At 67.1% G+C, this 57,671-nt stretch carries 43 protein-coding genes (2 of these 43 running past the window's edge); 27 read left to right on the top strand and 16 right to left on the bottom strand.

Features of this window, described 5'->3' with window-relative positions; all coding sequences use genetic code 11:
- Positions 1-1,199 carry the 5' portion of a gamma-glutamyltransferase gene (gene ggt / locus AC5P76_RS00470; protein ID WP_180875869.1) on the bottom strand. The gene continues 520 nt to the left of window position 1, outside the view, so 1,199 of the gene's 1,719 nt are visible here — the first part of the coding sequence; it begins with the start codon at positions 1,197-1,199; the stop codon falls past the left edge of the window.
- Positions 1,200-1,895: 696 nt separating this feature from the next.
- Between ggt and ilvC the strand changes: the two genes are divergently transcribed.
- From ilvC to leuB, 9 genes are all read left to right on the top strand, one after another.
- Positions 1,896-2,870, top strand: coding sequence for a ketol-acid reductoisomerase (gene ilvC, locus AC5P76_RS00465; protein ID WP_053520296.1), 975 nt, complete (start codon positions 1,896-1,898; stop codon positions 2,868-2,870).
- A 37-nt stretch (positions 2,871-2,907) separates the two neighbouring features.
- On the top strand, positions 2,908-4,644 hold the full coding sequence (ilvG, locus tag AC5P76_RS00460; RefSeq protein WP_253118305.1) for an acetolactate synthase 2 catalytic subunit: 1,737 nt from the start codon (positions 2,908-2,910) through the stop codon (positions 4,642-4,644).
- A complete protein-coding gene (locus tag AC5P76_RS00455; RefSeq protein WP_053520294.1) occupies positions 4,628-4,891 on the top strand; it encodes an ACT domain-containing protein in 264 nt (87 codons plus the stop codon). Before ilvG ends, AC5P76_RS00455 begins: the two co-directional genes overlap by 17 nt.
- Before the next feature lie 96 nt (positions 4,892-4,987).
- Positions 4,988-6,079, top strand: coding sequence for a threonine dehydratase (locus AC5P76_RS00450; RefSeq protein ID WP_053520293.1), 1,092 nt, complete (start codon positions 4,988-4,990; stop codon positions 6,077-6,079).
- On the top strand, positions 6,076-7,662 hold the full coding sequence (locus tag AC5P76_RS00445) for a 2-isopropylmalate synthase (RefSeq protein ID WP_065181712.1): 1,587 nt from the start codon (positions 6,076-6,078) through the stop codon (positions 7,660-7,662). The genes AC5P76_RS00450 and AC5P76_RS00445 overlap by 4 nt, the downstream gene beginning before the upstream one ends.
- A 10-nt stretch (positions 7,663-7,672) precedes the next feature.
- Positions 7,673-8,449: a class I SAM-dependent methyltransferase gene (locus AC5P76_RS00440; RefSeq protein WP_111186152.1), complete on the top strand. Its 777-nt coding sequence runs from the start codon at positions 7,673-7,675 to the stop codon at positions 8,447-8,449.
- A 60-nt stretch (positions 8,450-8,509) separates the two neighbouring features.
- Positions 8,510-9,928, top strand: a complete 1,419-nt coding sequence (gene leuC / locus AC5P76_RS00435) for a 3-isopropylmalate dehydratase large subunit (RefSeq protein ID WP_253118303.1) — start codon at positions 8,510-8,512, stop codon at positions 9,926-9,928.
- Entirely contained in the window at positions 9,928-10,506 is a 579-nt protein-coding gene (gene leuD, locus AC5P76_RS00430; RefSeq protein WP_065181715.1) for a 3-isopropylmalate dehydratase small subunit, read from the top strand. Before leuC ends, leuD begins: the two co-directional genes overlap by 1 nt.
- Positions 10,496-11,557, top strand: a complete 1,062-nt coding sequence (gene leuB, locus AC5P76_RS00425; protein ID WP_065175105.1) for a 3-isopropylmalate dehydrogenase — start codon at positions 10,496-10,498, stop codon at positions 11,555-11,557. The genes leuD and leuB overlap by 11 nt, the downstream gene beginning before the upstream one ends.
- A gap of 112 nt (positions 11,558-11,669) precedes the next feature.
- On the opposite strand, the gene AC5P76_RS00420 is transcribed toward leuB, so the two are convergent.
- On the bottom strand, positions 11,670-12,443 hold the full coding sequence (locus tag AC5P76_RS00420; protein ID WP_053520099.1) for an SDR family oxidoreductase: 774 nt from the start codon (positions 12,441-12,443) through the stop codon (positions 11,670-11,672).
- Positions 12,444-12,560: 117 nt separating this feature from the next.
- Here AC5P76_RS00420 and AC5P76_RS00415 point away from each other — a divergent pair, with 117 nt between their 5' ends.
- Positions 12,561-13,466 (top strand): LysR family transcriptional regulator, encoded by a 906-nt coding sequence (locus AC5P76_RS00415; RefSeq protein ID WP_053520100.1) that lies wholly within the window; start codon positions 12,561-12,563, stop codon positions 13,464-13,466.
- A 187-nt stretch (positions 13,467-13,653) separates the two neighbouring features.
- Here the strand turns inward: AC5P76_RS00415 and AC5P76_RS00410 are convergent, their stop codons facing one another.
- On the bottom strand, positions 13,654-16,815 hold the full coding sequence (locus tag AC5P76_RS00410) for an efflux RND transporter permease subunit (RefSeq protein ID WP_053520101.1): 3,162 nt from the start codon (positions 16,813-16,815) through the stop codon (positions 13,654-13,656).
- Between the two features lie 4 nt (positions 16,816-16,819).
- Positions 16,820-17,950, bottom strand: a complete 1,131-nt coding sequence (locus AC5P76_RS00405; protein ID WP_253118302.1) for an efflux RND transporter periplasmic adaptor subunit — start codon at positions 17,948-17,950, stop codon at positions 16,820-16,822.
- 114 nt (positions 17,951-18,064) lie between these two features.
- Here AC5P76_RS00405 and AC5P76_RS00400 point away from each other — a divergent pair, with 114 nt between their 5' ends.
- The 3 genes from AC5P76_RS00400 to AC5P76_RS00390 all read left to right on the top strand — a co-directional run bounded on the left by AC5P76_RS00400 (position 18,065) and on the right by AC5P76_RS00390 (position 20,905).
- On the top strand, positions 18,065-18,742 hold the full coding sequence (locus AC5P76_RS00400; RefSeq protein WP_065175109.1) for a TetR/AcrR family transcriptional regulator: 678 nt from the start codon (positions 18,065-18,067) through the stop codon (positions 18,740-18,742).
- A gap of 140 nt (positions 18,743-18,882) precedes the next feature.
- Positions 18,883-19,530: a protein-L-isoaspartate O-methyltransferase family protein gene (locus AC5P76_RS00395; RefSeq protein WP_053520104.1), complete on the top strand. Its 648-nt coding sequence runs from the start codon at positions 18,883-18,885 to the stop codon at positions 19,528-19,530.
- 16 nt (positions 19,531-19,546) lie between these two features.
- Positions 19,547-20,905 (top strand): TolC family outer membrane protein, encoded by a 1,359-nt coding sequence (locus AC5P76_RS00390; RefSeq protein ID WP_065175111.1) that lies wholly within the window; start codon positions 19,547-19,549, stop codon positions 20,903-20,905.
- Positions 20,906-20,977: 72 nt separating this feature from the next.
- Here the strand turns inward: AC5P76_RS00390 and AC5P76_RS00385 are convergent, their stop codons facing one another.
- Both AC5P76_RS00385 and waaA read right to left on the bottom strand, forming a co-directional pair.
- The gene (locus tag AC5P76_RS00385) at positions 20,978-22,177 is read right to left on the bottom strand and encodes an amino acid transporter (RefSeq protein ID WP_253118301.1); all 1,200 of its coding nucleotides are present in this window, start codon (positions 22,175-22,177) and stop codon (positions 20,978-20,980) included.
- Between the two features lie 214 nt (positions 22,178-22,391).
- A complete protein-coding gene (waaA, locus tag AC5P76_RS00380; protein WP_111186158.1) occupies positions 22,392-23,690 on the bottom strand; it encodes a lipid IV(A) 3-deoxy-D-manno-octulosonic acid transferase in 1,299 nt (432 codons plus the stop codon).
- Between the two features lie 60 nt (positions 23,691-23,750).
- Between waaA and AC5P76_RS00375 the strand changes: the two genes are divergently transcribed.
- Complete coding sequence (locus tag AC5P76_RS00375) at positions 23,751-24,668, top strand: LpxL/LpxP family Kdo(2)-lipid IV(A) lauroyl/palmitoleoyl acyltransferase (protein ID WP_253118300.1); 918 nt, start codon at positions 23,751-23,753, stop codon at positions 24,666-24,668.
- Positions 24,669-24,695: 27 nt separating this feature from the next.
- Here AC5P76_RS00375 and AC5P76_RS00370 read toward each other — a convergent pair whose 3' ends face one another.
- The 4 genes from AC5P76_RS00370 to AC5P76_RS00355 form a co-directional block, all read right to left on the bottom strand.
- The gene (locus AC5P76_RS00370) at positions 24,696-26,039 is read right to left on the bottom strand and encodes an O-antigen ligase family protein (protein WP_495222581.1); all 1,344 of its coding nucleotides are present in this window, start codon (positions 26,037-26,039) and stop codon (positions 24,696-24,698) included.
- Positions 26,020-27,135, bottom strand: coding sequence for a glycosyltransferase (locus AC5P76_RS00365; RefSeq protein WP_065181722.1), 1,116 nt, complete (start codon positions 27,133-27,135; stop codon positions 26,020-26,022). The genes AC5P76_RS00370 and AC5P76_RS00365 overlap by 20 nt, the downstream gene beginning before the upstream one ends.
- A 13-nt stretch (positions 27,136-27,148) precedes the next feature.
- A complete protein-coding gene (locus tag AC5P76_RS00360) occupies positions 27,149-27,346 on the bottom strand; it encodes a zinc-finger domain-containing protein (RefSeq protein ID WP_053517405.1) in 198 nt (65 codons plus the stop codon).
- 120 nt (positions 27,347-27,466) lie between these two features.
- Positions 27,467-30,208: a TonB-dependent receptor plug domain-containing protein gene (locus AC5P76_RS00355; protein WP_253118298.1), complete on the bottom strand. Its 2,742-nt coding sequence runs from the start codon at positions 30,206-30,208 to the stop codon at positions 27,467-27,469.
- Between the two features lie 459 nt (positions 30,209-30,667).
- On the opposite strand from AC5P76_RS00355, the gene AC5P76_RS00350 reads away from it, so the two are divergent.
- Positions 30,668-34,012 carry a GH92 family glycosyl hydrolase gene (locus tag AC5P76_RS00350; RefSeq protein ID WP_253118297.1) on the top strand — a complete coding sequence of 1,115 codons (3,345 nt, stop codon included), beginning with the start codon at positions 30,668-30,670 and terminating at the stop codon, positions 34,010-34,012.
- A gap of 4 nt (positions 34,013-34,016) precedes the next feature.
- Positions 34,017-34,763 (top strand): basic secretory protein-like protein, encoded by a 747-nt coding sequence (locus AC5P76_RS00345; protein WP_053517408.1) that lies wholly within the window; start codon positions 34,017-34,019, stop codon positions 34,761-34,763.
- Positions 34,764-34,859: 96 nt separating this feature from the next.
- Here the strand turns inward: AC5P76_RS00345 and AC5P76_RS00340 are convergent, their stop codons facing one another.
- Entirely contained in the window at positions 34,860-37,151 is a 2,292-nt protein-coding gene (locus tag AC5P76_RS00340) for an NADP-dependent malic enzyme (protein WP_065175119.1), read from the bottom strand.
- Between the two features lie 230 nt (positions 37,152-37,381).
- A complete protein-coding gene (locus AC5P76_RS00335) occupies positions 37,382-38,725 on the bottom strand; it encodes a dicarboxylate/amino acid:cation symporter (RefSeq protein WP_053517411.1) in 1,344 nt (447 codons plus the stop codon).
- A gap of 331 nt (positions 38,726-39,056) precedes the next feature.
- Here AC5P76_RS00335 and AC5P76_RS00330 point away from each other — a divergent pair, with 331 nt between their 5' ends.
- Both AC5P76_RS00330 and AC5P76_RS00325 read left to right on the top strand, forming a co-directional pair.
- Entirely contained in the window at positions 39,057-40,226 is a 1,170-nt protein-coding gene (locus AC5P76_RS00330; RefSeq protein WP_053517412.1) for an OprO/OprP family phosphate-selective porin, read from the top strand.
- A gap of 68 nt (positions 40,227-40,294) precedes the next feature.
- On the top strand, positions 40,295-42,940 hold the full coding sequence (locus AC5P76_RS00325) for a hybrid sensor histidine kinase/response regulator (RefSeq protein WP_253118296.1): 2,646 nt from the start codon (positions 40,295-40,297) through the stop codon (positions 42,938-42,940).
- Between the two features lie 310 nt (positions 42,941-43,250).
- Here the strand turns inward: AC5P76_RS00325 and AC5P76_RS00320 are convergent, their stop codons facing one another.
- From AC5P76_RS00320 to AC5P76_RS00305, 4 genes are read right to left on the bottom strand one after another with little or no spacing between them, the layout of a single operon-like run.
- Positions 43,251-43,898 (bottom strand): response regulator, encoded by a 648-nt coding sequence (locus tag AC5P76_RS00320; RefSeq protein WP_053517414.1) that lies wholly within the window; start codon positions 43,896-43,898, stop codon positions 43,251-43,253.
- Between the two features lie 60 nt (positions 43,899-43,958).
- Positions 43,959-45,014, bottom strand: a complete 1,056-nt coding sequence (locus AC5P76_RS00315) for an ABC transporter substrate-binding protein (RefSeq protein ID WP_253118295.1) — start codon at positions 45,012-45,014, stop codon at positions 43,959-43,961.
- Entirely contained in the window at positions 45,011-46,402 is a 1,392-nt protein-coding gene (locus AC5P76_RS00310; RefSeq protein ID WP_065181726.1) for a sensor histidine kinase, read from the bottom strand. Before AC5P76_RS00310 ends, AC5P76_RS00315 begins: the two co-directional genes overlap by 4 nt.
- Complete coding sequence (locus AC5P76_RS00305) at positions 46,395-47,084, bottom strand: response regulator transcription factor (protein WP_065181727.1); 690 nt, start codon at positions 47,082-47,084, stop codon at positions 46,395-46,397. Before AC5P76_RS00305 ends, AC5P76_RS00310 begins: the two co-directional genes overlap by 8 nt.
- 243 nt (positions 47,085-47,327) lie before the next feature.
- Between AC5P76_RS00305 and AC5P76_RS00300 the strand changes: the two genes are divergently transcribed.
- The 9 genes from AC5P76_RS00300 to AC5P76_RS00260 all read left to right on the top strand — a co-directional run.
- The gene (locus AC5P76_RS00300) at positions 47,328-48,467 is read left to right on the top strand and encodes an OprO/OprP family phosphate-selective porin (protein ID WP_065175123.1); all 1,140 of its coding nucleotides are present in this window, start codon (positions 47,328-47,330) and stop codon (positions 48,465-48,467) included.
- A 73-nt stretch (positions 48,468-48,540) separates the two neighbouring features.
- Complete coding sequence (locus AC5P76_RS00295) at positions 48,541-49,869, top strand: CitMHS family transporter (RefSeq protein ID WP_495222658.1); 1,329 nt, start codon at positions 48,541-48,543, stop codon at positions 49,867-49,869.
- Between the two features lie 25 nt (positions 49,870-49,894).
- The gene (gene phbB / locus AC5P76_RS00290) at positions 49,895-50,635 is read left to right on the top strand and encodes an acetoacetyl-CoA reductase (protein ID WP_053517420.1); all 741 of its coding nucleotides are present in this window, start codon (positions 49,895-49,897) and stop codon (positions 50,633-50,635) included.
- A 250-nt stretch (positions 50,636-50,885) separates the two neighbouring features.
- Positions 50,886-53,399 carry a type VI secretion system Vgr family protein gene (locus AC5P76_RS00285; protein ID WP_253118294.1) on the top strand — a complete coding sequence of 838 codons (2,514 nt, stop codon included), beginning with the start codon at positions 50,886-50,888 and terminating at the stop codon, positions 53,397-53,399.
- Entirely contained in the window at positions 53,396-54,229 is an 834-nt protein-coding gene (locus AC5P76_RS00280; protein ID WP_253118293.1) for a DUF4123 domain-containing protein, read from the top strand. The genes AC5P76_RS00285 and AC5P76_RS00280 overlap by 4 nt, the downstream gene beginning before the upstream one ends.
- A 108-nt stretch (positions 54,230-54,337) precedes the next feature.
- Complete coding sequence (locus AC5P76_RS00275) at positions 54,338-54,901, top strand: DUF3304 domain-containing protein (protein WP_253118292.1); 564 nt, start codon at positions 54,338-54,340, stop codon at positions 54,899-54,901.
- Complete coding sequence (locus AC5P76_RS00270) at positions 54,894-55,475, top strand: DUF3304 domain-containing protein (protein WP_253118291.1); 582 nt, start codon at positions 54,894-54,896, stop codon at positions 55,473-55,475. Before AC5P76_RS00275 ends, AC5P76_RS00270 begins: the two co-directional genes overlap by 8 nt.
- Positions 55,468-56,049: a DUF3304 domain-containing protein gene (locus tag AC5P76_RS00265; RefSeq protein WP_253118290.1), complete on the top strand. Its 582-nt coding sequence runs from the start codon at positions 55,468-55,470 to the stop codon at positions 56,047-56,049. Before AC5P76_RS00270 ends, AC5P76_RS00265 begins: the two co-directional genes overlap by 8 nt.
- Positions 56,042-57,671, top strand: the 5' portion of a protein-coding gene (locus AC5P76_RS00260) for a T6SS phospholipase effector Tle1-like catalytic domain-containing protein (protein ID WP_253118289.1). 359 nt of this gene lie beyond the right edge of the window; 1,630 of the gene's 1,989 nt are visible here — the first part of the coding sequence; the start codon lies at positions 56,042-56,044; its stop codon lies beyond the right edge, outside the window. Before AC5P76_RS00265 ends, AC5P76_RS00260 begins: the two co-directional genes overlap by 8 nt.

The raw sequence follows: 57,671 nt of genomic DNA, 5'->3' as shown, positions 1-57,671 counted from the left end.
TAGTTCGACTGGATCAGCGACACCATCATGCCGTCAGCATCGGCCACGGTCATGTAGATCGTATCGCCCTCCTCCAGCTGCTTCGGCGTGCCCGGCTGCACTTCCTTCAACGCCTTGTCCATGGAAATCAGTGCACGCCGCTGCGCGGCATACTCCTTGGAAATCAGCTTCTGGACCGGTGCGGGCTGGAAGGCCATGTCGGCGTAGAAGCGCGCACGATCGGCGAAGGCCAGCTTCTTGGCCTCCACGAACAGATGCACGTGCTCGGGCGAGCCGAATGGAATCTTCGAGAAGTCGTAGCCTTCAAGTACGTTGAGAATCTGCAGCGCGGCGATGCCCTGGCTGTTCGGCGGCAACTCCCATACGTCGTAACCGCGATAGTTGCTGCTGACCGGCTCGACCCACTCGCCGTGGTGGTCGGCCATGTCCTGGTAGCTCAGGTAGCCACCATTGGCCTTGAAGTAATCGCCGATGGTGTGGGCGACCTCGCCCTTGTAGAAGGCATCCCGGCCGCCGTCGGCCACCTTCTGCAACGTATCGGCCAGGTTCGGGTTCTTCCACATCTCGCCCTTGCGCGGGGCATGCCCGTTGACCGTGAACTGTTCCTTGAAGCCGGGATACTGCGACAGCCGTGGCACGGAACGATCCCAGTAATAGGCGATCACCTCGGCCACCGGGTGGCCTTCGCGCGCGTAGCGGATGGCGGGCGCAAGATTGTCGGCCATGGGCTTGCGGCCAAAGCGGCCATGCAGGGCGAACCAGCCATCGACGGCACCCGGCACGGAGACCGGCAACGGCCCGGTCGCCGGGATCTCCTTCAGGCCGCGGCGCTGGAACTCGGCCAGGGTCAGCGACTTCGGCGAGCGGCCGGACCCGTTGTAGCCGTACAGCTTCTGTGTCTTCGGGTCCCAGACGATGGCGAACAGATCGCCACCGATGCCATTGCCGGTCGGCTCCATCAGGCCCAGCGCAGCATTGGCGGCGATGGCGGCATCGACCGCCGAGCCGCCGGATTTCATCACGTCCAGTGCGATCTGGGTGGCCAGTGGCTGCGAAGTGGCCGCCATGGCGTGAGGCGCGATGACTTCCGAGCGGGTGGCGAAGGTGTGGCCGGTGATGCGGTCGGCAGCGAGGGAAAGCGCGGGCATGGCCGCCAGGACGGCGGCAGCCAGCAGGGAACGGGCAAGGCGTCGGGACACAGTCGGGTTCCGATGGAAGGGTGGTAGCACCGATCATCGCCGCTGCGGCCTTCACGCGGTATCGGGCAGAGGTCATGGGGCGAGGCGGCCGCGGCGACCGCTGCCGGCACCGGGTCATGCCCGGCGGGCAGACCCCCCAAAATCCGCGCAAAAACCTTGGTGAAAGGAGTGAATTCGGGTTCACCGAAACACTTTCAGCGGCAACCATCCTTGCGCCACAAGCGATTCCGCTGGACGCAGCGGAAAGTGCCTGGAATCACCCCGACAAGGGTTGACATCGTCAAAACAGCTGTGTTTCTCTCGATCACATGCTGCAACACAACACACCACCGCGAACCCACATCGAAGCCGCCGACATCGGCGCCGCGTCGCTGCGTTCGATTCTTGTGCTCGTACTTATTACCCAACCAACAGGTGCGGGACGAGCCAGCGTGTAAGCAGATAGAACACACCGGAACTCGATCAAAAACCCGCACCCGCCCAGGTGCGGGTTTTTTCATTTCAAGACCTGGTTTCAGACGCAACCACCATGACCACCGCCTTCTGCAAAACCCGGACCTGCTGCACCACGATGCCTCGTGGCGGCCGTTCCTGTGCGATGCGCGGCCCCTCCTCCACCGCTTTCCCCTGACCGGCCGGTACGTCGCTTCGACGACCGGCCGTTCTTTTTTCTTCCCACCGCAAGGAACCTCCCCCATGAGCACCAACGACCTGCCCCAGACCAAGATCGCCGTCATCGGCTACGGCAGCCAGGGCCGCGCCCACGCACTGAACCTGCGCGAATCCGGCTTCGATGTGGTGGTAGGCCTGCGGCCGGGCGGCCCGACCGAAGCCAAGGCCCAGGCCGATGGCTTCACCGTCGTGGCTCCCGCCGATGCGGTGAAGGATGCCGACCTGGTCGCCGTGCTGACTCCGGACATGGTGCAGAAGAAGCTCTACAACGACGTGCTGGCGCCCAACATGAAGCAGGGCGCGTGCCTGCTGTTCGCCCACGGCCTCAATGTCCACTACGGCATGATCGAGCCGCGCGCCGACCTGGACGTGGTCCTGGTCGCACCGAAGGGCCCGGGCGCGCTGGTGCGTCGCGAGTACGAGATCGGCCGTGGCGTTCCGTGCATCTGGGCGGTCTACCAGGACACCAGCGGCCAGGCCGCGCAGCATGCGCAGGCCTATGCGACCGGTCTCGGTGGCGCCCGCGCCAATCTGATCCAGACCACCTTCAAGGAAGAAACCGAGACCGACCTGTTCGGTGAGCAGGCGGTGCTGTGCGGTGGCGCCTCGGCGCTGGTACAGGCCGGTTTCGAGACCCTGGTGGAAGCCGGCTACCAGCCCGAGATCGCCTATTACGAAGTGCTGCACGAACTGAAGCTGATCGTGGACCTGTTCTACGAAGGCGGCATCTCGCGCATGCTGGAATTCATCTCCGAAACCGCGCAGTACGGCGACTACGTCAGCGGTCCGCGGGTGATCGATGCCGGCACCAAGGAGCGCATGAAGGAAGTACTGAAGGACATCCAGGACGGCACCTTCACCAAGAACTGGGTGGCCGAGTACGAAGCGGGCCTGCCGAACTACAACCGGTTCAAGCAGGCCGACCTGGAGCATCCGATCGAGAAGGTAGGCAAGGAACTGCGCGCCAAGATGGTCTGGTTGCAAGGACAGGCCGCGTAACCACGCGGCCCTCCCCCACCCGCTTGCAAGGTCCCCCATGAACTCTTCCACACACCGCAGCGCGCCACCCAACGGGGCGCGCTGGCTGACCCAGGCACTGGAGGCCGAAGGCGTCCGCACGCTGTTCGGCTATCCCGGCGGCACCATCATGCCGTTCTACGACGCGCTGGTGGATTCGTCGTTGAAGCACATCCTGGTGCGGCACGAGCAGGGCGCGGCGCTGGCCGCCAACGGTTTCGCACGCGCCAGCGGCCAGGTGGGCGTCTGCGTGGCCACCTCCGGCCCCGGCGCATCGAACCTGGTCACCGGTATCGCCGATGCGATGCTGGACTCGGTGCCGATGGTCTGCATCACCGGCCAGGTCGGTACGCCCCTGCTGGGTACCGACGCCTTCCAGGAGCTGGATGTGTTCGGCCTGACCATGCCGATCGTCAAGCACAGCTGGCTGGTACGCAGCGTCGATGACCTGCCCCGCGTGGTCGCCGATGCCTTCCGCATTGCCCGCGAAGGACGTCCCGGCCCGGTGCTGATCGACCTGCCCAAGGACGTGCAGGTGGCCGATGCCAGTCACCTGCCGGTGCATGTGCCGAGCAGCGTCGAACCACCGCCGGCAGCCACCGACGACGCCATTGCCGCCGCCATCGCAGCGCTGGCGGCGGCGGAGAAGCCGGTGGTGTATGCCGGCGGTGGCATCGCACTGGGCGATGCAGTGCAGGACCTGCGCGATTTCGTCGAGGCCAGTGGCATTCCCACGGTGATGACCCTGCGTGGACTGGGTGCTCTGCCGGCACACCATCCGCAGTCGCTGGGCATGCTGGGCATGCACGGCACCCGCGCTGCCAACATGGCGGTGCAGGAAAGCGATCTGCTGCTGGTGCTGGGCGCACGGTTCGATGATCGCGCCACCGGCAAGCTGGCGGAGTTCGCTCCGTTCGCGCGCGTGGTCCATATCGATGCCGATGCGTACGAGATCTCCAAGCTGCGCAGCGCCGACGTCGCCGTGCCCGGCAATGTCGGCCACGCCATCCGTGCCCTGCATGCGGCCGTCCCCTCCCCCAGGGCCCATCAGGACGCATGGCGCAGCCGCTGTGCGCAGCATCGCGACCGCTTCGCCGCCCGCTACGACGCGCCAGGGCAGCACATCTACGCACCGGCGCTGCTGAAGCGCCTGAGCGAACTGGCACCCGCCGACACGGTGATTGCCTGCGACGTCGGCCAGCACCAGATGTGGGTGGCCCAGCATTGTCGCTTCAATCATCCGCGCAACCATCTGACCAGCGGCGCGCTGGGCACGATGGGCTTCGGCCTGCCGGCGGCGATGGGCGCGCAGTTTGCCTGCCCGGAGCGCACCGTGGTGCTGGTGTCCGGCGATGGCAGCTTCATGATGAACGTGCAGGAGCTGGCGACCATCGCCCGGTGCCGCCTGCCGGTGAAGATCGTGCTGCTGGACAACAGCTCGCTGGGCATGGTCCGGCAGTGGCAGGAGCTGTTCTTCGCTGAGCGCTACAGCGAGATCGATCTGTCCGACAACCCGGATTTCGTCGCCCTGGCCCAGGTGTTCGGCATCGCCGCCAGCCGCATCGATTCGCGCGATGACGTCGAAGGCGGCCTGGCCGCGCTGCTGGCCGAGCCGGGCCCGGCGTTGCTGCACGTGGCCATCGACGCGCGCGCCAACGTGTGGCCGCTGGTGCCGCCGAACACCGCCAACAGCACCATGCTGGAAAGCAATCCAGCCCATGCCCGCCAGGAGACTCCCAATGCAATACCGGCTTGACCTGGTGCTGCAGCCGGCCGAAGGCGCGCTGCTGCGCGTGATCGGCATGGCCGAGCGCCGTGGCTTCGCGCCGCGTTCGATCAGCGGTGCTCCGGACGCCGCCGATGACGGGCGCTGGCACCTGCAGCTGGTCGTGGACGGCCAGCGGCCGGCGGAGACGCTGTGCCGGCAGATCGAAAAGATCTACGACTGCGTATCGGTGGAGCTGACGCCGGTAGACAGCAGCATCGAAGGAGTATCGCAATGAACACCCGTACCGTTGTGACCACGGTGCCGGTACGGAGGCGTCTTCTTCGCCGCCCGTACCCGCATGCGGTGGTCGCGCACACCGCACCGGTGGCCCATGCCGGCCGCTGATACCAGCAAGGAAAGTGATGTCGGCGACGTAAGCGTCGCCGATGTCCTGGCCGCGCAGGCGCGCCTGCGCCGCTTCCTGCCGCCCACCCCACTGCATCATGCCGAACGCTTCGGCACCTGGCTGAAGCTGGAGAATCTGCAGCGGACCGGCTCCTACAAGGTGCGCGGAGCGTTGAACGCCCTGCTGGCAGGCCGCGAGCGCGGTGACAGCCGCCCGGTGATCTGCGCCTCGGCAGGCAATCACGCCCAGGGCGTTGCCTGGGCCGCCTACCGGCTGGATGTCCCCGCGATCACCGTGATGCCGCACGGTGCACCGGCAACCAAGATCGCCGGTGTCGCCCATTGGGGTGCCACCGTACGCCAGCACGGCAACAGTTATGACGAGGCCTGCGCCTTCGCCGTCGAACTGGCGCAGCGTCATGGCTATCGCTTCCTGTCCGCCTTCGACGACGCCGACGTGATCGCCGGCCAGGGGACGGTCGGCATCGAGCTGGCCGCGCACGCGCCGGACGTGGTGATCGTACCGATCGGCGGTGGCGGCCTGGCCGCCGGCGTCGCCCTGGCGCTCAAGTCGCAGGGCGTGCGCGTGATTGGTGCGCAGGTGGAAGGCGTGGACTCGATGGCCCGTGCGATCCACGGCGATGTCCGCGAGATCGCCCCGGTGGCATCGCTGGCCGATGGCGTGCGGGTGAAGATCCCCGGCTTCCTGACCCGTCGCCTGTGCAGTTCGCTGCTGGACGACGTGGTGATCGTGCGCGAGGCCGAACTGCGTGAAACGCTGGTGCGGCTGGCACTGGAAGAACACATCATCGCCGAAGGCGCGGGCGCGCTGGCACTGGCTGCCGGTCGACGCATCGCCGGGCGCCGCAAGTGCGCCGTGGTCTCCGGCGGCAACATCGATGCCGGCGTGCTGGCCGGCCTGCTGACCGACATCCGCCCACGCCCGCCGCGCAAGCCGCGCCGGCGTCGCGCCGAGACGCCCCGCCCGCCGGCACGGACCGGCGTCACGCCCACCACCGCTGCCCCCCCTTCCCCCCTGCACGCCGTTGCACCTGTTGTCGAGGAGATCTCCCTGTGACCACCATCGAACGAATTACCACCCCGCGCATCCGCATCTTCGACACCACCCTGCGTGACGGCGAGCAGTCCCCCGGCTGCAGCATGAGCCCACCGCAGAAGCTGGTGATGGCGCGTGCGCTGGACGAACTGGGCGTGGACATCATCGAGACCGGCTTCCCGGCCAGCTCGCAGTCCGACCGCGAAGCGATGGCCCTGATCGGCCGCGAACTGCGCCGTCCGGGCCTGAGCCTGGCCGTGCTGTCGCGCTGCCTGCAGGCCGATATCGAGACCTCGGCACGTGCCCTGGAAGCCGCGGCCAACCCGCGCCTGCACGTGTTCCTGTCGACCAGCCCGCTGCACCGCGAGCACAAGCTGCGGATGACCCGCGAGCAGGTGCTGGAGTCGGTACGCAAGCATGTATCGCTGGCCCGTTCCTACATCGACGATGTCGAATTCTCGGCCGAAGATGCCACCCGCACCGAGCTGGACTACCTGATCGAGGTCTCGCGCGTGGCCATCGCCGCCGGCGCCACCACCATCAACCTGCCCGACACCGTCGGCTTCACCACGCCGGAGGAAATCCGCGCGATGTTCCAGCAGGTCATTGCCGGCGTGGCCGACGTGCCCAATGCCGCCAACGTGATCTTCAGCGCGCACTGCCACAACGATCTGGGGCTGGCTGTGGCCAACTCCCTGGCCGCCATCGAGGGCGGCGCCCGCCAGGTCGAGTGCACCGTCAACGGCATCGGTGAACGCGCCGGCAACTGCTCGCTGGAAGAAATCGCGATGGCGCTGAAGGTGCGCCAGGCCTTCTACGAGCAGGACACCGCGATCAACACCCCGCGCATCGTCGGCACCTCGCAGCTGCTGCAGCGCCTGGTCGGCATGCCGGTGCAGCGCAACAAGGCCATCGTCGGCGCCAATGCCTTCGCCCATGAATCGGGCATCCACCAGCATGGCATGCTGCGCCATCGCGGCACCTACGAAATCATGCGCCCGGAAGACGTGGGCTGGGAGGATTCGCAGATGGTGCTGGGCCGCCACAGTGGCCGTGCCGCCGTCGAAGCGCGCCTGCGTGCACTGGGCTTCTGGCTGGACGAAGAAGAGCTGAAGCTGGTGTTCGAACAGTTCAAGGGCCTGTGCGAGCAGCAGCGGGTGGTCACCGATGCCGACCTGCAGACCTTGATGCAGGGCGGCGCCAATGCACAGGGCTATCGCCTGGCCTCGATGACCATCAGCGATGTCGGCAGTCGCGCCAATGCACTGGTCGAGCTGTCCGACCCGGACGGCAACCGCGTGGCCGAGACCGCGCAGGGCGATGGCCCGGTGGATGCGCTGTTCGGCGCGTTGTCGGCCGCCACCGGCGTGCAGCTGATGCTCGACAGCTATCACGTGCACAGCGTCGGCATCGGTGCCGATGCACGCGGCGAGGCCAACCTGAGCGTGCGCCACGACGGCATCGAGTACGACGGCACCGGCACCAGCAAGGACATCATCGAAGCCTCTGCGCTGGCCTGGCTGGACGTTGCCAACCGGTTGCTGCGCCAACGCCAGGCTGCTGCCAGCAGCGTCAGCGAAACCGCCACCCCTGCCACCGCCTGAGAAACCTGACATGAGCGCCTTCGACACGACCACGTCCGCTACGGCGGGCCAGCAGTGGAACGCCCAGGACTATGCGATCGATGCCGGCTTCGTGCCGCTGCTCGGCGGCGCGGTGTCGCGCCTGCTCGACCCGCGCGCCGGTGAGCACATCCTCGATCTGGGCTGTGGCGATGGGGTGCTCAGCAGTGAACTGGCGTTGAGCGGTGCACGCATCCACGGCGTGGACGCGTCGCCGGAACTGGTGATCGCCGCCCGCGCGCGCGGCGTCGATGCGCAGGTGATGGACGGCCATGCCCTGTCCTTCGACAGCGCGTTCGACGCGGTGTTCAGCAACGCCGCGCTGCATTGGATGCGCCACCCCGACGCCGTGCTGGAAGGCGTGCGCCGTGCACTGCGTCCCGGCGGCCGCTTCGTGGCCGAGTTCGGTGGCCATGGCAACGTGGCGACCATCATCGCCGCGGTGCAGGCCGCACGTGCTGCGCATGGCCATGGCGCCAGCGGTTTCCAGTGGTATTTCCCGACCGCCGACGCCTATGCCGACCGCCTGCGCCAGCACGGCTTCCAGGTGCAGCTGATCGAATGCCTGCCGCGCCCCACCGCACTGCCGACAGGCGTGGCAGGATGGCTGCGGGTGTTCGCCGCACCACTGCTGGACGACCTGCCGGTCGAGGCCCGTGCCACCGTTCGCGAGGCCGCCGCGGCCCTGCTGGCCGACCTGCCCCGCAACGCGGCGGGCCAGCCGCTGGCTGACTACGTGCGCCTGCGCGTACTCGCGCGCCGCCGTTGACTTGACCCTTTCCCGTTATTTCCCGATGTTCGTTCAATCGTACTTCTGCCAGGCAACCGCATGACCTCCGCACCCCGCACCCTGTACGACAAACTGTGGGACGCCCACGTGGTCGTTCCCGAATCCGACAGCGCCCCTGCGGTGCTGTACATCGACCTGCACCTGATCCACGAGGTGACCTCGCCGCAGGCGTTCACCGAGCTGCGCGAACGCGGTCTCCGCCCACGCCGGCCGGACCGCACCAAGGCGACGATGGATCATTCCACGCCGACCCTGCCGGCCACCGCCGACGGCCGGCTGCCGTACGCCAGCGCCGCCTCCGAGGCGCAGGTCGCCACGCTTGCGCGCAACTGCAGCGAGCACGGCATCGAACTGTTCGACATGAGCTCGGACAACCGGGGCATCGTCCATGTCATCGCGCCCGAGCAGGGTTTCACCCAGCCCGGCATGACCATCGTCTGCGGCGACAGCCATACCTCCACCCATGGTGCGTTCGGCTCGCTGGCCTTCGGCATCGGCACCAGCGAAGTGGGTCATGTGCTGGCAACACAGTGCCTGCTGCAGCGGAAGGCGAAGACGCTGGCAATCACGGTCGACGGCCCCCTGGCGCCGGGCGTCGGCGCGAAGGACGTGGTCCTGCACATCATCGGTGTGATCGGCGTCAACGGCGGCACCGGCCATGTGATCGAGTTCCGTGGCAGCACCATCGAAGCGATGGACATGGAGCAGCGCATGACCCTGTGCAACATGTCCATCGAGGCCGGCGCGCGCGCGGGCATGGTGGCACCGGACCAGGTCACCTTCGATTTCGTCGCCAACACGCCACGCGGCCCCAAGGGCGCCGATTTCGAGGCGGCCGTGGCCCGTTGGCAGGAACTGCGCAGCGATGAAGGCGCGCGCTTCGACAGCGAAGTCCACATCGATGCAGCCGACATCCGTCCGACCCTGACCTGGGGCACGCATCCCGGCACCGCCATCGCGGTCGATATGCCGATTCCTGCGGCCAACGACGCCGCCGCGCAGAAGGGCCTGGACTACATGCACTTCCAGGCCGGCCAGGCACTGGCCGGCACGCCGGTCGATGTCGTGTTCGTCGGTTCGTGCACCAACGGCCGCCTCAGCGACATGCGCGAAGTGGCACAGGTGCTGCGCGGCCGCCGCGTCGCCGAGCGCGTGCGCATGCTGGTGGTACCGGGCTCGGAGATCGTCAAGCGCCAGGCCGAAGCGGAGGGCATCGATGAGATCGTGCGTGCAGCCGGTGCCGAATGGCGCGAGCCGGGCTGCTCGATGTGCATCGCCATGAATGGTGATCTGGTCGCCCCCGGCCAACTGGCAGTGAGTACCAGCAACCGCAATTTCGAGGGCCGCCAGGGGCCGGGCTCGCGCACACTGCTGGCCTCGCCGATGAGCGCCGCCTGGGCGGCGGTGAAGGGCCACGTGGCCGATACCCGCGAACTGTTCGCGCAGGAGGTGGCGTAATGGCCGGTTTCCGCACCTTGACCTCGTCCAGCGTCGTGCTGCGCCAGACCAACATCGACACCGACCAGATCATTCCGGCCCGGTTCCTGTCCACCACCGAGCGTGCCGGACTGGGCCGCAACGCGTTCAATGACTGGCGCTGGCAGTCCGACGGTTCGCCGGTGGCCGATTTCGCCTTCAACCAGCCGCACAACGCCGGCCGCAGCATCCTGCTGGCGGGCCGCAACTTCGGCTGTGGTTCCTCGCGCGAGCACGCGCCGTGGGCGCTGACCGACCTGGGCCTGCGCGCCATCGTCAGCAGCGAGATCGCCGACATCTTCCGTGGCAACTCACTGAAGAACGGCCTGCTGCCGATCGTCCTGGACGAAGCCGACGTTCAGGCGCTGATGCAGCGCCCCGACGACGAACTGACCATCGACGTGGCGGCACGCGAGCTGCGTACGCCGGATGGCCAGGTCTACTCCTTCCCGCTGGATGGCTTCTCGCAGACCTGTCTGCTGGAAGGCGTCGATCAACTGGGTTATCTGCTGGGCCGCGTCCCTGACATCGAACGTTACGAGAGTGAGCATGCACGCTGAGATCGTTGTACTCCCCGGTGATGGCATCGGCCCGGAAGTGGCCGCCGCTGCGGTTGCGGTCCTGAAAGCCATCGGCGAACGCTTCAACCACACCTTCACGTTCAGCGAGCACGATATCGGTGGCATCGCCATCGATCGCCATGGCGAGCCCCTGCCCGCCGCCACCCTCGCCGCATGCCAGGCCGCGAATGCCGTGCTGCTGGGTGCAGTGGGTGGACCGAAGTGGTCCGACCCGAACGCCAAGGTGCGCCCCGAGCAGGGCCTGCTGGCGATCCGCAAGGCGCTGGGCCTGTACGCCAACCTGCGGCCGGTGCGTACCCATGATGCCGCCCTGGGGGCATCGCCGATCAAGGCCGAACTGCTCAAGGGCGTGGACTTCGTGGTGGTACGCGAACTGACCGGCGGCATCTACTTCGGCGACAAGACCCGCGATGCCGACAGCGCCAGCGACCTCTGCCGCTACACCGTGGCCGAAATCGAGCGCGTGCTGCGCAGCGCGTTCCGCCTGGCACAGCAGCGCCGAGGCAAGGTGACCTCGGTGGACAAGGCCAACGTGCTGGAGACGTCCCGCCTGTGGCGCGACGTCGCCGCCCGCATCGGCCGCGAGGAGTTCCCGGACGTCGCGCTGGAACACCAGCTGGTCGATTCGATGGCGATGCACCTGCTGGCCAAGCCACGCGAATACGACGTGATCGTGACCGAAAACATGTTCGGCGACATCCTCACCGACGAGGCCTCGATGCTGGCCGGCTCACTGGGCCTGCTGCCGTCGGCATCGCTGGGAGAACCGGGTGCGGTCGGCATCTACGAGCCGATCCACGGCTCGGCACCGGACATCGCCGGCAAGGGCATCGCCAACCCTTACGCGACGATCCTCAGCGCGGCCATGCTGCTGCGCCACTCGCTGGGCCTGGATGCCGAAGCGGCGGCTGTGGAGGCGGCCGTGCACGCGGTGCTGGATGATGGCGTGTTCACTGCTGATCTGGCTGCAAAGGGCCAGGCCGTGAGCACGGCGGCGGCGACCGACGCCGTACTGGCGAAGCTGGGCTGACCCGCCGGGCGGCACCTGTAGCGTCGAGTCATGCCCGATGGCTGTTGCATGAGCCGGGCATGGCCCGGCGCCACAGGTGCAGTGCGGTGGAGCCGCGCCCAGCGTGGCCCGGTTACTTGGTGGTGTAGCCACCGTTGACCAGCACCGTCTGCCCGGTCATCCACCAGCCGTCGGTAACCAGGAAACGGATCCACGGCACGATGTCGGCAATGTCGGTCAGACCGGTGCGGGTGAACGCGGACAGCGCCGCCGCGGTCTTGTGATACGCCTGCGCATCGGCACTCTCGGCAGGATAGAAGAACGGCGTGTCCATCGGCCCGGGACCGATCGCGGTCACCGAGATGCCCCGCTCGCCGAACTCCTTCGATGCCGCGCGGGTGAAGTGCTCCACCGGCGCCTTGGTGCCTGCATAGCTGGAGTAGAACGGCGTGTAGGCGCCCAGCAGCGACGTCACCAGGGTGCAGATGCGGCCACCATCATTGACGTGACGGCCGGCCTCCTTGAGGAAGAAGAACGCCGCCTTGGCATTTACCGCGCTCATCTCGTCGTACTCCGCTTCGCTGATCTCCAGCAGCGGCTTCTTCAGGACCTTGCCGACGGTATTGATGGCGACATCGGGACGGCCGACGGCTGCGACAGCGTCGGCGAACAGGCGCTCCATGGCGGCAGCGGAGGTCAGGTCGCCCTGCAGGGCCACGGCCTTGCTGCCCGCAGCCTGGACCGCCGCGACGGTCGCTTCGGCGTCGGCCTGGCTGGCGTCGCTGTTGTAATGGATGACGATGGCCCCGGCGCCGTGGGCGGCGAAATCGCGGGCGAGCAGGCCACCGAGGTTCTTGGCACCGCCTGCGATCAGCACGGTCTTGCCCTTGAGGGAGTGGTCGGTCATGGCTTCGGTCTCGGAGTGGGGCTGTCCGGGATGGCAACCCTGCCCCAATGACGATATCGTGCGGAAAATGCGGATAAAGCCCGCAACATTGACTTAACTTTCCAGATCGAGCGAACAATGGATCGGATCGACCGCTTCCGCATCTTCAGCCGGGTGGTGGAGTGCGCCAGCTTCACCCGCGCCGCCGACCAGCTCGGACTGCCCCGTTCCACGGTATCGGCGGCGGTCGCCGAACTGGAGCAGCGGCTGGGTACGCGCCTGTTGCAACGCTCGACGCGACGCGTCTCCACCACCCACGATGGCGATGTGTTCCACGCCCGCTGCCTGCGCCTGATCGCCGAGGTCGAAGATGCCGAATCGCTGTTCCGCCAGGAGGACGCGCAGCCGGTCGGCCTGCTGAGGATCGACGTACCCAGCCGCATCGGCAGGCGCATCGTGGCGCCGGCGCTGCCTGACTTCTTCGCCCGTTACCCGCAGGTGGAGGTGGATCTGGGCATGACCGACCGCGCAGTGAACCTGATCGAGGAAGGCTGCGATGCGGTGTTGAGGGTCGGCCAGCTGGGCGATTCCAGCCTGGTTTCGCGCACGCTGGGCACGCTGGACTTCGTCAACGTGGCCGCGCCGTCCTACCTGCGCGCGTACGGCGTCCCGCAGCAACCGACGGACCTGCAGCAGCACCGGGCGGTGAACTACGCCTCGCCGACGACCGCGCGGGTGGAACCGTGGGAATGGCAGGACGGAACCCAGCTGCGCACGCTGCCCATGCAGGGTTGGGTGCGGGTGAACAGCGCCGAAGCCTCGATCGCCTGCTGCGTGGCCGGACTGGGACTGCTGCAGATTCCGCGCTATGACGTGCAGGACGAGCTGCAGTCCGGCACGTTGGTGGAAGTGATGCCACGGCACGTCGCACAACCGTTGCCGGTGACCCTGCTGCAACCGCATCGGCAGCATCGGGCACAGCGCGTGCACGTATTCCTGGAGTGGCTGGTGCCACTGCTGCGGAGCGGCCTGCAACTGCAGTAGATCCACGCCATGCGTGGATGCTTCTGTAGAGTCGAGCCATGCTCGACTCATCCCATCATCGCGCAAAGAGCAGCCGAGCATGGCTCGGCTCTACAGAAAGCAGATCCCGCGAGCATGCGTGGATGCAACGCGCCGTGCCAACCAGGGTTGGCACCTGCCAGAGGCGGCGGCCCTGGAACCCGGGGCATTACGCCCCGGATTCATCCGGCTTCACCCGGAACCACGCCGCATACAGCGCCGGCAGGAACACCAGGGTCAGCACGGTACCCACGATCAACCCGCCCATGATCGAAATCGCCATCGAGCCATAGAACGCGCTGCGCGACAGCGGAATCATCGCCAGCACCGCCGCCAGGGCGGTCAGCACGATCGGGCGGAAACGCCGTACCGTCGCGTCGATGATCGCATGCCAGCGATCATGCCCGGCATCGATGTCCTGCTGGATCTGGTCGATCAGGATCACCGAGTTGCGCATGATCATGCCGGCCAGCGCGATCGTGCCCAGCAGCGCCACGAACCCGAACGGTGCACGGAACAGCAGCAGGAACAAGGTCGCGCCGATGATGCCCAGCGGTGCCGTCACCAGCACCATCGCGGCACGCGAGAAGCTGCGCAGCTGCAGCATCAGCAGCGTTGCGACCACGATCAGGAACAACGGCATGCCTGCCTTGATCGAGTCCTGGCCACGTGCCGAATCCTCCACCGTTCCGCCGGTTTCCAGCAGGTAACCGCTCGGCAGTGCAGCGCGGATGCCATCCAGCGTCGGCAGGATCTGCTGCACCACGTCCAGCGCCTGGCTGCCGTCACTGATATCGGCACGCACGGTCACGGTCGGCAGGCGGTTGCGATGCCAGATGATGCCGTCCTCGAACACGTACTCCAGGCGCGCCACCTGCGAGAGCGTCACCGACGTGCCACTGGCGGTGGGAATGGCCAGGCTGCCCAGCATGCCCAGCTGCACGCGCTCGTTCTCCGGCCCCCGCAGCAGCATCTCGATCAGGCGATTGCCCTCGCGATAGGTGCTCACGCTCATGCCCGACAGCGAAGTGCCCAGCAGCTGGCTCACCTGCGCACTGCTCACGCCCAGCGCGCGCGCACGGTCCTGGTCAAGCACCAGCCGCACGACCTTGCTCGGCTCGCTCCAGTCCAGGTTCACGTTCATCACATGCGGGTTCTCCCGCACCTTGTCCTGTACCTGGCGTGCGATCGCCTGCACCTGCTCGATGTGCTCGCCGGAGATCCGCAGCTGCACCGGGTAGCCCACCGGCGGACCGTTCTCCAGCCGCGTCACGCGCATCTGCACATCCGGGAACTGCGGGATCACGTCCTTCAACAGCCAATCGCGCGTGGCCTCGCGCGCCTTGGCGTCTTCGGTGAGCACCACGAACTGCGAGAAGTTGGTCGCCGGCAGCTGCTGGTCCAGCGGCAGGTAGAAGCGCGGCGAACCGGTACCCACATAGGCCACATAGTTGGCGATGCCCTCACGGCCCTTCAGCAGCTTTTCCAGCTTGCTGGCCTGCGCCTGCGTGGCCTGCAGAGACGCGCCTTCAGCCAGTTCGATATCCACCATCAGTTCCGGGCGGGTCGAATCCGGGAAGAACTGCTGCGGCACGAAGCGGAACATCAGCAGCGAGAACACGAACAGGGCCACCGTTGCTGCGATCACCCACCAGCGGTGGCGCAGGCACATGTCCAGGAAACGGCGGAAACGCGTGTAGAACGGCCGCTGGTACGGATCGTGGTCGTGTGCATGCTCCTTCGGTGCGACCCAGCGCAGCAGCGCCGGATGGCGATCGGCCCAGGCCAGGCGCTTCGCACGCCAGCGACCGGCCAGGCTGTCCGGCTTGGGCAGCTGCGGATTGAACAGATCCGGCAGCATCTTGTCACCCAGGTACGGAATGAACAGCACCGCCGCAATCCATGACACCACCAGCGCGATGGTCACCACCTGGAACAGCGAACGGGTGTACTCACCGGTGCTTGACGCCGCCGTGGCGATCGGCAGGAAACCTGCCGCCGTGATCAGCGTACCGGTGAGCATCGGGAACGCCGTGGATTCCCAGGCGAAGCTGGCCGCGCGCAGGCGGTCGTAGCCCTGTTCCATCTTGGTGGCCATCATCTCCACCGCGATGATCGCATCGTCCACCAGCAGGCCCAGCGCCAGCACCAGCGCGCCCAGCGAGATCTTGTGCAAGCCGATATCGAAGTAGTGCATGACGAAGAAGGTCATCGCCAGCACCAGCGGAATGGTCACGCCCACCACCAGGCCCGTACGCAGGCCCAGCGAGAAGAAGCTCACCAGCAGCACGATCACCACCGCTTCGGTCAGCACCTGCACGAACTCACCCACCGACTCTTCCACCGCATGCGGCTGGTCGGAGACCTTGCGCAGGTGCATGCCCGCCGGCAGCGTCTTCTGCAGGCGCTCGAACTCGGCATCCAGCGTGGAGCCCAGCTTCAGGATGTCGCCGCCGTCTTTCATCGCGACCGCAATGCCGATCGCATCCTCACCCATGAAGCGCATCTTCGGCGACGCCGGATCGGCGAAGCCGCGCTTGATCTCGGCGATATCGCCCAGGTGCACCGTGCGGTCGCCGGCCTGGATCGGGAAGCGACGGATGTCATCGATGCTCTGGAACTGGCCGGTCACGCGCAGCTGCACGCGATCGGTCGGGGTCTCGAAGAAGCTGGTGGCGCTGATCGCGTTCTGGTCGGCCAGCGCCTGCTGCACCTGCTGCAGCGACACGCCCAGCGTGGCCAGCTTGGTGTTGGACAGCTCGATCCAGACCTTCTCGTCCTGCAGGCCCTGCAGCTCGATCTTGCCCACGTCCGGCACCCGCTGCAGTTCCAGCTGGATGCGATCGGCGTAGTCACGCATCACGGCGTAGTCGAAGCCCTGCCCGGTCAGCGCGTAGATGTTGCCGAAGGTGTCGCCGAACTCATCGTTGAAGAACGGACCGACGATTTCGCGCGGCAGGTTCGGCTTGATGTCGCCCACGCGTTTGCGCACCTGGTACCACAGGTCCGGAATGGCCTTGGAGCGCAGGCTGTCCTTGGCCGCGAAGATCACCTGCGACTCGCCCGGGCGCGAGTAGGAGCGGATGAACTCGTACTGCCCGGTGTTGAGCAGCGCCTTCTCGATCGGCTCGGTCACCTGGCGCGAGACCTGCTCGGCGGTCGCGCCCGGCCACATCGTGCGTACCACCATCACCTTGAAGGTGAACGGCGGATCCTCGGACTGGCCCAGATGCTTGTACGACCAGGCGCCGATGAGGGCGAAGGCGAGCATGGCGAACAGCACCAGCGCGCGGTTGCCCAGCGCCCATTCGGATAGATTGAAACGGCGCACAGGCTTACTCCTTCGCCTTCGGTGCGGCAGCCGGCGCTGCGGGCTTCAGCACCGGGCGATTCTGCCGGTCCACCGCCACGACCTGCTGGCCGGATCGCAGCAGATGGCCGCCCGCAGCCACCACCCAGTCGTCGGCGTCCACGCCGGACAGCACCGGCACGGCGTCGATGCCATAGGCGCCCGTGCTGACGGTGACCGATTTCAACGTGCTGCTGGCCGGGTCCACCACCCACACACTGGTTGCGCCACCTGCACCGCGCTGGAGAGCGGCCATCGGCAGCTGCAGGGTGCCGTGGCGGCCGGCGCTGCTGAACACGCGCGCGCTCTGCCCCAGCTCGACATCGGCCAGTGCATCGGCGGGCAGGCTGACCCGGGTTGCGTAGGTCCGCGCCTGCGGATCGGCGGCGGCGGCGATCTCGCGGATCGTGCCGGGCAGGCGCTGCCCCGGGCGGTTCCACAACTCCACTTCCACCGGCTGGCCTACCGCGTAGTCGCGGATGGTGGCTTCCGGCAGGTCGATCAGCACTTCGCGGCCACCGTCTGCGGCCAGGTTGAAGATGGTCTGGCCCGCGGCCACCACCTGCCCGGCTTCCGCCTCACGGCTGGCGATCACACCATCGGCCGGCGCACGCAGCTGGGCGTAGCCGGCCTGGTTGCGCAGCACGTCCAGGTTGGCCCGGGCCGCGTTGGCCTGGCCCTGCGCGGCCTTGAACGCGGCAGACTGCTGATCCAGCTGCGAGCGACTGACCAGCTGCTGGTCGGCCAGCACCTGGTAGCGCTTGAGATCGTCGCGGGCACGTACCAGATCGGCTTCGGCCGCAGCCAGCTGCGCCTGCGAGGCACGCGCCTGCAGGGCGAAGTCGGCGACATCCAGCTCGGCCAGCACGTCCCCCTTCTTCACCCGTTGGCCGGCGTCCACGTGGCGCTTGACCAGGTTGCCGCCGACGCGGAACGACAGCGGGCTCTCCCGGCGTGCCCGGACCGTACCGGGAAACGCCGCCGGCGCCTGCCCGACCTGCTCGCCGGGATGCACCACCAGCACCGGCACGGCCGCCGGTGGCGCCTGCTCCTGTCCCGAACAGGCTGCCAACGCAGCCACCCACACGATACCGCCCATCCAGCGCACGATCTTCATCGGTCAACGTCCTGACAACACTGAGTTCAGCAGGGGAGCCGCAACGTCCGGCCCAATTTAGTAAACTGGCCGGTATAGTATAAATATCGAACCGCTTGGTCTAGTATTACCGCAATGAGTTCTTCCACTTCCCGCAAGCCGTCGGCCAAGCCTGCTGCCAAGGCCGCCGGACCCGGGCGTCCCAAGGATCTTGGCAAGCGCGCGGCGATCCTCGAGGCGGCCAAGACCCTGTTCATCGAACAGGGCTATACCGGTGTGAGCATGGACAGCATCGCTGCCCAGGCGGGCGTGTCGAAGCTGACGGTGTACAGCCATTTCGGCGACAAGGAGACCCTGTTCTCCGAGGCCGTGCAGTCCAAATGCATCGAGATGCTGCCGGATGCGCTGTTCGTGGCCGACGCCGAAGGGCCACTGCGAGACCAGCTGATCGGGATCGGCCTGGCCTTCTTCAAGCTGATCACCTCCGACGCGGCGATCTCGATCCAACGGGTGATGATGGCCCCGGAGACCGACGAACGCCTGCGTGAGCTGTTCTGGCAGGCCGGGCCCGAGCGCACCTGCGAGGCGCTGGCCGACTTCCTGCGCTCGCGCAGCGAGCGGGGCGAGCTGCAGATTCCCGACCATCACCTGGCCGGGCAGCAGTTCCTGACCCTGGTCAAGGGTGAAGTGCACATGCATATGATGTGCGGCATGCCACTGTCATCGGTGGAGATCGATCCTGTCACCCACGTGGCGGCCAGCGTCGACTTCTTCCTGCGCGCCTATGCGCCCGGAGGAGCCGGAACCGGCTGAAACGGCAAAGCTGAACGAACCGGTGGTCGCGATGACTTCCGGCACTGCGACCCCGGCCCCCCGGCAGCGGATGCTCTGGGCGCGCCGCCGGCCTCCGGCACCGGTAAAATGGCCGGCCCACTGCGCTGGATTTGAACCTCATGACGATTGATTACGCCCACGCCCGCGAACTGATGGTGGAACAGCAGATCCGTCCCTGGGACGTGCTGGACATCAAGGTGCTCGACGTCCTGGCCCGCCTGCCGCGCGAGGCCTTTGTCGCCGACGCGCACCGGGCACTGGCCTACGCCGATGTTGAACTGCCGATCGGCAATGGCCAGAAGATGATGAAGCCCGTCATCGAGGGCCGTACCCTGCAGGCGCTGGACCTGCAACCGGGTGACGAAGTGCTGGAGATCGGCACGGGCAGCGGCTTCCTGGCCGCCTGCATCGGCGCGCTGGCGCGCGACGTGCTGAGCCTGGAGATCGACCCGGAACTGGCGACCGCCGCGCGTGCGCGGCTGGATGCCTCCGGCCTGGGTACCAACGTCCGTGTGGAAGTGGCTGACGCGCTGGCGTGGCAGACCGAACGTCGCTTTGACGTGATCTGTGTCACTGGTGCTGTCAACGTGGTGCCGTCACAGTTCGCCTCGTGGCTGCGTCCGGGTGGTCGCCTGTTCGTGATCCAGGGCCGTTCGCCGGCGATGGAAGCGCTTCTGATCAAGGCCGATGGCAGCACCGAATCCCTGTTCGAGACCGATATCGATTACCTGCGCGGTGCCGCCCCGGCACCCCAGTTCCACCTCTGAGTCCAAGGAAGCCGCAATGATCCGCCGATCCCTCGCTGTTGCGCTGGCCACTGCCCTGCTGCCGTTGTCTGCCCATGCCGCTGACCTGTTGCAGGTCTACGAGATGGCGCGCAACGGCGATCCGCAGCTGTCGGCCGCCGAATCCACCCGGCTGTACGACAAGGAAGGCGCCGTGCAGGCGCGCGCTGCCCTGCTTCCGCAGATCAACGGCCAGGCCACGCTGAACCGCACACGCAGCGAAGCCAACGCCGATGCCAATACCGGCACGGTCAGCAGCAAGCGCCGCAACTACACGATCGACGGTTCGCAGACCCTGTTCAACTGGACGCAGATCAACAACCTGCGCTCGCAGCGCGAACTGAGCAAGGCGGCTGACTTCACCCTGGATTCGGCCAACGACAGCCTGATCGTCCGCACCTCGGCGGCCTACTTCAACGTGCTGGTGGCGATCGAATCGCTGAATGCCGCACAGACCAACGAAGCGGCCGCGAAGAAGCAGTTCGACTTCGCCGACAAGCGCCTGGAAGTGGGCCTGGCGCCGATCACCGACGTGCACGAAGCGCGCGCGCAGTATGACCAGGCGCGCGCCAACACCATCGTCGCGCAGAACACCCTGGCCGATAACTACCAGGCGCTGACCGAACTTACCGGCCAGCCGGTGCTGAACCTCAAGGGGCTGCCGGCCGACTTCCGTCCCGAAGTGCCGGCCAACCGCGGCAACATCGATGAACTGGTGCAGCAGGCGACCAGCCAGAACCCGTCGCTGAAGGCGCAGGAGCTGAAGGTCAGCGCGGCCGAGGCCGGCGTGCAGGCCGCCCGTGGCGCCCACTACCCGACGCTGTCGCTGGGCGGCAGTTGGGGCAAGACCGCGACCTGGGGCGACAGCACCGGTTCGGGTTCGCTGTCCCCGGATGCGCGCACCAACAGCATCGGCCTGACCCTCAGCGTGCCCATCTTCGCCGGCGGCGCCACCCAGTCCGGCGTGCGCCAGGCGCTGGCCCAGCGTGACATCGCCCAGGATGGCTACGAGCAGCAGAAGCGCGCGCTGGATCGCAACACCCGCAATGCCTACCAGACCCTGGTGCAGGGCATCAGCGAGGTGGAAGCGCGCCGCCTGGCCGTCGTCTCGGCACAGAGCGCGTACGACGCCTCGCAGGTCGGCCTGGAAGTGGGTACCCGTACGGTGCTGGACGTGATCCAGAACCAGCGCATCCTGTTCTCGGCACAGCTGGACTATGCGCAGGCCCGCTACACCTTCCTGCAGAACCGCCTGCTGCTGAGCCAGTCGCTGGGCGCGCTGGACGTGGCCGAACTGCAGGACATCAATCGCCTGCTGACCCAGGACGCGGGCAACCCCGCCACGACCACGCAGTAAGTCGTCGTCGCCTGTGTTGACGGAAAGCCACCCGACCGGGTGGCTTTTCTGTTTGTGCAGCCGCGATGGGATCTAGCGCAGGAGCGGCAGCAGGCACAACGCCGCTGCCACCATGCCCAGCACGGCGTCGGCAGGCGAGCGCGTCACCTCGCTGCGCCGCTGGAGTCCCCCCAGGCACAACGCGGCCACCACCAGCAGTGCCACCGGCCCCGGCATCGTCGGCAAGACGCCGGCCGGCAGCCACAGCGCCAGCAGGGTCGCCAACAGGATGATCGCCACGGTCGCCACGCACGCCGCCGGTGGGTCGCCCTCGTTTCCAAGCGGCCACAGCGGCAGCGCCAGCCGTGCCGCCAGCATCAGCAGCACCACCTGCAGCGCCGCCAACCCTGCATACCCTGCCAGCGGCAGCCACGGCAACATCCAGGACAATTGGGGATGGCTTCGCAGCGCGACCGTCAAGGGCCGGCTGCTGGCCAGCGCTGGATAGTCGACCAGGCCCGCCTGCAGTGCGGCCAGTGCGATCAGCATCAGCGTCGCCGCGACGAGCACCATGAGCATCGTCAGTGGGCGTCGCGCCAGCCCGCCAACAGGCAACCCGGGAACGCCCAGTGCCAGGCCGGCGCTGGCAAAGATGCCCAGCAGCGGCACAGCCGCGGCGAGCACACCTCCCAGGCCGAAGCGATACGGTGCAGTGGCGGGGGGAACCCATGGGATCCAGTGCGCGTAGTGCACATACCGGGCCGCCAGCGCCAGCAGCAGCACGCCGATGCCGATCTTCACGGTCAACAGCGCGCACACCAGCAGCACGGTGCGCGACGGTCGCATCAGCGCGGCGGCTCCCAACAGCAGCAGGCCTGCAGCGGCCGTCACCTGCACCGGCAGCGTACCGGCGCTGGATGCGCTCGCCGCCGCCAGTGCCGCATGCAGATGGCCAGCCCCGGACTGCGCCGCACCCGCCAGCGTCGCCGTGCACTCCAGCAACAACGCCAGGCACAGCACGCGGGCAATCCACCGCCCCCAGCCGGCCACCAGCAGGCCATGCAGGCCATCCAGGCCATCGGCCATATCCGCCTGCGTCACCACCCTGTACAGGCGTGCCAGCACCAGCGCCGCACCGAGGGCTGCGAGCAGCAGACTGAGAACGACGGCCGGCCCCGCCTGCGCCGCCGTGTACTGACCGACCCGTGCGATGACACTGCCACCGAGCAGCAACGTCATCAGGATCACGCCCAGATGATCCATTCCAAGCCGATGGCCATCGCTGCCGCTCATCTCAAGCTCCCTTGATGCCGTCCAAGCACGGTCGACATCAGGCTGGCAGCCTGTGTTGGCAATCGATAGTCAATTTGCATCTGCATGCCGCGAGGTGTGATCCGAGGCACGTTGCGGCGTCGGCAATCGGTCCTGCGACGACAGAACGATGGCCGTCAAGCAGGCTTAATCCAGTTGATCGCGACAGTACGGCGGCAAGCGCGCCGCGTGCGGCTCAGCCGCGGGGCGGTGGCAGGTGCGGGGCCACCAGCGCCAGCGTCCGCTGCAGCGCGCCGCGCCCATTGCTGACCAGCGTGCATCCAGCGTGCGCCATGTCCTCGCGGGCCTGCGGATCCTCCAGCAGGTGCTGCAGCAGACCGCCGACCGCCTGCACGTCTTCGCCGATCAACAGCGCACCGGCCTCGCGCATGCGCCGCGAGATCTCCGAGAAATTGTGCAGGTGCGGACCGGTCACCGCGGCAGTGCCCATCGCCGCCGGCTCCAGCAGGTTGTGGCCACCGATCGGCTGCAGGCTGCCGCCGACGAAAGCGACCTGCGCACAGCCATAGAACGGCATCAGTTCGCCGAGGGTGTCGATGATGAAGGCATCGGTATCGGCGGACGGCCACTGCTGCGCACGGCGGGTCGCCACGTTCCAGCCCTGCTCGCGCGCCAGCGCCTCCACCTTCGGGAAGCGCTCGGGATGCCGGGGTGCCCACAGCAGCAGCAGGTCCGGATGGTGCTGGCGCAGGCGCCGGTGCAGTTCGATCACCGCCTGCTCTTCGCCATCATGGGTACTGGCCGCGATCCAGACCGGTCGCGTGTCCGGCACCCGTGCGTGGAACTGTTCGATGAAGGCCTGCACGTCCGGCGTGGCGATGTCGAATTTGAGGTTGCCCAGTGCCTGCACCTGGTCAGGCGCCGCCCCCAGCTGCACGAAGCGCTCTGCGTCGTCCTGCGACTGGGCTGCCACGCACGTCACCGTGCGCAGCGCGCGGCGGATCAGCGCGGCCAGCAGCCGGTAGCCACGCAGCGAGCGGGCCGACAGGCGGGCATTGAGGATGTAGACCGGAATGTCGCGGTCACGGCAGCCGAACAGCATGTTCGGCCACAGCTCGGTTTCCAGGATCAGCGCCAGGCTGGGCTGGAAGTGGCCGAGGAAACGGTTGACGCTGCCGGGCACGTCATACGGCAGGTAGACGTGGTCCAGCGCATCGCCCCACAGCGCGCGCACGCGCTCGGAGCCGGTGGGGGTGATGGTGGTGATGACCCAGCGGATATCCGGGCGCTGCTGGCGCAGGGCGTTGACCAGCGGCGCGGCGGCGTTGACCTCGCCCACCGAGACCGCATGCAGCCAGACCCGTGGCTGGCCGCTGGGCTGGGGATAGGAGGCGTAGCGCTCGTCCCAGCGGCGGAAATACTCACGGACCCGGAAGCCGCGCCAGACCAGGTGGTACACGGTGATCGGCAGCAGGATGTAGAGCACGACCGAATACAGGCCGCGCAGGATCCATTCGACAGGGTCTTTGCGCATGCGGCAAGGATACGGGACACCCCCGGGAAAGACACGCAGCCGGATTGCTAGAATGGCGCCATGTCCGATGCCTCCACTGCCGTCCGCCCGTCACTGCGCGATCCCCGCAACTGGCCGATGTTCGCCGCCATGTACGGCGCTTTCGCCATCGCCCGCCTGCCGTGGATGCTGCAGCGCGCCCTCGGTCGCGGGGTGGGGTCGATCGCCTGGCGCCTGGCCGGCAGCCGTCGCCGTGCAGCCGAGGTCAATCTCGCACTGTGTTTCCCGGAAAAGGACGTTGCCTGGCGCAAGCGGTTGGTTCGCGACAGCTTCGATGCCCTGGGCGTGGGCGTGTTCGAGTGCATCCGTGCCTGGTGGGGCAGCATCGACAGCATCCGCCCGCAGGTGCAGATCGAAGGGCTGGAGCACCTGCGGCAGATGCAGGCCGAGGGTCGCGGCGTGCTGCTGGTGTCCGGGCACTTCATGACCCTGGAGATGTGCGGCCGCCTGCTGTGCGACTACGTCGACCTGTCCGGCATGTACCGTAAACACAAGAATCCGGTGTACGAGTGGGCGGTGAAGTTCGGCCGCCTGCGCTATGCCAAGGCGATGTTCGCCAACGAGGACATCCGCGCCACCGTGCGCCACCTGAAGAAGGGCGGCTTCCTCTGGTATGCCCCCGACCAGGACATGCGTGGCAAGGACACCGTGTTCGTTCCGTTCTTCGGCCACACCGCCGCCACCATCACCGCCACCCACCAGCTGGCGCGGATGACCGGTTGCGCGGTCATTCCGTACTTCCACCGCCGCGAAGGCGGGAAGTACTTCCTGAAGATCGGCGCGCCGCTGGAGAACTTCCCGAGCGAGGATGTGGAAGCCGATACCGCGCGCGTCAACCAGGCGATCGAAGAGATGGTGCGCGAAGCCCCTGACCAGTACCTGTGGATCCATCGCCGCTTCAAGCGCCAGCCCGGCGGGCGCAGCGACTTCTACAAGTAGACCCAGGCACGCCTCGATCCGCCCGGATTACCTGCCCGTTTCCATCGCGCGTGGTGAGTCATCCGCGTCACGCGCCAGCAGGCTGCCGGCGAACAGCGCCGCCAGCAGCACGGTCAGCCCACCCCAGAACGCAGAGTAGAACGCCAGGTGGGTGTTGAGCGGGAACACGGTGACTGCCAGCGCCAACATCGCCGGCCGCGCCCGCTCGCGGGCCGCGGTCGGTGCGAAGCGCCACGCCCGCCAGGCCTGTGCCACGGCGGCCAGCCACAACAGCAGGCCCAGCACACCGGTCTCGGCCACGATCTCCAGCACGATCTGGTGCGCGTGCAGGGCCGGTTCCGCGCCCCACACCGCGGTTCCCTCCCCTGCGACGCAGGCGGGATACGCGTCGCGGAAGCCACGCGCGCCGACACCGTTGATCGGATGTGCTTCGATCATGCAGGCCGCTGCGCTCCAGATCCGCGCACGCCCGGACAACGCCTGGTCGACGCCCGTCTCGTCCCCCTCCCAGGCCATCGTCGTGCGCAGCACGCGCTCGCGCAGCTGCGGCACGCTGGCAACCAGGACCCCGGCCCCCAGGACCCCGACCATCGCCAACAGCGCCAGCCGCTTCCAGCCGAACTGGCGCATGCCGCTGTAGGCCAGCACGAGCGCGAAGGTGATCCACGAGGCGCGTGAGCCGGCCAGCAGCAACACACTGCCGAGGGCCGCAGCGGCCAGCAGCCAGCCGGCAGCACCGAAGCGGCGCGCCAGCGGCAGCAGCAGGAACGGCGACAGGCTGGCCAGCACCTGGCCGAATTTCAGGTTGCACGGGCCCAGTACGCCACTGAGCCGGTCGGCCAACGCCGCTTCATCGACCGGGCACAGCGCACGCCCGCTGATTGCCAGTTTGAGCTGCTCCAGCGACCAGAACCATGGGCTGGTGCCGGCCACCGCCTGTACCAGCGCATCCAGCGTCCAGGCGCCGGTGATCACCGCCAGTCCACCCAGGGTGAGTCTGCGCCGCTCCGGCGTGGCCACTGCGATCGCTACCAGCCACATGAAGGGCAGGTAGCGCAGGCCTGCTGCCGCCTTGGTCCACGAGGCCGACGGGTCGATCGCATCGAATGCGGAAAATGCCTGCGGCAACCAGTAGCCGAGGAACAGGATCGAGGTCAGCGCCCAGGCCGCCGGGCTCAGCAGATGCGGCCGGCGCTGCAGGCGGCGGATGACCATGCGCACTGCGGCATAGATCGCGCCCAGGCCCAGGACGGTCTCGGCGATGCCTGGCAGCGGCCACAACGCCACGTAGGCAAGCACCCACCAGGGCGCCCAGCGCCCGGCGCGTTCATCGCGCAGGACGGCTGCGGTGTCAGCCTGCGAGGTCGGCATAGAGACGGAGGGTATCGCGCTGCATGGCCTGCAGGGTAAACGGGATACGGCCCGGCAACGATGGCGGCTGCGCCAGAAGGGCCAGCGCACGTTCACCCAGTGCCTGCGCATCTCCCAGCGGCACCGCACCGGTGGGCTGGAGCTGCTGCAGCAGTTCGCCCACCCCACCGTGGTTCCAGCCGAGCACCGGTCGGCCCACCGACAGTGCTTCCACCACGGTACGGCCGAAGGCTTCGGGCTTGTCGGACAGCTGCAGCACCAGATCGCTGGCGGCATAGGCCTGGGCAATGCGGGCGGTCGGCGTGCTGATGTGGACCGCGTCTGCGATGCCGAGCGTGGCGGCCTGGCGGCGCAGGTCGGCCACATAGGCTTCGCGCCCCGGCTCGTCGGTGCCCAGCATCCACAGCTGCGCCGGCACGCCGGCAGCGCGGACGTCGGCCAGCAGCTGCAGCGCATGCGCGTGCCCCTTCAGGCGCGTGCCACGGCCCGGCAGCAGCAGAAGCGGCCCGTCCACCCCGGCCAGCCACGGGTAGTCCGCCACCAGCGACAGGCGCGGCCGGCGATCACCGCGCGCCACCCGCGGGAACTGACTGACATCGACACCACGCGGGATCACCCGCAGGTGGTCCTCCGGCACGGTCGGATAGTGGCGCTGCACGTATTCGCGCACGCTGTTGGAGACACAGATCACCCGCTCGCCGCTGGTCATCACCGCGCTGTAGCGGCTGGGCGAGTTCAGCCCGTGCACGGTGGTTACCCAGTGCGGCCGCTGCGCCTGCGGCATCGCCCGGATCGCATACAGCCCCAGCCACGCGGGCAGGCGCGAGCGGGCGTGCACGATATCGGCGCCGACCTCGGCGAACAGGCGACGCAGGGTCGGCAGATGACGCAGGGTCAGCAGCGACTTGCGGCCGATATCGAGGGTGAGATGCTCGGCACCGCTGGCCAGCAGCGGTTCAACGAGGCGGCCACCGGCAGACACCACCAGCGCGCGATGGCCGGCTGCCACCAGTGCCGACGCGATTTCCAGGGTCGAGCGCTCGACGCCGCCGGAGTGCAGCGCCGGCAGCAACTGCACCACGGTCAGTCGACGCATCGGTGAAGGCCGTTCAGTCAGCCAGTACGAACACGGAACCGCAGTACGGGCACTGCGCTTCACCGTTGGGTTCGTCTTCGATCGCCAGGTAGACCCGCGGATGCGAGTTCCACAGCGCCATCTCCGGGGTCGGGCAGCTCAGCGGCAGGTCGCTGCGGTGCACGGTGTAGCGCTTCTCGGCGTTGGCGGGCGCGGTGGCGGTATGGCTCATGGCGGATGTCGATGAACGGATTGCGAGGCCTGCGATTCTAGCACCTGGGGCGGCGACCCGGCCGCCCCTGTCCTTTCCTGGCCCCCGCCCCCTGACAGCCGGGACCTGCCAGCGCCCGGCCTACTGGAAGTCCAGCGACAGCTCCAGGAAGGCCGAGCGGCCATAGGCGTTGTAGATGCCCTGGTCGTAGTACGGCCAGTTGCCGTTGCTGCGGTCGATCGGCGGCATCTCGTCGGTCAGGTTGTTGACCGTCAGCAGCAGGCTGGCCAGGTCATTGATGCGGTAGCCGACCGTGGCGTTCCAGGTGGTCCACGGGCCGATGTTGCGCTGCTCGCCACGGCTGTCCCAGGTGGGCGCGTTGCGCACGCCGAACGCACTGGCGCTGAACGGCCCGCGCTTCCAGTTCATGCCCAGCGTGGCCCGGTACTGCAGTTCATTGGAATTGCCGCAGCACAACTGGTCGTAGACCGGATCGCCTTCCTTGTCCTGGGTGGTGTGCTTGAGCGGGCGGTAGTAGCCCGCGTTGACCGTGAAATCTCCCACCGAGGAGGTACCCCAGCGATAGTCCAGCGCTGCCTGCACACCGGTCTGGCGTTGGCTGGCGATGTTGATCGGGTAGGAGAACACCTTGTCCACACCGTTGGGGTTGAGCGGATCGGTAGCCGGCTTGCGCTGCACCTGGCCCAGGACCTGCTGGCAGGTGGGCGAGGTGATGTCGAAGCGGGTCTGCCCGTTCTCCGATACGCCCAGCCGGCAGTTGGCCTCGGTGTCAAGGATGCTGTCGGTGCCGAGAATGCGCACTTCGTTCTCGATCACCACCGAGTTGTAGTCCACCGACAACGTCAGCGCGTTGTCCAGTGTCGACCACACCGCACCATAGGTGAACGTGCGTGCAGTGATGTCCTTCAGATCGCGGTTGCCGGTACTGGAAGACAACACCGCCAATCCGGACTGCTCGCAGTCATCGAAGTTGTCGGAGGTGTAACCGGCCTGCCGGCACTGGTAGAGGTCGGTGTTGGTGGTATAGCCGCTGCTCTCGCGGGAAAACAGGTAGAACATGTCCGGCGAACGGAACGCAGTGGCGTAGCTGCCACGCAGCAGCAGCGATTCGATCGGCCGGTACTCCAGGCCAAGCTTCCAGGTCGCCTTGCCGTTGCCGCCACCGCCCTGCAGGGCGTACTTGTCGTAGCGGCCGGACAGGTTGGCGCTGAAGGTATCGATGATCGGCACCTGCAGTTCCGCACCCAGCGCGTACAGATCCCGCTGGCCCTGCGCCGAGGTGCCGGCGGTCTGCCCGCGGAACAGCACACCGGCATCGGGATCGGCCGACTGGTTGAAGAACTTCTCGCGCTGGCCCTGGGCGATCAGCGCGAAACCGACGTCGCCGGCCGGCAGGGTGAACAGCGAACGATGGGTCAGCAGTGCCGTCACTGCCGTGCGCGACGCGCTGGATGCAGCACGGTTGAGGCCGCTGAAGCTGTCGTACTGGTCGCGGGTGATCGGCTGGTACAGGCGCGACAGGTCCGGGGCGTAGACCTCGTAGCCATCCTGCATGCCCAGCATCGGCCCCAGGTAGTAATCGTCCACGCCGTTCCGGGCGAGGAAGTCGGTGGATTTGCGGGTGACATCGGTGCTGGAACGGTTGACGTAGACGTCGTAGTCGAAGCTGCCCAGCACGCCACGCACGCCGGCGGTGACGTTCAGCGATCGCGTGTAGACGCGCTGGTCCTTGGCATCCAGGCCGACTTCCTCGGGCGCGTAGATGCGCTGCCACTGCTCGTACTGGCCGCTGGTGCGGTTGTAGAAGGTCTTGTTCCAGAACGGGCTGCCACCGCTGTAGGTCGGCCGGCTGAAGCCGAACAGGATGTCCGAGTACAACTCGGTATCCGGGCTGAGGTGATAACGCAGGAAGGTGGTCGCGTTGACGTCCTGGCTGGCGTTGTACAGCGACGCGGTGCCGACGTTGTCGGGGGTGCCGCAGTAGTAGCCACCGCCGGAAATGTCGCGGTGCGCGTACACGGTGCTGCCACCGAACAGATTCGACAGCGGCGCGCAGGTGGCCGCGCCCGGGTCGATGTAGGCGTTGGGCCCCTGGCGCATACGCAGGAAGCTGCGCGACGGATCCTGCGGCCCGGTCGGGTTGTCGTTGACGCTGTCGATGCGGCTGCGGTCGAAGGCGTAGATCGCCTTCTGGTTGATGTATTCCAGCCCGTAGCTGATATCGAGGTTGCCGAAGGTCTGTCCACTGCTGGCGCTGAAGCGCTGGCTGGAACCGCCGCCCTGGCTGTAACCACCGACGCGGTAGCGCAGATGGGTGCCTTCCACGCGGTCTTTCAGCACGATGTTGACTACGCCGGCCACGGCCGAGGAGCCATACACCGAGGACTGGCCACCGGTGAGCACATCGATGCGTTCGACCATGCCCAGCGGGATGTTGGCAATGTCGGCGATGCTGGTGTTGCCGTTGTAGGCCAGCGGATAGCTGTTGATCGGCCGCCCGTTGATGAGGGTAAGGGTGTAGCTGGGGTCCAGACCGAACAGGCTGATGGTCTTGGCGCCCGGAGTGTAGAAGCCGGTTCCCTGGGAATCCTGCACCGACCCATTGGAGACCGGCAGTGAGCGCAGCGCATCGAACACCGTGGTGAAACCCTGCGCCTGGATCTGCTCGGCGGTGATGGTCGTCACCGGTGAGGGGCCTTCCACCTGCGCGCGCGGAATGAGCGACCCGGTCACCGTGACCGCATCCAGGTCGCGCGTACGCGGCGGATCGGCGCCCTCCCCTGCGTTGGAGGACTGGGCCTGCACGGCCAGCGGCGACAGCAGCAGCGAAGACATCAACAACGACAGCAACCTGGGTTTCATCAAGCGCTCTCCAGAGACGGATGACGGTCCTGCCGGTGGGGGACGGACGGGAGGGTCGTGGATGGACGGTGGTGACGGGCAGCAGCAGCAAGCGCAGGCCGCCCGCCCGGATCAGGGCATGCAGGGTGTTCCGGGACAGATGGAAGGGTTGGGATCGGGACGGGAAGGACGCCGCCTTCCCCGGGCCTGGACCCCGACCACTTTTAAATCGATCCAATCCCCTCTGTCAATAATTTGAAATGAAACGTTTTTCCCGGATTTGGATCGAACTAATTGCACTTGTCAGGGGGCAACGCACTGAGGCAGGATCGGGACCACTCCGACGACCCGATCGCATGGCCCGCCCCCACCGGACCGGCATCGCTCCTTTCCACCGCCCCTGGGCGGCGGGCGCGATGCTGGCCGTGGTACGTGCCGATGCGGGTCCTGCCTGCCGCCTGCCCTTCCGGGAGACCCTGCATGACCCTTTCCGATCCGCGCCGCGCCCTGCTTCCGCTCGCCCTGGCCCTGGCCTGCGCCACGCCCGCCCTGCCCGCAATGGCACAGGGCCTGCAGACCTCGTTCGAAGCAGGTGAGCCCGCACCGGCCAAGGCCGGCGGCGCGCTGCAGGTGCAGATCGGCACCGGTCCGGCGGCGCCGTATGCGGCCAAGCGCAACGCCGGCTACAGCGGCCTGCGCGCGCTGCACTACCAGGCCGACGGCGGCGCGGCGCGGCGCGACCTGTTCAGCACGGACCTGACCATCGACGCCGACACCACCCTGTCCTGGCTGGTGCTGCCGGAGATCGTCGACAAGGACACGATGGCCTCCACCTACGTCTCGCTGGACCTGCGCCTGGACGATGGCAGCCGCGTATCGGCCAGCTCCGCGCGTGATCAGCACGGCATCGCCGTGGGCGCGCGTGCGCAGGGCGATTCGAAAACGCTGTACCCGCAGCAGTGGGCGCGCAAGGCGGTACGCCTGGGCGATGTGCCTGCGCTGCGCGGCCGCCGGGTGGTCGCCATCGAGCTGGAAGTGGCCAGCGCCGACGGTGCGCCGGTGTCCGGCTGGATCGATGACGTGCGCCTGGATGCGCAGCCGCGGCAGGTGCCGCAGCGGGTCTCGGACTGGGTGCTGACCACCCGCGGTACGCAGGCCAACGGCACGTTCTCGCGCGGCAACAATTTCCCGGCCACGGCGGTGCCGCACGGCTTCAACTTCTGGACCCCGGTGACCGATGCCGGTGCACTGAACTGGCTGTACCGCTGGAACGAGCAGAACGATGCGAACAACCGCCCGCAGCTGCAGGCGCTCGCGCTGAGTCACCAGCCCAGTCCCTGGATGGGCGACCGCCAGACCTTCCAGGTGATGCCATCGGCCAGCCGCGGTGTGCCCGAGGCCGACCGCAGCAAGCGGGCACTGTCCTTCGACCGCACGCACGAGAACGCGCGCCCCTACCGCTACGACGTGCGCTTCGACAACGGCATCGCCGCCTCCATCGCGCCGACGGACCACGCCGCGGTCTTCCGCTTCGATTTCCCTGCGGAAGGTGATGCCAACCTGCTGTTCGACAATGTGGACGCACGCGGCGGGCTGACACTGGATGCGGCCACCCAGACACTGTCCGGCTACACCGACACGCGCAGCGGCCTGTCCAACGGTGCCGGCCGCATGTTCGTGGTGGCCCGCTTCGACCGGCCCTGGCGCAGCAGCGGACGCATCGACAGCGGCCGCCCGACCGGCTACATCAAGTTCGATGCCGGCAGCGATCGCCGCGTCACCATGCGCATTGCCACCTCGCTGATCTCGCTCGAACAGGCGCGGCACAACCTTGCTCTGGAGATTTCCGCCACGGATACGCTGGAAAGCGTGGCCGGCCGCGCCCAGGATGCCTGGGATGCGCGCCTGGCCCGCTTCGATATCGGCGATGCCACGGACGACCAGAAAACCACGCTGTACTCCAACCTCTACCGGTTGTACCTGTATCCCAACTCCGGCCACGAAAACGTCGGCAGCGCTGCCGCCCCCGAGTGGCGTTACGCCAACCAGGCCAGCGCCAGCGAGAACAACACCGATGGCAGTGACAGCCGCACCTTCAGTGGCGTGCGCGATGGCCGGGTGTTCGTCAACAATGGCTTCTGGGATACGTTCCGCACGACGTGGCCGGCGTACGCACTGTTCACGCCGGAGGACGCCGGCCAGCTCGTGCAGGGTTTCATCGAGCAGTACCGCGCGGGCGGCTGGATCGCCCGCTGGTCATCGCCGGGCTACGCGGACCTGATGGTCGGCACCAGTTCCGACGTGGCCTTTGCCGACGCATGGCTGAAGGGCGTCGGCGGTTTCGATCCCGCCGAGGCCTATGCCGCGGCGCTGAAGAATGCCACCGTGGTACCGCCCGATCGCCATGTAGGGCGCAAGGGCATGGACCGCTCGACGTTCCGCGGCTATGCCAGTGCCGACGTGCATGAAGGCATGTCATGGACGATGGAAGGCGCGCTGAACGACTTCGGCATCGCCAACATGGCCGAGGCACTGGCCAAGCGCGCGACCACCGCCGCGCAGCGCGAGCGCTACAGCACCGAAGCCGACTACTTCCGCTACCGCGCTGCCGGCTACGCGACCCTGTTCGACCCTGCCGCCGGCTTCTTCCAGGGCCGCAAGGCCGACGGCAGCTGGCGCGTGGACGCCAAGGACTACGATCCGCGCGTGTGGGGCCACGACTACACCGAATCCAACGGCTGGACGTTCGCGTTCACCGCCGCGCACGATGGCGAGGGCCTGGCCGCGCTGTACGGTGGCCGCGACAGGCTGGCCGCCAAGCTCGATGCCTTCTTTGCCACGCCGGAGACCGCCGATGCAGCGTTTGCAGGCTCCTACGGCGGCATCATCCATGAGATGACCGAAGCGCGCGACGTGCGCATGGGCATGTACGCGCACAGCAACCAGCCGGCGCACCATATCCCGTGGATGTATCTGTACGCCGGGCAGCCCTGGAAGACCCAGCAGCACGTGCGCGAGATCCTGTCGCGGCTGTACGTGGGCAGCGAGATCGGCCAGGGCTATCCGGGCGATGAGGACAATGGCGAGACCTCTGCATGGTACGTGCTGGCTTCGCTGGGCCTGTATCCACTGCGGATGGGCGCGCCGGAATACGTGATCGGCTCCCCGGCATTCAGGCACGCCCGGGTGGAACTGCAGGGTGGCGCGGTGCTGACCGTCAACGCGCCGCAGAACTCCGCGGAGAATGTCTACGTCCAGTCGCTGAAGATCAACGGCACGCCATGGACCCGGACCTGGGTACCGCACGAGGTGATCGCCAAGGGCGCGACGCTGGACTTCGAGATGGGCCCGCAGCCTTCGCGCTGGGGCACAGGCGCCGACGACGTGCCCCGTTCGCTGACCGCACCCGGCCAGCGACCGCGGATGCTGCACGATCTGCTGGGCAGCGGCACGCGCGCTGCGCTGGCCGATGGCCGCGCCGTGCCCGCGCTGTTGGACGACGATGCGACCACAGCCGTTCCGCTGGGCGCGGGTGCCACCCTCATGCTGAGCGCCGTGGGTGATGGCGCGCCGACGATGTATACGCTGACCAGCGGCGAAGGGCCGATCCGGGGGGCCGGATGGACGCTGGAAGCCCGTAACGGCGATGGCCGCTGGACCACGCTGGACCAGCGGCGTGGCGAAGACTTCAGTGCTGCGCGGCAGACCCGTCCGTTCCGCATCGCCTCGCCCTCACGCTATGCCGAGTACCGCCTGCGCGTAACTGCGCCGGGACGCCTGCAGCTGGCTGAGATCGAACTGTTGTCCCCCTCCACTGTACGGTGACCCCATGCGCATTCGCCTGCTGCCCCTTGCACTTGCTGCATTCACCCTGCCCGGCATTGCGCTGGCCCAGCCGTCGCAGAGCCGGGCCTTCGATGGCCAGTTCACCCGCGAAGGCATCACGTTGCACTACCAGGATGCGACCGGTGCGCTGGCCGCACCGGCACGCCAGCGCATCGTCGATACGTTCTATTCCGCCTACCTGCGCGAACGGGCGGACTTCCACCCGGCGGCACCGGCCGAGGTGCACATCGTGATCGATCCGGCCTACGACGGCGTCGCCTACGTCGGCGAGAAGGACAAGGCGAGCACCATCACCATCAACCCGGGCTGGCTGGTGAAGCACCCCGATGACATCGACCTGGTGACCCACGAGGCGATGCACATCGTGCAGGGCTACCCGAGCTACGGCGACACGCGGGTACCGGGCTGGCTGGTGGAAGGCATCGCCGACTACGCCCGCGACCGCTACGGCACGGACAATGCCGCAGCGGGCTGGGCGCTGCCGGAAAAAGTGGGCAAGGGCCAAAGCGTGGAAAGCGGCTACCGGGTAACCGGGGCCTTCCTGAAATGGGCCGAAGCTGGACACCCCGGCCTGGTGCTGGCGCTGGACAAGGCCCTGCGCAACGGCCAGTACACCCTGGCGCTGTGGCAGCAGCACACCGGCAAGGGCCTGCCGGCGCTATGGGCCGAGTACGCCAAGCCGCGTTCGGATGCCCCGCCGCCGGCACCGGCACGAGGCGGCAAGCGCTGACCGGTAGCGCCGGGCCATGCCCGGCGGAATGCCTGATTTGCCGCGCTGCGCGCTCGCCGGGCATGGCCCGGCGCTACCGATCGCGGTGACGAAGGATTACGCCTTCTTTTCCGCTTCCAGCTGTTTGCGGATCTGCGCATCGACCGCAGCGATGGCGGTCATGTTCAGGATGCGGCGCGAGGTCGCGCTGGTGGTCAGGATGTGCACCGGCTTGTTCACGCCCATCAGGATCGGGCCGATCGCCACGCCATCGGTGAACACACGCACCAGGTTGTAGGCGATGTTGGCCGCTTCCAGATTGGGCAGCACGAACAGGTTGGCGCGACCCTGCAGGGTGGAACCCGGCAGCAGCTTCTGGCGCAGCGCCTCGTCCCAGGCGGTATCGCCCTGCATCTCGCCGTCCACGTTCAGGCGCGGATTGCGCTTGAGCAGCAGCTCGCGGACCTGGCGCATCTTCAGCGCGTCCTTGGAATCGTGGCTGCCGAAATTGGAGTGCGACAGCAGCGCCACCTTCGGTTCGATGCCGAACAGTTTCATGCGGTACGCAGCCTGCAGGGTCGCCTCGCAGATCTGCTCGGCACTGGGATCTTCCTGCACGTGCGTGTCGACGAAGAAGAACACGCCCTGCTGGTTGATGACGCCGGTCATCGCCGAGGTCGAGGTGACCTTCGGCTCCAGCGGCAGCACGCTGCGGACATAACCCAGCTTCTTGTGGAAACGGCCGACGATGCCGGTCAGCATTGCATCGGCTTCGCCACGCGCGACCATCACCGCGGCAATCAGGGTCGGCCGCGAACGCATCAGGTTCTTCGCCGCCGCCACGGTGACGCCGCGACGACCGGTCAGCCCGTGGTAGTACTGCCAGTATTCGTTGAAGCGCGGATCATCATTGATGTTGGTGATCTCGAAGTGCTCACCGGCCTTCAGGCGCAGGCCCAGGCGCTCGATGCGCGCTTCGATCACGTCCGGCCGGCCGATCAGGATCGGATGTGCGAGCCCTTCATCGACCACGTTCTGCACCGCCTGCAGCACCACTTCCTCTTCGCCTTCGGCGTAGACCACGCGCTGCTTGTCGGTGCGTGCACGGTCGTACACCGGCTTCATCATCAGGCTGGTGCGGTAGACGAACTGGGCCAGCTTGTCACGGTAGGCGCCCATGTCGGCGATCGGCCGGGCGGCCACCCCCGAGTCCATCGCGGCCTGGGCCACGGCAGCGGACAGCTCCACCAGCAGGCGGCGATCGAACGGGCGCGGGATCAGGTACTCGCGGCCGAAGCTCGGGGTTTCACCGCCGTAGGCCGAGCCCATGTCGGTCGCGGCGCGGCGTGCCAGTGCGGCGATGGCGCGCACGCAGGCGATCTTCATTTCCTCGTTGATCGCGGTGGCGCCCACGTCCAGCGCACCGCGGAACAGGTACGGGAAGCACAGCACGTTGTTGACCTGGTTCGGGTAATCCGAACGGCCGGTGCCGATGATCGCGTCCGGACGCGCCGCACGCGCCACTTCCGGCATGATTTCCGGGGTCGGATTGGCCAGTGCGAAGATCACCGGGTCCGGCGCCATGGTCTTGACCATTTCGGCGGTGAGGATGCCGGGCGCCGACAGGCCCAGGAAGATATCCGCGCCGTCGACGATCTCGGCCAGGGTGCGCTTGTCGGTGTCGCGTGCGTAACGCTGCTTTTCCGGGTCCAGATCGGTACGACCGGTGTGGATCACGCCCTCGCGGTCGAACGCCAGGATGTTCTCCGGCTTCAGGCCCAGCTGCACCAGCATGTTGACGCAGGAAACGCCCGCCGCGCCCATGCCCGTGGTCGCCAGCTTCACCTCCTCGATCTTCTTGCCGGTGATCGCCATGGCGTTCAGCACCGCCGCGCCGACGATGATCGCCGTACCGTGCTGGTCGTCATGGAACACCGGGATCTTCATGCGCTCGCGCAGCTTGCGCTCGACCACGAAGCATTCCGGCGCCTTGATGTCTTCCAGGTTGATGCCGCCGAAGGTCGGCTCCAGCGAGGCGATGATGTCGACCAGCTTGTCCGGATCGGTTTCGTCCACTTCGATGTCGAACACATCGATGCCGGCGAACTTCTGGAACAGCACGCCCTTGCCTTCCATCACCGGCTTGCCGGCCAGTGCGCCGATGTTGCCCAGGCCCAGCACCGCGGTGCCGTTGGAGATCACCGCCACCAGGTTGCCGCGGGCGGTCAGCTCGCTGGCCTGCTGCGGGTCGGCCTTGATTGCTTCACAGGCGTACGCCACGCCCGGCGAGTACGCCAGCGACAGGTCGCGCTGGGTCAGCATCGGCTTGGTCGCGGAGACCTTGATCTTGCCCGGCGGGGACATCCGGTGGTAATCGAGGGCGGCCTGTTTGAAATCTTCGTTGGACATCGACGTTGGATACATGAATGGGCAAGAGGGACAGGGGATCATACCCCCGTTGGGGCGCCCGGACCTGTCGCTATCCTGTCGCAGGCATGCTGCGACCGCACAATTCCCTGGCGTATGCGACAACCTGGAGCCACCAGCTTCGGCGCTGCCCATGACAGCCATGGGACGCCTTGAAACGCCGCGGGGCCGCACCACTCACGTGACCGGCCCCGCGGTACCACACACCTGGATCAGCCCTTGGCGGGCAGTGCCTCCGGCACGGCATCGACCGGCGGCGGCAGTTCGCTTTCGCGACCATCCAGCGCCAGCTTCAGGCGGTCACGGTCCAGTGCGCCTTCCCAGCGCGAGACCACCACCGTGGCCACGGCATTGCCGATGAAGTTGGTCAGCGAGCGGCATTCGCTCATGAAGCGGTCCACGCCGAGGATCAGCGCCATGCCGGCCACGGGCACTTCCGGCACCACGGCCAGGGTGGCCGCCAGGGTGATGAAGCCGGCACCGGTGACGCCGGCCGCGCCCTTGGAGCTGAGCATGGCGACCAGCAGCAGCGCGATCTGGTGGCCCAGGGTCAGTTCGGTGTTGGTGGCCTGGGCGATGAACAGCGCCGCCAGGGTCATGTAGATGTTGGTGCCGTCCAGGTTGAACGAGTAGCCGGTGGGGACCACCAGGCCCACCACCGACTTGCTGCAGCCGGCCCGCTCCATCTTCTCCATCAGCGACGGCAGCGCCGACTCGGACGAAGAGGTACCCAGCACCAGCAGCAGTTCGGCCTTCAGGTAGCGCGCCAGCTTGAACACCGAGAACCCGCACAGGCGGCAGACCACGCCCAGGATGACCGCCACGAACAGGAAGGCGGTGATGTAGAACGAACCGACCAGCCAGGCCAGGTTGATCAACGACCCCACGCCGTACTTGCCGATGGTGAAGGCGATCGCGCCGAAGGCACCGATCGGAGCAGCCTTCATCAGCATGTGCACCAGCTTGAACACCGGAGCCACCAGCGCTTCGAGGAAGTTCTGGATCGGCTTGCCCTTCTCGCCGACCGACGCCAGCGCGATGCCGAACAGCACGGCCACGAACAGCACCTGCAGGATGTTGCCGTCCACGAAGGCGCTGATCAGCGTCTTCGGGATGACATCCATCAGGAAGCCGACCAGGGTCAGGTCATGCGACTTCTCGACGTAGCTGTGCACCGCGGTCTGGTCCAGCTCGGCCGGGTTGATGTTCATGCCCGCGCCAGGCTGTACGACGTGGGCCACGATCATGCCCACCACCAGCGCCAGCGTGGAGAAGAACAGGAAGTAGGCCATGGCCTTGGCGAACACGCGGCCGACCGTGCGCAGATGGGTCATGCCGGCAATGCCGGTGACGATGGTCAGGAAGATCACCGGCGCGATGATCATCTTCACCAGGTTGATGAAGGCATCGCCGAGCGGCTTCATCTTCTCGCCGATCAGGGGTTCGTAATGGCCGAGGATGGCGCCCAGGACGATCGCCACGATCACCTGGAAGTACAGCTGGCGGTAGATCGGCAACGGCTTTGCAGGCGCCGGGGCAGCGGTCGGGATGTGCATGGCGGACTCCGGGGAAGGGCGTTTTCAGGCACGTATGGCCCCGGAACTGCATGGGAGCCGATACCGTGGAAGCTGGTCACCGCCCCCTCGCTCCACGCGCAGGGTGGCGACCAATGGACGCCTTTGTACGCGCCGGGCACGCCAACGCAGATAACCTATTGGTACTAGCCCCCCGGTTCAGGTGGCCGGGACCCCTAAACTGGCCCGGCATCGCACCGCGCCGGGAGGCCGGTGGCGCGGGCTGAACGGCCCGTGGCGTCCCTGCCCAAGTTCCGGCCCTGGCGGCCGTTGTTGTCCTGACCCTACGCAATCCGAGAGAGCCGCACCCAACATGCGCCCCATTCCCACCCTGCTGGCCCTGTCGCTGGCCGCCCTGCCCGCCTTCGCGTCCGCTGCCGATTTCGACAACTGGCCGACCAAGTACGCGTTCGGCGACGGCACCGAGCTGGCGGCCACCGCCAACATCGCCTACGACTACAACGATTTCTCCTCCGGCAGTGGCCTGGACGATGACGACGCCGTGCGCCGCAAGGAATTCGGCGCCACGCTGAAGAAGAAGGGCGTGTACGACGCGATGGTGTACTACGACTTCCAGGCCGACACCTGGCTGGACGTGTTCCTGCGCCTGGAGAGCAAGGCCTTCGTGGGCCGCGACATCGGCCGCTTCCGCTTCGGCTACATGAAGACGCCGGTCGGCCTGGATGCCAACACCTCCTCGCGCGCCGGTAGCTTCCTGGAGACCGCGCTGCCGGTGCAGGCGTTCTACGCCGGCCGCCGCACCGGTGTGGAATGGGTGCTGGAGCGCCCGCAGTACCTGCTGCAGGCCGGTGCCTACGGCGGCAAGGACCTGCAGGGCGACAATCCCGGCACCACGCAGGCGGTACGTGCGGTGTGGACGCCGGTGAAGGCGCCTGGCGATGTGATCCACCTGGGCCTGGCCTACTCGCAGGAAAACCCGCGCGGCTACCGCGATGGCCGTGACGTCCATCACGAGGCCAGCGCACGGTTGCGCGCGCGCCCGGAAGCCGGCCTGACCGACATCCGCTACGTGGATTCCGGCGCGCTGGTGACCGCCGACCAGATCCGCCGCACCGGCCTGGAAGGCATCTGGATCCGTGGCCCCTTCTCGCTGCAGGCCGAAGCGCTGCAGGCCACTGTCACCCGCAACGACGGCAAGCCCGACTACACCGGCCACGGCCAGTACGCGATGGCCAGCTGGGTGCTGACCGGCGAATCCCGTCCGTACAACGCCGGCGCCGTGGCCAACATCAAGCCCGCCCACGACTACGGCGCGGTCGAGCTGGTGGCACGCTACAGCCGCCTGGATCTGGACGACGGCAGCATCCTGGGGGGGCGTCAGCACGACCTGACCCTGGGCGCGAACTGGTACCTGACCAGCCATTTCAAGTTCCAGGCCAACTACGTCAAGGTCGATGCCAGCCGCCGCGGTGTGCACAGCACCCCGGAGATCTTCGAACTGCGCGCACAGATGCACTTCTGATCCGCGCCACGGTGCGGAATCCGGCGGGCATGCACGTCATGCCCGCCCTCACTGCGTAGACTGCCGCCATGTACTGGCTCGGCCGCCACCGGATGCTGCTGCTGACCCTCCTCGCGCTGGCCGGAGGCACCGTGCTGTGCGCGATCGCGGCGGGCCACTACGCGTGGCGCAGCGCCCTGGCTGCCGAGAGCACGCAGGTCCAGCGCCAGCTGCAGCTGTACGGCCAGGGCCTGCAGCAGCGTATCGACCGCTTCGGCACCCTGCCGCAGGTGATGGCACTGGACCCGGACCTGCTGCGCGTACTGCGCACGCCGCCCTCGCCCGCCGAGCGCCAGCAGCTGAACCTGAAACTGCAGCGCGCCAACCAGGTCACCCGAACCTCCACCCTGACCCTGGTCGGCCGCGATGGCGTCGCGGTCGCGGCCAGCAACTGGGACCAGCCGACCACCAACGTCGGCGAGGACTACAGCTACCGGCCCTATTACCAGCAGGCCCTGGCCCACGGCCGCGGCCGCTTCTACGGCATCGGCATGACCACCGGCGTGCCCGGCTATTTCATGTCCGAGGCGATCGTCGACGACCGCGGCCAGCGCATCGGCGTGATCGTGATCAAGATCGAGCTGTCGGCGCTGGAACAGGAGTGGCTGAACAGCCCGGACGTGGTGCTGGCCAGCGACAACCATGACGTGGTGTTCCTGTCCAACCGCGATGCCTGGCGCTACCGCCTGCTGCGGCCGCTGGGCGCGGACGAGCGCCGCGAGATGCTTGATGCCCGCCAGTATGCCGACCGCTCGTTGCAGCCGCTGCGGGTGCGTACCGAGGATGTGCTGGCCGATGGTGGCCGCATGGTGCGCCTGCTCGACCCGGTGCTGCCGCAGGCGATGCTGTGGCAGAGCCTGGCGCTGCCCGACGAACACTGGAACCTGCATCTGCTGCACGATGCCAGTGCCGCCACCAGCGCCGGACGCGGTGCCGCCCTGGCCGGCGCCGCTGCGTGGCTGGCGCTGGGGTTCCTGCTGCTGTTCGTGCAGCAGCGCCGGCGCCTGGCCCGGCACCGCCAGCGCAGCCGCAGCGAACTGGAAACCCTGCTCAAGCAGCATGCACAGGAACTGCGCACCGCCCAGGACGGATTGCTGCAGGCAGCCACCGATGCCGACAGCGGCCTGAGCCGCAGCCTGGAGCACCTGCCGCAGGGCGTGGTGATCATTGATCGCGAACAGCGGCTGGTCGCCTGGAATTCGCGTTATCTGGAGCTGTTCCGCTTCCCGCCGGGGCTGGTCCGTGTCGGCCGGCCCATCGAAGAGCTGTTCCGCTACAACGCACGCCGCGGCCTGCTCGGGCCGGGGCCGATCGACGAGGCCATCGAGCGTCGCCTGAACCACCTGCGCAGTGGCCGCCCGCACATGCGCGAGAGCGAAAAGGACGATGGCACCGTTCTGGAGATCCGTGGCAATCCGCTGCCTGATGGCGGCTTCGTCACCAGCTACGCCGACATCACCAGCTACAAGAACGCTGCACGCGAACTGCGGTCACTGGCCGATGCGCTGGAACACCGCGTGGCCGAGCGCACCCATGACCTCGACGAGGCCCGCCGCGAAGCCGAACAGGCCAACCGCTACAAGACCCGTTTCGTCGCATCAGCGGTGCACGACCTGCTGCAACCGTTGAACGCCGCGCGCATGTTCGTCTCCGTGCTGCGCGGCAAGCTGACCGACCCGGCGCAGCAGCAGACCACCGACCACATCGATGCCGCACTGGCCGCGCAGGATGCCATCCTCAACAGCCTGCTCGACATCGCGCGACTGGAGTCAGGCAGCCTGCCCACGCGCGTGCATGCGTTCCGGCTGGGCCCGCTGCTGCAGACGCTGGCACGCGAGTTCGGCATCGCCGCGCAGACACGCGGGCTGGTCGTGGACTGGGTCGATACCCGCGCAGTGGTGGTCAGCGACGAAGCACTGCTGCGCCGCATCCTGCAGAATTTCCTGTCCAACGCACTGCGCTACAGCGAGCGTGGCCGGGTGCTGCTCGGCTGCCGCCGGCGCGGAGACCAGTTGTGGATTGAAGTGCATGACCAGGGCCCCGGCATTCCTGATGCGCTGCAGGGTGAAATCTTCGAGGAATTCCGCCGTCTGCACGATGGTCACCAGCGCGGCGCCGGCCTGGGCCTGGCGATCGTCGACCGTATCGGCCGCCTGCTCGGCCATCCGATCCGCCTTCGCTCGCAGCTGGGGCGAGGCAGCGTGTTCGCAGTGGGCGTACCTCTTGGCGATGCCAGCGCGATTCCCGCTGTTGCGCAGGCACCGGCGCTGGCACAGGAACCGGCGGCGGACAATCCGCTGCGCGGCCGCCGCGTGTGGGTGATCGATGATGATCCGCATGTCTGCGCAGCCAGCCGTGCCCTGCTGGAGCGCTGGGGATGCGAGGTGGTGCTGGCCGATGGCCCCCAGGCCGCGCTGCAGCTGGCCGGCGTGGAATCCGTGCCGGAACTGGTGCTGCTGGACGTTCGCATGGGCGACCATCACGGGCCGGTGATGTACGAAGTGCTGGCCGAGCACTGGCAGGCACGGCCGCCGGTGGTGCTGGTGACCGCCGAGCGCGACGCAGGACTGCGCGAAATGGCGGCCGAACGTGGCTGGGGCATGATGGCCAAGCCGGTGAAGCCGCCGGCGCTGCGGGCGCTGATGAGCCAGTTGCTGATCCGCCATCGCGGGTGACTCCAGCCAATGGCGCAGTCCCTCGCGGGTGACACGTAACGCAGTTCATGGTTGAGGTCGGACACGCTCCTTGTTCGTCCACCCACGGCGAAGAAAAAAAGATCAAACGCGGGTCGCGACGCCGCGCGTGCTCGTGTAGAGCCGAGCCCATGCTCGGCTCCACAGATGGCGGCCGGACAGGCTGCTTCTGCTTTTGATCTTTTTTCTTCTCCGCAGGGGCAGGCCACCGAAATCTGTCAGAGATCGGCCGGGTTGGGTTCGCGGGGGCGTCCGCCGCATGGATGCGACAGCCAAGCCTCCAGGGACGGATTCACGGCGCTCCTGCATCACCTTCCGGCTCAAGCGCCTTCACCAGCACCGCGGCCTGCGTGCGGCTGTGGCATTCGAGCTTCTTCAGGATCGCGGTGACATGCACCTTCACCGTGTTTTCGGCCAACCCCAGCGTGTAGGCAATCTGCTTGTTGAGCAGGCCATCGGCCAGGCACAGCAGCACCCGGAACTGCTGCGGTGTCAGCTGCGCCAGGCGGCTGGCCAGCAGTGCATCGGCCTCAGAACGCTCGGCCGCCATCGCCGGGAACCACAGGCCACCCTCCAGCACCGCCGTCACCGCCTCGCCAATGGTCTCGGCGGGCGCCGACTTCGGGATGAAACCGGCTGCGCCGAACTGCTGCGCGCGCCGGATCACCCGGGGATGATCGTTGGACGACAGGATCACCACCGGAATGTCCGGATGCGAGCCGCGCACGTGCAGCAGCGCGGAGAAACCGTGGGCACCGGGCATGGTCAGGTCGAGCAGCACCAGGTCCACGTCAGGATGCGCATCCAGCGCCTCGGCGAGCGCTTCGGCACTGGCCACCTCGCGCACCTGGGCAAGCGGCAGGCTCTGCCGCAATGACTGCACCACCGCCGAACGCAGCAACGGGTGGTCATCGGCGATCAGGATGGTGTATTCGCTCATGCGGCCATTGTACGGGCAGCGCACTGCATCCGCCGGGCATGGCCCGGCGCTACCAGGGCATCAGCGCCCCGCCGGCTCCACGCTGCTGCGCCAGGCATCGAGGAACTGGCGCCGCTTGAGCGCGTCCAGGTAGACCAGCAGTCCCGGCCCGAGCTGGATCGGGCGCCGGCTGCGACCGGGCGCATCATCGCGCCGGGCATCGCTGCGCACGATCGGCATCAGCCGCGCCTCGCGCGACAGCACCTGCTGGCCGCGCGGCGACAGCAGGTAATCGAGGAAACGCCGCGCCTCCTCCGGATGCGGACCGGTGCGCGGGATCACGGCCGTGCGCAGCACCACCAGCGTGTAGTCCTCCGGCTCGATGATGGCCAGTGGCGCGCCGGCATCGATGCGCGCCTGCGCGTACGAGCCGAGCACATTGTAGACCAGCGACAGCTGGCCGCTGGCGACCTTGTCCAGCAGTACCCCGGTGCGCTCCTCGCGAACCACCTCGTTGTCGCCGAGCGCCCCGAGCAGCGCACCGGCAATGCTGCCACGCTGCGCATCCTGCGTGGCCAGCAGGTAACCCACACTGCTGCGTTCGATGTCGTAGGTGCCCACCCGTCCGCACAGGGGCGCGCCTTCCGCGCGCAGCAGGTCCAGCAGCTGCCGGCGTGTATGCGGCACCTTGGCAGCGGGCAATGTGCGCGTGTTGTGGACCATCACCACCGGCTCGTAGCTGATTCCGAATGCCTCGCCCCGCCACTGTGCCCAGGCCGGCAGCGCCGCGGTCTGCGCCGAGCGGTGTGGCAGGGCATGACCGTCATTGACCAGCTTGGTCTGCAGGTCCATGCCGCTGGAGATCAGCAGATCCGGCGACGCCGGGCTGGTGCGGTCCTGCAGGTAACGCGCGTACAGATCCTGGGTGATGATGTCCTCGTACACCACTTCCGTGCCGGGATGCAGCCGCTGGTAATCGGCGATCACCACGGCGAACACCTCGATGTCGGTGGTGCCGTGGATGCGCAGCTGGGCAGTGGCGGTCTCACGTGCGGGGAAACGGCGCACATCGCCGGGTGCAGCCTGCGCAGGCAGAGCCAGCAGCAGCGCGATGACGGCGGCAAACAGGCGGATCATGGGTTGCTCCGGGGCAGGCGGATGGTGGCGATCAGCCCCCCCTGCGGGCGGTTGCTGAGGTCGATATGGCCTGCATGGCTGTCGATCACGCGTTTGACGATGGCCAGCCCCAGGCCGGCGCCACCGGATGGCACGCCTTCGCCACGGGCGAATCGCTCGAACACCCGTTCGGCGTCGGCCGCGGCGATGCCCGGGCCGTGGTCGGCAATGGTCAGCACCGCCTGGCCGCCCTCGACCGTCAGTGCGATCTGCAGCGGACCATCGCCGCCATACTTCAACGCATTGTCGACCAGGTTCTTGATCGCCTCGCGCAGCAGCAGCGCATCGCCGTGCACATGCACCTGCTCGGAAGTGACGGCCAGCTGCACGCGCGGCGCGGGACCGGCCTGCGGCAACGCATCGTGCAATGCCTGGTGCACGGTTTCTGCCAGATCCACCGGCGCGAACCGCTGCAGATGCGAACGGTGGATCACGCTGGCATCGCTGAGCAGCTGGTTGAGCAGCCGGCTCATGTGCGTGGCATTGCGCTCGATGGCCTGCAGGCTGCGCCGCATGTCCTGCGGGTCGTCATCATCCAGCGCCAGCTGCGCCTGCGCGCGCAGGGCGGCCAGCGGGGTACGCATCTGGTGCGCGGCTTCGGCCATGAACGCGCGCAGGGTCTCGTTGCTGCTCGACAGCCGCTCCATGAAGCGGTTCAGCGCCGCCACCATCTGGTCCATCTCACGGGGCACACGTGCATCCAGCGGCTTCAGGTCCGACGGTTCACGGCGCGAGAGTTCGCGTTCCACCCTCACCAGTGGCCGGAATGCACGGTGTACACCGAAGGCGACCAGCGCCAGCAGCAGACCGGACAGCACACCGATCGCCAGCAGCGACCGGTTGACCATGTCCTGCGCCACCGCCTCGCGCGCGCGCCGGGTCTGGCCGACCTGCACCAGCACCTCGCCCTGCGCGGACGCAGCAGCGAAGCTGCGGCCCACCACCACGAAGCGCACGGTCTCACCGCTGTAGCGCGCATCGAAGAACTGCGGTTGGCTCCCCGGCCGCCGGGGTGGCACCGGCAGGTCGCCGTAGCCGGTGATCAGCGTGCCGCGACTGTCCGCGACGCGGTAGAACACCCGGTCCTCCGGCGCCATCGCCAGCAGGTCGAGCGCCGCGTACGGCAGGTCGACCTGCCATTGGCCATCGGCCAGCGCCACCGAATCGGCGATGGACAGTGCAGAGGACGCCAGCAGGTGATCGTAGGAGCGATTGGCCGCACGCTGGCCGTAGTCGCGTGCGGCAAACAGCAGGGCGACTGCGAACACCGCCAGCAGCGCACCCAGATACAGCAGCAGGGTCCGCCGCAGCGAACCCGGCGCGGCCGCTGCCGGGCGCGCGTCAGCCATTGCTGTCCACGCCTTCGTCGCGGGCCTCGAGCAGGTAACCGACGCCGCGCACGGTCGTGATGCGCAGCGGCGCGTCGGCGAGCTTCCTGCGCAGGCGGCCGACATAGAGCTCGATCGCGTTCGGCCCGGCCTCGTCATCGAAGCCGAACAGGCCGTTGCCGATCTCATCCTTGCCGACCACGTGGCCCAACCGGCCGACCAGGATTTCCAGCAGACGGTACTCGCGGTTGGGCAGCTCGATGGGCTCGCCATCCAGGGTGACCCGATGCGCAGCATTGTCGAACTGGAAGCCGCCCACCTGCACCACCTCACTGGCCTGACCGCGGGCCCGTCGCAGCAGCACGCGGCAACGCGCCTCGAACTCGCGGAAGTCGAAGGGCTTGCCGAGATAATCATCGGCACCCACGTCCAGCGCCTGCACGCGGTCCTCGATGCCGTCGCGCGCGGTCAGCATCAGCACCGGCGTACTGTCGCCGCGCTCGCGCATGCCGGCCAGCACGCGTAGCCCATCAAGCTTGGGCAGGCCGATATCCAGCACCACCAGATCGAAACTCTGGTAGCGCAGCACGCTTGCGGCGGCCAGGCCATCGGCCTGCCAATCCACCGCGTGCCCACTGCGGCGCATGCGACGGATGATCGCATCGGCCAGATCCGGGTTGTCTTCAACCAGCAGCAGGCGCATGGGGACAAGCGTGGGAGGGGAAGCGAATGCTACCGCATGGCGCCCGGCCTGCCCGCCGGGCATGGCCCGGCGAGCGCAGCGGCCGCTTTTACGCTGCAACGCACAAACCGCTGACAGGCGGATGACAGCTTGCGCGACCCAGACTGCGGCCGCGCACCATCCGGTGCCCACGATTGCCGCGCGCCTGGCGCGCACCTGGGAGGGTTTGTGGAATTCACGTTTGCCTGGCCGCGTTCCGCCGCCATGATGGCCCTGGCTGCGTTGGCCGCGCCGGCCTTTGCCGCTGATGACGAGCGGCCGGTCACCGCCACGCTGGGCGGTCGCCTGCATCTGGACTTCGCCACGTTCGACAATGACAACCGCGGTACGCCGAACAAGGATGACACCGAGATCCGCCGCGCCTGGCTGGATGTCTCCGGCAGGTTCTTCGTGGTTGACTACAAGATGGAAGCCGACTTCTCCGGCGACCGTGTAGAAGCCAAGGACGTCTACCTGGCACGCAGCTTCGGCAAGGCCGGCAAGCTGACGGTCGGCCAGTTCAAGCAGTACTTCTCGCTGGATGACCGCACCAGCTCCAACTACGGCAGCTTCCTGGAGCGCGGCAATGCCGGTACCACGCTAGCGCCGCTGTACCGGCTGGGTGCCTCGTGGCAGGCCAATCCGGGTGACTTCACCTGGGCCGCCAGCGTCTACAGCCTGGAGAGCATCGATGCCTGGCAGGTGAAGGGGCGCGCCGCCGGCGGCCGCGTGACCTGGGCGCCCTCGCCCAGCGACGGCGATGTACTGCACCTGGGCCTGTCGCTGGCCCGTGAGGCGTACGACAACCCTGGCGCCAACGGTGTGCCGGCACTGCGCATCCGCCCGCGCCCCGCCGGCCATCTGTCCGATGAGAGCCGCCTGACCCTGGTCGATTTCTCCGCAGGCCGCGATACCGACGTCAACAAGTGGTCACTGGAGTACGCCCAGGTCCGCGGCCCGTTGTCATGGCAGGGCGAGTTCAGCGGTGCGACCTTCGATGACGGCGCCCAGCGCGGCGACGTCATGGCCGGCTACGGCATGCTCAGCTGGTTCGTTACCGGCGAGAGCCGCGCCTACGACCGCAAGACCGGCCGCTTCGCACGGGTGAAGGACATCCGCCACAAGGCCGGCGCCTTTGAAGTCGCGCTGCGCTACGACCGGATGTGGGGCGCGCAGCACCTCGACGGCGCTCCCGACCTGCGCCGCGGCAGCACCGAAGCCTGGACGCTCGGCGGCAACTGGTACCTGCGCGACAACCTGCGATTCATGCTCAACGTCATCGAAAGCCGCAACCGTGACCGCCTGGCCGGGATCACGGTGGACCGCACGCGCGCCGTGACCGGCCGCCTGCAGTACGACTTCTGAGCCTCTTCCGCGCCCCCCTCCGCACCCGCCCCTCCCTTTCCCACGTCCTGTTTTCTCAAGGAGTCCGCAGATGATGCTGAGCATCCTCGGCTTTGGCATGGTCATTACATTCATGTACTTGATCATGAGCAAGCGGCTGTCACCGCTGGTGGCCCTGATCACCATCCCGATCCTGTTCGCGCTGATCGGTGGCTTTGGCGCCGGCATCGACGAAATGATGCTGGAAGGCATCAAGAAGATCGCGCCGACCGGCGTGATGCTGATGTTCGCCATCCTCTACTTCGGCGTGATGATCGACGCGGGACTGTTCGATCCGCTGGTGCGGGTGATCCTGCGCTTCGTCAAGGGCGATCCGATGAAGATCGTGCTCGGCACCGCCGTGCTGGCGATGCTGATCTCGCTCGATGGCGATGGCTCGACCACGTACATGATCACGGTCTCGGCAATGCTGCCGCTGTATCAGCGGCTGGGCATGAACGCGCTGAACATGACCTGCGTGACCATCCTCGCCGGTGGCGTGATGAACCTGACTCCGTGGGGCGGCCCGACCGCACGCGCCGCCACCGCACTGCACGTTGATCCTGCTGATGTGTTCGTGCCGCTGATCCCGTCGATGGTGATCGCCTGCGCGGGCGTGCTGCTGCTGGCGTGGTACCTGGGCCTGAAGGAACGCCGCCGGCTGGGCGTGGTGACGCTGCCCAAGGGCGGCAGCTGGATGGACGGCAGCGTGTCCGACGACAGCAATGCGCTGCCGACGGTCGAGGATGCCGAGGACATCAAGCGGCCCAAGCTGCTGTGGGTGAACCTGGTGCTGACCCTGGTCCTGATGACCGCGCTGATCGTCGGCGTGCTGCCGATGCCGGTGCTGTTCATGGTCGGCTTCGCCATTGCCCTGGTGATCAACTACCCGAACCTGGCCGAGCAGCGCCGTCGCGTGGTCAGCCACGCCGGCAACGTGCTGTCGGTGGTGTCGCTGATCTTCGCGGCGGGCATCTTCACCGGCATCCTCAACAACACCGGCATGGTCGAGGCGATGTCGCACAGCTTCCTGGCGGTGATTCCGGATTCGTGGGGCCCCTATCTGGCGGTGATCACTGCCGTGGCCTCGATGCCGTTCACCTTCTTCATGTCCAACGACGCGTTCTACTTCGGCGTGTTGCCGATCCTGTCCGAAGCCGCTGGCAACTACGGCATCACGCCGGTGGAAATGGCCCGCGCCTCGCTGGCCGGCCAGCCGGTGCATCTGCTCAGCCCACTGGTGCCCTCCACCTACCTGCTGGTGGGCCTGGCCAAGGTCGAGTTCGCCGACCACCAGAAATTCACCCTGAAGTGGGCCATCGCCATCTCGCTGCTGTTGATGGTCGGCAGCCTGCTGTTCGGCCTGTATCCCCTCGCCGCCTGATCCCGTTACCAAGGAGCGTTCCGCAATGACTCTTCGCATCGCTTACGTCACCAGCGGCATGGGCAGTGTCGGCACTGCCATCTGCCAGAGCCTGGCCCGCGCCGGCCATACGGTTGTTGCCGGCTGTGCGCCGAACTCGCCGCGCAAGGCCAACTGGCTGCGCGAGCAGCGCGAGCAGGGCTTTGACTTCATCGCCTCCGAGGGCAATGCCACCGACTGGGCCTCGACCAGCGCCGCCTTCGCCAAAGTGCGCGCGGAAGTGGGTGAAGTGGACGTGCTGGTCAACAACTCCGGCGGCAGCCGCGACCTGCTGTTCCGGCAGATGACGGTGGAGGACTGGAATGCGGTGATCGCCTCCAACCTCAACGCGCTCTTCAACCTGACCAAGCAGGTGGTCGATGGCATGGCCACGCGGGGCTGGGGACGCATCATCAACATCGGTTCGGTCAGCGCCCACAAGGGGCAGATCGGCCAGGTGAACTACGCCACCGCCAAGGCCGCCATGCATGGCTTCAGCCGGGCACTTGCCGCTGAAGTAGCGTCACGCGGAGTGACGGTCAACACGCTCTCGCCGGGCTACATCGCCAGCCAGGCCATCAGCAGTTTCCCCCCGGATGTCCTGGACCGCCTGGCCGCATCGGTGCCGGTGCGGCGCCTGGGCCGTCCGGAAGAAGTCGCCGGCCTGTGCGCCTGGCTGGCCTCGGACGAGGCGTCGTATGTGACCGGCGCCGATTATCCGGTCAATGGTGGGCTGTACATGGGTTGACGTACGCCCAGACGTGGCGTGGATCTGCTTTCCTCCCCGCGGATCCACGGCGCGCTGCCCACTCCCTGTCGCAATGATGGATCCACGCTGCGATGCTCGTAATTCCATGCGTGGATTCATGCCTCGCGGAGCGCGACACCCTTGCAAGAGTCCGCCCAGCTGGAGGCTGCACTTTCATAGTTGTCCTATAGACCACGAAAGTCGCCAGACCACACCCTGAAGCGAATGCCAGCCAGGGAGGCGCGCTGCAATGCAAACGACTGCGAGGCCAACATGCACCGATCGCCTGATCGATGCCTGCTGGGGTCTGGACGTACCCGCACCCCCCGTCTTCATCCAGTCCCTCGACTACCGCGATGCGTTCAGCGAGGACTTCACTCTTACCGCCTGCGGCCTGGTGCAGGGCAGCCTGGAAGACGTACAGACACTGCAAGGTCGCGTCCTGGGACTTGGAGTGGCACAACCTGGCATCGGGCGTCGCTGGTTCTGCGGCATTGTCGATGGCATCCGGTGCACAGCGCAGCAAGGTGCGTGGCAGAACGTCTCGCTGCAGGTCGTGTCAGCGCTGGCCCTGCTGGACCGGCGAACCGCCTGCCGGGTCTTCCAGGACATGAGCGTGCCGGATATCGTCGCCTGCATTCTGGAGGAACATCGCCAGGGCAACGCCAGCATCGCCCTGGCCTTCGATCACCGTCGCTGCCTGCTGGCGCGGCATGATGTTCGCTCGTACTGCGTGCAGTTCAACGAATCGGACAAGACGTTCATCGAACGTCTGCTGGCCGAAGAAGGCATCAGCTACCGGTTCACCTTCGACCTGCTCGACGGCACGCCGCGCCACCTGCTCGTACTGAGCGACCAACCGCTGTTCGATGCTGAACGCGCCATTGCGCTACCGCTTCGTGCCGCAGGTGCGGATGACGGTACGCCCCACCTGCAGGCGTGGCAGCTGCTGCACAGGCTGCCACCCTCGCGTCACACCCTGTCCAGTTTCGACTACGCGAGCGCGCAGCAGCTGCGCGGCAGCGACGATCTCGCCATGCCTGTGAGCGCGGACGTGGCCCGCAGTGTGCAGGGCCTGGAAAGCCATCACGCGCGCACGCTGTACTACGGCAGCAACTCCACGGACATGAACCGTTACGCGCGCATGCACATGCAGGCGCAGGAACTGAAGGCCAGGACCTGGCTCGGCGAAGGCGACTTCCGCGGGCTTGCGACCGCCGACAGCATCCAGGTGGACGGACATCCCGGCACTGCCGAAGCATCACCGCCTGCCGGCTTCCTCATCAGCGGCGTGCATCTGCTTGCCACCAACAACCTCCCCGACGCCGTCCCCAGCCTCGGCCCGGCCACAGAGCACATGCCGCCGGCAGGCCGATGCATCACCCGTTTCCGCGCGGTGCCCGGCAACGTTCCCCTGCTGCCCGTGAACGCGCATCAGTTGCTGCGCCCCAATGCGCCTGGCATGCAGACCGCCACGGTGGTGGGACCGCCGGGCGAGACCGTGTACACCGATCCGTTGGGGCGCATCCGCATCCGTTTCCACTGGCAACGCGCGCAGGACCACCCGGCCGCACCGGACCCTCAGGATGAGCGCTCCTCCACCTGGGTACGCGTGGCCATGCCCAGCGCGGGTGACGGTTTTGGCCATCAGTTCCTGCCGCGTGTGGGCCAGGAAGTCGTCGTCGCCTTCCTTCACGGCGACATTGATCGCCCCTTGGTGATCGGTGGCGTCTACAACGGGCGCCATGCAACGCCACGCTTCGGCGGCATGGGCAGCCTGCCGGGCAATCGTGCCGTGTCGGGCATCCGCAGCAACGAGCACGGTGGCAAGGGATTCAGTGAACTCTCGATGGATGACACCGGCCAGTCGGTGGGGGCCACACTGCGGTCCAGCCCCTTCGAAAGCGCGCTGCACCTGGGCCACGTGGCAACACCGCGCCGTGATGGCAGCGCGCAGGCGCGTGGACAGGGCGCGGAGCTGCGCACCGATGCTGCACTGGCCTTGCGCTCGGCCAGGGGCTTGCTGGTGAGCAGCCACGCGCAGCCCGGTGCGGATGGCCCGCAGATGGCGTTGCCGGAACTGCTCGAAGTGCTTGGCACCTGCCGCCAGTTGTTTGGCACCCTCGCCGAGATGGCCACGCGTCTGCAGGCCGGCACGCCAGAGGCCGATGCACAGAGGGACCTGGAAACGGCGCTACGGGGCTGGTCGGGGGATAACAGTGCAGCAAACGAGCCCGTCATTGCCCTGGCCGCCGCAGCCGGCCTGGTCAGCGCCTCGCCTGCCAGCCAGCTGCACGTCAGCGGCCAGCACCACGAGGTGGTGGCGCAGGGCCGTGTACAGCACGCCAGCGGTGAACGCATGCAGCTGCTGGCCGGAAAAGGCCTGTCGATGTTCGTGGCCGAGGGCGGCCTGCAGGCAGTCGCCAACCAGGGCGACCTGCAGTTGCAGGCCCGCGACGGGCTGGTGGATGGCCACGCGCTGTCGGGTCTGCAGCTGAGCAGCGAGCAGGGCGAGATCGTGTTGTCCGCACCCAGCATCCGCCTGGTGGCCGCCGATGGCAGCTTCATCCGCATAGGCGACGGGGTAACCGTGGGCAGCAACGGGGCGCTGGTGTTCCATGGCGCCGACCACCGCTGGGAAGGCCCCGCGAGCGACCACTGGAGCCGGTCGTTGCCGACGGAGCCGCCACCGGTCTGCCTTCCCTGCCTGCTCAGGGCTGCAGCATCGGGGGGCGCTCGCGTACAGCTGGCGGGCGCGGCATGAATCCGCTGCCCAGTCAGTGGCACCACTGCAGCGAGCAGCCCGGCATCGAGCCGCTGGTGCTGGTGGATGGCGCGTTGCAGCGCGATATCGGAGCCCGCTTGGCGCGCTGCGCAGGCGGCGCCGTTTCGCTGTTTTCCGATCTACCCGAAGCGGCACAGGCACTCGGTCCCTGGCTGATGCCATCTGGCCAGGCCACATCGCTGGGGCTGGATGGCAGTGGCCCGGGAATGAACTGGCTGGCAAGCCACTGGACCTTCGAAGACACGCTCATGCACCTGCGCCATTGGCTGCGCGATGGCGACGCTGTCGGTATGCACTACACCCGGCTGGCAGACGGGCGTGTGCTGCGCGCGGCGGTACAGGTGTGGCGCCCTGCGCAGCTTGTCGCTTTCGCCTCGCCGTGGGCCGGGTGGTGGCTGGCAGACCGGGATGGGCGGGCGCTGCGGCTGACGCTTCCCTCGCTGCCTGCGATGGCTGCCGATGAGGATGCGTCGCCGGGATGGGATGCAGACCAGGCCGCAGCGCTGGTCGAACTGGAGCTGGCCGATGCGCTGCTGCAGTCGCTGAAGCCCGCGCTTCGCTCCACGGCGTCAGCCACAAGCCGCGAAGCGCGCCACGCCTTGGCGACAGCGCTGATTGCCGCAGCGCGGCAGCAGGGATACGTCGAGCCGACCGATCTTGCCAGTTGGATTGCCTGGGGAATGCTTTGCGGTGAGGACGCCGAGGCCCTGCGGGCGCATCCCGTGCACGCACACGAACTGCGAGGCGCTGATCTGTGGATGGCGCTGGGTAATGCGGATCGAAATCGCTCCTCCACCGCTTCCGACTGACTGATGGGGCCCTGGTCACTGATTGTGCACGCTCACCTCGCGACGCCAACGACTCCGGCACGCAGTACAAGTGCAGGAACCTCTTTGATGACGGAGGACTTGGCGAACATGTCCAAGCGTGAGATCGAGCGGCATCGCCAGAGCTCCACAGCACGCCTACCGACGGGCTTCTCCCACCAGACCTGGTCACTGGTCGTCGTCGCAGCATTGTGCGCATGCGCGCGTGCAGACAAGGCATACGAGCCACCCGCATACATCGGCAGCAATCTGACCTCGATGGATTACGAGCCAACCGACACCTTTGTTCGGCCGGTCTATGTAAACGGGAAAGGGGGCGACAGCGCGGGCACAGGGGGCAGCACCATGCTGGGCGTCCTCGCTCTGCCCACCCGCTGGTATCCCGGCCTGACGGTTCGTGTGAAATGGCGGCGATGTGAGGCAGGCACAGAGTACGTGCCTGATGAACCGGTAGATGAAGGCTGCCGCTGGGCGGAGAAGGATGTACCGGTCCAGCCCTACACCTATGTGGCCGAGACCTGGTTGCACATCTTTGAGAACGACGAAGTGCTGGTCATCCCCAGTGCGTTTTCACCCCGCCACCCCGATTATCCCGGCGCGCGTTACCCCTACAAGAACTTCAATGAGAAAAGAGGCATTGGCGAACATGAGTAAGCTGGATATCGACAGGCCTCGCCAGCGCTGCACCGGGCGTCTGCTTGCGATGCGGAGACAGCTCAGGCCAGTGGCGATCCCTGCCTTGCCACTGCTCGTGGCCGCAGTGCTGTGCGCATGCGCGCGTGCAGACAAGGCATACGAGCCATCCGCATACATCGGCAGCAATCTGACCTCGATGGATTACGAGCCAACCGACACCTTTGTTCGGCCGGTCTATGTGAACGGGAAAGGAGGCGGGCGGGCAAGCACCGGGGCGAGCACCGCATTGGGCGTCCTCAGCCTACCGACCCGCTGGTATCCCGGCCTGACGGTTCGTGTGAAATGGCGGCGATGTGAGGCAGGTACAGAGTACGTGCCCGATGAACCGGTAGATGAAGGCTGCCGCTGGGTGGAGAAGGATGTGCCTGTCCAGCCCTACACCCATGTGGCCGAGACCTGGTTGCACATCTTTGAGAACGACGAAGTGCTGGTCATTCCGAGTGTTCTCTTCCCAAGTGACCCAGATTATCCCGGCGCGCGTTACCCCTACAAGAATTTCTTCGATAAGCGAGGAATTGGTGAGCATGAGTAAGCTGGATATCGGCAGGCCTCGCCAGCGCTGCAACGGGCGTCTGCTTGCGATGCGGAGACAGCTCCGGCCAATGCTGATCGCAGCATTGCCACTGCTCATGGCCGCAGTGCTGTGCGCATGCGCGCGTGCAGACAAGGCATACGAGCCATCCGCATACATCGGCAGCAATCTGACCTCGATGGATTACGAGCCAACCGACACCTTTGTTCGGCCAGTCTATGTGAACGGCAAAGGAGGCGGACGGGCAAGCACCGGGGCGAGCACCGCATTAGGCGTCCTCAGCCTACCGACCCGCTGGTATCCGGGCCTGACGGTTCGTGTGAAATGGCGGCGATGTGAGCGGAATCTTGACTATGTACCACGCGAGCCAAGGGACAAAGGCTGCCGCTGGGTGGAGAAGGACGTGCCTGTCCAGCCCTACACCTATGTGGCCAAGACCTGGTTGCACATCTTTGAGAACGACGAAGTGCTGATCATTCCGAGTGTTCTCTTCCCGAGCGACCCAGACTATCCCGGCGCGCGTTACCCCTACAAGAACTTCAATGAGAAGAGAGGCATAGGAGAGCATGAGTAAGCAGAAGATCGAGCATGCCTGGCTTCCCGGCGACGCACCGGCAACCCTGCACTTCAACCCCGTATCGCCGCAATTGAGTTCTGGCATGGTGCCGTGCCAGATCACAATGCAGTTTTCCATCTTCTTTGATGGCACGCGCAATCACGCAGATGAGGACAGGCCAAGCGGATCGCACAGCAACATCGCGCGTCTGTCCGATGCCTGCAATGACGGGATTGAGGTCGGCCAGCACATGCTCTACATTCCAGGTGTCGGCACTCCGTTCCCGCCCATCGGTGAGCACGAACCGCACCCGCTGGGCGCGCGCGAGGGTGCCTACGGCGACCGTCGTCTGCGCTATGCATACCTATACATCGCCAATCGAATCGCCAAGCTCAGCGGCCACCCGGCGATTGTCGAGGAAAACGAGCCGACATTCATCCGCGCCATCGAAGACGAGAAACAGGTAAAGATCTGGACCGCGGCACTGGTCAACATTCTCGCCAATCCCAAACCGGCCGCCCCCCACATCGCCAGTATCACCCTGGACTTGTTTGGCTTCTCACGGGGCGCCACGGCAGCACGCACGTTTCTCAATCAGCTTGTCGAGTGGGCCGGCGACAACCAGCCCAGCATCTGCGGCATTCCCTTTCGGGTGCGCTTCATGGGGCTGTTCGATACCGTGGCATCGGTGCATGTGGCCGACTCGGTGCCCGTGCTACCCGGCGATGGTCATCTGAAATGGGCCGAGCCGCGATACATGGGCATTCCCGGGTTCGTCGAGCAGTGCGTGCACATGGTTGCAGCCCACGAGGCGCGAAACTCGTTTCCGCTCACCACCATCCGCGCATGGCAGGGTGAAGCGCCGCAGCGGCTGGAGATCATCTACCCCGGCATGCATTCCGACGTGGGCGGTGGCTATGGCCCGATAACGCAGGGCAAGGGCACGAACCAGTCCGGCGCCATTCGCCAGCAGCAGCAGGACATGCTGTCGCAGATTCCGCTCAACGACATGTATCGCAGGGCGCTGGCAGCGGGTGTCCCGCTCATGGATGGCGCCGCACTGGCGCGCGCAAAAGTTTCTGCCGACTTCGCCATCTCCCCCGAGCTCCAACGCGCGTTCGATGCACATCAAGCGCGCCTTGGCAGCTTCAAGGGCGGCGCCCCCTTGATGCAGCAGCTGCACCACCACTACCTCGACTACATCGGCTGGCGCCGCAGTGTGCTGCGCAGGAACGACTACATCGCCCTGCCCTTCGTCCGGCAGTGCAAGCCCGCCCTGCTGCAGGACTACATCAACCTTGACCAGTCCAACGTCGAGCTGCACCAGGATGTGGAGGCCTGCGAAGGCGTTGGCGGGACCATCCGCAGCATGGTGAGCCGCTGGTCCGGGGCCTACAGCTACGCCACGGGTTTTCCGCCCATGCGCGAGATGTACCAGCGCTATTGGAAGACCTCGCCCGCCCCTTCCCCCGCGGTCCGCACGCTGCTGGAAGACCATATCCATGATTCACGGGCTGCCTTCGTGCTGACCGACCCCCAGTGCCAACGTGACTACGACACGATGCACAAGCAACTGGAGGAGAAGGACCGGCGCTACAAGGAGGCGCGACGCCGCTACGAAGAGCGAACGCTGCCGGAAT

The sequence above is a fragment of the Stenotrophomonas sp. YJH_SMC_36 genome (genome assembly GCF_059369935.1).
This window is presented reverse-complemented; position numbering and strand designations above follow the sequence as displayed.

Excerpts from the sequence above, each read along its gene's own strand:
- AC5P76_RS00295 (WP_495222658.1), top strand. The coding sequence starts at position 48,541 with ATGCTGAGCATCCTCGGCTTTGGCATGGTCATTACATTCATGTACTTG.
- ilvG (WP_253118305.1), top strand. The coding sequence starts at position 2,908 with ATGAACTCTTCCACACACCGCAGCGCGCCACCCAACGGGGCGCGCTGG.
- AC5P76_RS00390 (WP_065175111.1), top strand. The coding sequence starts at position 19,547 with ATGATCCGCCGATCCCTCGCTGTTGCGCTGGCCACTGCCCTGCTGCCG.
- AC5P76_RS00375 (WP_253118300.1), top strand. The coding sequence starts at position 23,751 with ATGTCCGATGCCTCCACTGCCGTCCGCCCGTCACTGCGCGATCCCCGC.
- AC5P76_RS00300 (WP_065175123.1), top strand. The coding sequence starts at position 47,328 with ATGATGGCCCTGGCTGCGTTGGCCGCGCCGGCCTTTGCCGCTGATGAC.
- AC5P76_RS00385 (WP_253118301.1), bottom strand. The coding sequence starts at position 22,177 with ATGAGCGGCAGCGATGGCCATCGGCTTGGAATGGATCATCTGGGCGTG.
- AC5P76_RS00275 (WP_253118292.1), top strand. The coding sequence starts at position 54,338 with ATGTCCAAGCGTGAGATCGAGCGGCATCGCCAGAGCTCCACAGCACGC.
- leuB (WP_065175105.1), top strand. The coding sequence starts at position 10,496 with ATGCACGCTGAGATCGTTGTACTCCCCGGTGATGGCATCGGCCCGGAA.
- AC5P76_RS00320 (WP_053517414.1), bottom strand. The coding sequence starts at position 43,898 with ATGAGCGAATACACCATCCTGATCGCCGATGACCACCCGTTGCTGCGT.
- AC5P76_RS00325 (WP_253118296.1), top strand. The coding sequence starts at position 40,295 with ATGTACTGGCTCGGCCGCCACCGGATGCTGCTGCTGACCCTCCTCGCG.
- AC5P76_RS00450 (WP_053520293.1), top strand. The coding sequence starts at position 4,988 with ATGCCGGCCGCTGATACCAGCAAGGAAAGTGATGTCGGCGACGTAAGC.
- AC5P76_RS00285 (WP_253118294.1), top strand. The coding sequence starts at position 50,886 with ATGCAAACGACTGCGAGGCCAACATGCACCGATCGCCTGATCGATGCC.
- leuC (WP_253118303.1), top strand. The coding sequence starts at position 8,510 with ATGACCTCCGCACCCCGCACCCTGTACGACAAACTGTGGGACGCCCAC.
- phbB (WP_053517420.1), top strand. The coding sequence starts at position 49,895 with ATGACTCTTCGCATCGCTTACGTCACCAGCGGCATGGGCAGTGTCGGC.
- AC5P76_RS00280 (WP_253118293.1), top strand. The coding sequence starts at position 53,396 with ATGAATCCGCTGCCCAGTCAGTGGCACCACTGCAGCGAGCAGCCCGGC.
- AC5P76_RS00395 (WP_053520104.1), top strand. The coding sequence starts at position 18,883 with ATGACGATTGATTACGCCCACGCCCGCGAACTGATGGTGGAACAGCAG.
- AC5P76_RS00310 (WP_065181726.1), bottom strand. The coding sequence starts at position 46,402 with ATGGCTGACGCGCGCCCGGCAGCGGCCGCGCCGGGTTCGCTGCGGCGG.
- AC5P76_RS00400 (WP_065175109.1), top strand. The coding sequence starts at position 18,065 with ATGAGTTCTTCCACTTCCCGCAAGCCGTCGGCCAAGCCTGCTGCCAAG.
- ilvC (WP_053520296.1), top strand. The coding sequence starts at position 1,896 with ATGAGCACCAACGACCTGCCCCAGACCAAGATCGCCGTCATCGGCTAC.
- AC5P76_RS00365 (WP_065181722.1), bottom strand. The coding sequence starts at position 27,135 with ATGCGTCGACTGACCGTGGTGCAGTTGCTGCCGGCGCTGCACTCCGGC.
- AC5P76_RS00360 (WP_053517405.1), bottom strand. The coding sequence starts at position 27,346 with ATGAGCCATACCGCCACCGCGCCCGCCAACGCCGAGAAGCGCTACACC.
- AC5P76_RS00350 (WP_253118297.1), top strand. The coding sequence starts at position 30,668 with ATGACCCTTTCCGATCCGCGCCGCGCCCTGCTTCCGCTCGCCCTGGCC.
- AC5P76_RS00305 (WP_065181727.1), bottom strand. The coding sequence starts at position 47,084 with ATGCGCCTGCTGCTGGTTGAAGACAACCCGGATCTGGCCGATGCGATC.
- AC5P76_RS00265 (WP_253118290.1), top strand. The coding sequence starts at position 55,468 with ATGAGTAAGCTGGATATCGGCAGGCCTCGCCAGCGCTGCAACGGGCGT.
- AC5P76_RS00455 (WP_053520294.1), top strand. The coding sequence starts at position 4,628 with ATGCAATACCGGCTTGACCTGGTGCTGCAGCCGGCCGAAGGCGCGCTG.
- AC5P76_RS00415 (WP_053520100.1), top strand. The coding sequence starts at position 12,561 with ATGGATCGGATCGACCGCTTCCGCATCTTCAGCCGGGTGGTGGAGTGC.
- AC5P76_RS00370 (WP_495222581.1), bottom strand. The coding sequence starts at position 26,039 with ATGCCGACCTCGCAGGCTGACACCGCAGCCGTCCTGCGCGATGAACGC.
- waaA (WP_111186158.1), bottom strand. The coding sequence starts at position 23,690 with ATGCGCAAAGACCCTGTCGAATGGATCCTGCGCGGCCTGTATTCGGTC.
- AC5P76_RS00335 (WP_053517411.1), bottom strand. The coding sequence starts at position 38,725 with ATGCACATCCCGACCGCTGCCCCGGCGCCTGCAAAGCCGTTGCCGATC.
- AC5P76_RS00315 (WP_253118295.1), bottom strand. The coding sequence starts at position 45,014 with ATGATCCGCCTGTTTGCCGCCGTCATCGCGCTGCTGCTGGCTCTGCCT.
- AC5P76_RS00340 (WP_065175119.1), bottom strand. The coding sequence starts at position 37,151 with ATGTCCAACGAAGATTTCAAACAGGCCGCCCTCGATTACCACCGGATG.
- AC5P76_RS00405 (WP_253118302.1), bottom strand. The coding sequence starts at position 17,950 with ATGAAGATCGTGCGCTGGATGGGCGGTATCGTGTGGGTGGCTGCGTTG.
- AC5P76_RS00270 (WP_253118291.1), top strand. The coding sequence starts at position 54,894 with ATGAGTAAGCTGGATATCGACAGGCCTCGCCAGCGCTGCACCGGGCGT.
- AC5P76_RS00345 (WP_053517408.1), top strand. The coding sequence starts at position 34,017 with ATGCGCATTCGCCTGCTGCCCCTTGCACTTGCTGCATTCACCCTGCCC.
- AC5P76_RS00420 (WP_053520099.1), bottom strand. The coding sequence starts at position 12,443 with ATGACCGACCACTCCCTCAAGGGCAAGACCGTGCTGATCGCAGGCGGT.
- AC5P76_RS00355 (WP_253118298.1), bottom strand. The coding sequence starts at position 30,208 with ATGAAACCCAGGTTGCTGTCGTTGTTGATGTCTTCGCTGCTGCTGTCG.
- AC5P76_RS00330 (WP_053517412.1), top strand. The coding sequence starts at position 39,057 with ATGCGCCCCATTCCCACCCTGCTGGCCCTGTCGCTGGCCGCCCTGCCC.
- AC5P76_RS00440 (WP_111186152.1), top strand. The coding sequence starts at position 7,673 with ATGAGCGCCTTCGACACGACCACGTCCGCTACGGCGGGCCAGCAGTGG.
- leuD (WP_065181715.1), top strand. The coding sequence starts at position 9,928 with ATGGCCGGTTTCCGCACCTTGACCTCGTCCAGCGTCGTGCTGCGCCAG.